Here is a 51,574-nt window from a genome sequence, read left to right as displayed (position 1 = left end):
GTACCCGACGAAGCAGGCCAGCGCGAAGACCGTCAGCCCGGTGATGAAGAAGCTGTGTTCGGCCATGGGCTCACGCTCCCACGCTGGCGGGTTGGGGAGAGGATGATGGGGCGGGCGCGAAGGTCTGGTGGACCACGGCGCCGTCGCGGGTCAGCGTCACCGCCTTGATGATCTCGTCGTCCCACGGCAGGGCGAACCGCTTCTCCGCGTCGAAGCACAGGTTCATCAGCGCCAGCAGGTTCTTGGCGTAGAGCATCGACGCGTCGACCGCGATGCGGCCCGGCACGTTGGTATGGCCGACGATCTTGACGCCGTGCCGCGTCACGATCTCGCCGGCGACCGAGCCCTCGACGTTGCCGCCCGCCTCGACCGCCAGATCGACGATCACGGCGCCCGGCTTCATGGTCGCGACCATGGCGTCGGTGACCAGACGCGGCGCCGGGCGGCCCGGGATCAGCGCTGTCGTCACGATGATGTCCTGCTTCCGGATCGTCTCCGCGATCAGGGCGGCCTGCTTGGCCTGATAGTCGGCGCTCATCTCCTTGGCGTAGCCGCCCGACGTCTCGGCCTGCTTGAACTCCTCGTCCTCGACCGCGACGAAGGTGCCGCCCAGCGACTGGACCTGCTCCTTGACCGCCGGCCGCACGTCGGTCGCCGACACCACGGCGCCCAGCCGCTTGGCGGTGGCGATCGCCTGCAACCCGGCAACGCCGACGCCCATGATCAGGGCCCGCGCGGGAGGCACGGTGCCGGCAGCCGTCATCATCATGGGAAAGGCCCGGCCGAACTCGTAGGCGGCGTCCAGCACGGCCCGGTATCCGGCGAGGTTGGCTTGGCTGGACAGCACGTCCATCGACTGCGCCCGGGTGATGCGCGGCGCCAACTCCATCGCCAGCGCGGTCACGCCGGCCTCGGCGTAGAGCGGCAGCAGATCGCGTGTGCCGTGGGGGTTGAGGATGCCGGCCAGCACGGCGCCGCGCTTGATCAGCGCCAGTTCGTCGATGTCGCCCTCGCCCGCCGTCAGCGGCGCCCGCACCTTCAGGATCACGTCGGCGTCGGCATAGACCGCCGCCGCGTCCGGCGCGATCTCCGCCCCGGCGTCGGCGAAGGCTTGGTCGGGGATCGACGCGCCGTCGCCGGCCCCACTCTCGACCACGACATCGGCGCCCAGGGCCTTGTATTTCTTGACCGTGTCGGGAGAGGCCGCGACCCGCCGCTCGGAGCCGCGCCTTTCCCGAGGGATTGCTATCTTCATGAGGTGCCGCTCCCTTGATGCTTGTTCTTGCTCCATGCCCCCGGCACTGGACCAGGATTTTGGGCATGGAGGGGCCGTCGCCGCGGCCGTTCGCCGACCGCGGTCAAGAAAACCAATGAAATCCGAAGCTTACGCCGCCATCAGTTCCCGCATGTGGGCGGCCAGGCTTTCCGCCAGACCATCCATCGAGTAGCCGCCCTCAAGCACCGAGACGATGCGGCCGCCGCAATGACGCCGCGCCACCGTCATCAACTCACGCGTCGCCCACGCGAAGTCGGCGGCCTCCAGGTTGATGTGGGCCAGCGGATCGCGGCGGTGGGCGTCGAACCCGGCCGAGATCATCAGCAGGTCCGGCTTGAAGGCTTCGACCGCCGGCAGCACGAAGTCCAGCATGCCGCGCTTGAACTCCGCCGAGCCGGTGAAGGCCGCCAGCGGCACGTTGACGACGTTGTCGTGGCTGCCCCGCTCCTCCCTGGATCCCGTGCCCGGATAGAACGGCCACTCATGGGTCGAGGCGAAGAACAGGTCGGCGTCGTCCTCGAACATCGCCTGCGTGCCATTGCCGTGATGGACGTCGAAATCGACCACCGCGACCCGCTTGACGCCATGCCGCTTGCGGGCGTGCTCGGCCCCGACGGCGATGTTGTTGAAGACGCAGAAGCCCATGGCGCGCGCCGGTTCGGCGTGATGGCCGCAGGGCCGGACGGCGCAGAAGGCGTTGTCGAACTCCCCCGCCACCACGGCGTCCACCGCGGCGCAGACCGCTCCCGACGCCCGTAGGATCGCCGACCGGGAGGTCGAGGACAGGACGGTGTCGGAATCCAGATGGACCCTTCCATGGCTCGGCACCGCCGCCAGCACCGCGTCGACATAGGCGCGCTCGTGCACGGCGGACAGTTGGTCCACCGTCGCTTCCGGCGCCTCGCGCTGGGGCAGCTTGGCGAAGTCGCCGGAACCCAGCACGTCCCAGACCGTGTCGATCCGGGCCGGACATTCCGGATGCCCCATGCCGGTGTCGTGCAGGCGGAAGTCGGGATGGGTGAGGATCAGGGTCGTCATGCTCGCACCGGTCCGCCGTTGTTCGAATTGGGATCACCGAACAGGGTGAACAGGCGGGGCGGGATGTCGGCTCCCGCCCCGCCTGTTCAACACACCATCAGTGCGCGTACGCTGGTGCCAGCGCCTCGTCGTCCTCGGCCATCTCGGCCAGGCGGATGCCGATGAAGTCGCGCACCCCCACCAGTCCGACCAGCGTGAAGCCGTCCAGCACCGGCACGTGCCGGATATGGTGGTCCCGCATCAACGTCAGCACATGCCGCAGGCTGTCGGTCGGCGCGCAGGTGATCAGGTTGCGGCTCATCAGGGCCGAGACCGGCATCTGCAACACCTTGGCGCCATGGGTCAGCAGATGATGGACGATATCCCGTTCCGAGAACATGCCGACGACGGTGTTGCCCTCGGTCCGGCAGACTTCCTTGACGACCAGCGCGCCGATGTTTTCCGCCCTCATCAGCTTGGCGGCGGTCTCGACCGTCTCGCCGGTGCGGACGGTGACGATCCGGTGGTTCTTCTTACGGAGAACGTCTTCGACTCTCATGACATTTCCTCCTGGTTATTGAAAGGCGGTCGCCCTTGTCCCGGGCGTTTTTGGTCTTGGGCGTTATTGCGCCGCCACCGCCGGCTGGGCCGGCTCGGGTTGGCGGGTCCGCGTGTAGCAGCCCGCGATCTCGCCGCGCTGCTTGACCAGCGCCAGCACCACGTCGATCGTCGGCGTCGGCACGCCGACCATGCGTCCCATCTCCTGGACCACGGTCAGCAGCGGATCGATCTCCATCGGCCGGTCACGCTCCAGGTCCTGGAGCATCGAGGTCTTGTGGGCCCCCACGGCGCCGGCCCCATTGATGCGCCGCTCGACATCGACCCGGAAATGGACGCCCAACCGGTCGCCGATCTCCTTCGCCTCCATCATCATCGCACGGGCGACGGCCCGTGTCTCGGGATCGGAGGTGATCACGTCCAGCGTCGCGTGGGTCAGCGCGCTGATCGGGTTGAAGCACAGGTTGCCCCACAGCTTCAGCCAGATCTCGTCGCGGATCTTGTCCAGCACGGGCGCTCGCAGGCCGCCGGCGGTCAGCGCCTCGGACAGCTTCATGACGCGGTCGGACGAGCTGCCATCCGGCTCGCCCAGGCTGAACTTGTCGCCGTAGACGTGCTTGATCACGCCGGGCTCGACCACCTCGGTGGCGGGATAGACGACGCAGCCGATCGCCCGCTGGGGACCGAATTCGGCCCATTGGCGGCCGCCGGGATCGACGCTCTCGACCACCCGGCCCTCGTATTCGCCGCCATGCTTGTGGAAGTACCAATAGGGAATGCCGTTGACGGCGGTGACGATCGCGGTGTCCGGCCCCAACAGCGGCAGGATCGACGGGATCGCGCCAGTGACGGAATGCGCCTTCAGCGCGATGATCACGTAGTCCTGCGGCCCCAGCTCCGCCGGATCGGCGCTGCACTTGGGATGGACCACGTCCTCGCCCTCGTCGGTGATCAGCTTGACGCCGTTCTCCCGCATGGCTTGGAGATGGGCGCCGCGCGCGACAAGGCTGACGTCCGCGCCGCCCTGGTGCAGGCGCACACCCATGTAACCGCCGATCGCGCCCGAGCCGAAAATGCAAATCCTCATGAGCGTCTCTCCCGATTGGTTTTATCAGCCCTTGTTTCCCCGGCCTTCAATCGCTTTGATCTTGGTATACATTATACTGTGTGTCAACAGACTTTCGGTTCACGCCCGATCGGAAGCCTGGGTCAATCCGCGCCTTGTAGGAGTATTGCGGTGCGGCGTATGAAGCGGTAGAAGGAATGCCGCTAGGGGTATAATGTATTACTAATGCGGTCGGCCAGATCCAGTCCCGGTTCGTGGCATGGCGTGGAACAAGATGGCCTTGGAAGCGGAACGCGGCGCGGCTCAACCAGAAAAGTAGAGGGTGACGGTCAATGACTGGTCCGACGTTGAATGTTCAGCCGCTGGATACCAGCACCAGTTTTCGCACTCAGGTCTATCATGCCCTGAAACAAGCGATCACGGAGATGGATATCTACGACCACAAGACGGAAATCCGCTTGGATGAGCGTCAGGTCAGCGAAAAGCTGGGCGTCAGCCGCACCCCGATCCGCGAAGCCATGACCTTGCTCGAGCAGGAGGGCTTCGTCCGCTCCCAGCCGCGCCGTGGCATCTTCGTGATCCGCAAGACCAAGCGCGAGATCATGGAGATGGTCACCGTCTGGGCCGCGTTGGAGAGCATGGCCGCCCGCATCGCCGCCGAGAAGGCCAGCGACGCGGACATCAAGGCGCTGCGCGAGCTGTTCAGCGACTTCGAGGGCAAGAAGCCGGCCGAGCACGTCAACGAGTACAGCGACGCCAACATCGCCTTCCACAAGGCGATCATCCGCATGAGCGGCTGCCAGCTGATCCAGGAGATCACGGAGAACCTGTTCATCCACATGCGGGCGATCCGCAAGCTGACGATCGGCCAGGACAACCGGGCGGAACGCTCGATCATCGACCACAAGAACATCATCGACGCGCTGGAGCGCCGCGACCCGGCGGCGGCGGAACAACTGGTCCGCGATCACACGCTGGGTCTGGCCAAGCACATCGACCAGCACGGCGACTTCCTGGACTGAGCCCCGGCGCTCGACACCCCCGCCCCCGGGCTCCGGGCCATGTTCCGCAAGTTCGTCTACCTGATGGCGCTGGCGCGCGAGCGGCATTTCGGCCGCGCCGCCGCCGCCTGCCACATCTCCCAGCCGACCCTGTCCAACGCGATCCGCCAGCTGGAGCAGGAGCTGGAGGTCACGATCGTCGAGCGCGGCCAGAAGTTCCAGGGCTTCACGCCGGAAGGCCACAAGGTCCTGGAATACGCCCGCCGCATCCTGGCCGAACGCGACGGCATGCGGCAGGAGCTGGGCGCCCTGACCACGGGCCTGACCGGCCGGCTCCGGCTCGGCGCCATCCCGACCGCGCTGCCGGCGGTGCCCCATCTGCTGGCCCCGTTCCGCGCGGAGCATCCCCAGACCACCGTGTCGATCCTGTCGCTCAGTTCCCGCGAGATCCAGCGCGAGCTTGACGAGTTCGATCTGGACGCCGGCGTGACATATCTCGACAACGAGCCATTGAGCCATGTCCGCATGGTGCCGCTCTACAGCGAGCGCTACTTCCTGCTGACCCGACGCGACGGCCCGTTCCAGGGCCGCGCCCACGTCACCTGGGCGGAGGCCGCGGGTTTGGATCTGTGCCAATTGACCCCCGACATGCAGAACCGCCGCATCGCCGACGCCGCCTTCCAAATGGCCGGCCACCCGGCCACCCCGGTGATCGAGACCAACTCGATGACCAGCCTGTTCACCCATGTCCGGCTGAACCTGTGCTCCAGCATCGTGGCGAGCCAGCTTCTGACGATCATGCCGCCCGACCCCGACCTGTCCATCCTCCCGCTGCGCTCGCCCGAGCTGGCGTATACCGTCGGCCTGGTCTATGCCGACCGCGACCCGCCCGCCCCCATGGCCCAGGCCCTCGCCGTCACCGCCAGGCGCCACGCCACCGCCGACGCCATAGCGGCGCACACCCGCGCCGTGCTGGAAGTCATGGGCATCGGCTGACGCGCGGCAGCTTTCCATGTCCATCGCCTCGCCTGTGCCCTAGGATGGCCGCCAAAGCGACGAGGAAGATGATGGAAACTCAATCGAATTGCCCGGAGTGCGGCTCCGAACACGTTTATCAGGACGGTGAGCTGTGGATCTGCCCGGAATGCGCCCATGAATGGAACCCTGGGACGGCGGCGCTCGACCCCGGCGCCGATGCCGCGCGGACCGTGGGCATCCGGGACGCCAACGGCAACCCGCTCGCCGATGGCGACACCGTGACGGTGGTCAAGGACCTCAAGGTCAAGGGCTCGTCATCCGTCCTCAAGGGCGGGACCAAGGTCAAGAACATCCGCTTGGTCGATGGCGCCGATGGCCACGATATCGCGTGCAAGATCGACGGCTTCGGCGCCATGAACCTGAAGTCGGAGTTCGTCAAGAAGGCCTGACGCCTGGCCCCTCGGCGATCAGTGCGAGGCGCCGGACCCGCCGACCGCGACGATGTTGTAGGGCCGTCCCGCCACCGGGATGGTCCGGGTTTCCTTCAGGGTCGCCGTGTCGACGACGCGGATCAGCCCCTTCAAGGGGTCCGTCACGGCGATGACGTCACCCGCGACAGCCAGACGCGGACGCGGATCGCGCCAATGGCCGTCCATGCCGTAGGGCTGCGTCAGCTGGACGCTGGCGGTGAGGCTGCCGGACAGGATGTTCAGGGTGTGCAGCCGGCCATCCTCCGTCAGGATGTAGGCTTGTTCCGACCGGACGGGATCGACCGCGAAATCGACGCGCCGGGTCGGCAGCTTGACGAGCCGGATAGCCTGGTCTTCCGACGGGTCGATCAGCACCACCGCCCCCGGTCCGAAATTGCCGAGGAAGTACTGGATCGCCGTGTCGCCCTTCAGGGTCGACACGCTGCCCTCCGGCAGGTCGGCGCCATAGGCCAGATGCTTGACGACCGGGCCGCCGCGGCCGGGCTCGACGACCAGGACGCCGGTCGAGCAGCCGATCGCCAGCAGGTCGCCGGAGGTCGCCTCGCCATGCAGGCCAGGGCAGTCATGGACCGGGCCGACCTGTTCGCCAGCGGAATCCACGACCCGCAACCCGATCGGCCGCTTCGACGGATCCTCCGGGTTCGGGACCGAGATCAGGACGTGATCGCCCAGGGGTGCGGCCAGGCCATGATGGGGTGCGGCGGATTTGATCGAGGCCGGCTGGTCCTCCGCCCCGTCGAGGAACCGCCGTTCGGTGACGATGTCGGCCCTGCCCTCGCCATCGTAGAAGATCGCGATCCGGCCATCATGCTCGACGAAATGCGAGGGCTTGCCGCCGGTCGCCGTCACCTTCAGCAACTCCGGCTCCGAGACGCGGAGGTCGTTGTGATCGCCGTGGTCCTCGATCTCGACGCCGCTGCCCAGGGCGGTGACGAGGTTGGCGTCACCTTGGACGGCGAACACGGTCCGGTTGCTATGGCTCTTGTACAGGCTCGCCGGAGCCTTGATGTCGAACCTGCCGACGGCCGCGTCGCTCTCCAGATCGATGGCGTGGACGACGGGATCACCATGCTCGGCGACGAAAAGCCGCCAGTGCTCATCCTCGGCGAGGACCGGGCTGGCGCCCAGAACCAGCAGGTTGACGGCCAACAGGCCGGACAGGCGCTTGCGGGCGGATGATCTCATCGACGGGAAACTCCGAAAAAGACAAATCGAGGCGGGCTGATCCCACGGGTGCCGGCGAACCAGCCCGGCACCCAGGAAGCGATCCCAATCCAGTAACGTTATAACGTTACATTAACCAAGCCGCCAATCAACCCTGGAAAGCTCGCGCGGCGTCCCACATCAACGATGGTCCGCCCCCAGTTGTCCCGTTTCCCGTTTTCCGGATCGTCATTCCGCGCGGCCTCGGACGCCCACCGCCCTCAGAGCAGCCATATCCCATCGTCGATGTAGGGAGCGAGTTTGATCTGGTGTTCGACCGACTCGGAGAAGCCCAGCACAACGGCGTCCCGGCTGTTTCCAGCCCTCAAGCTGTCGCTCCAGGCTTCCACGCCGGGGGCGTCCCCTTCCCTGTCGAGAACGTTGCGATACAGCTGCCGCACGAAGCCCGTATCGTCCAGGGCGCCGTATTTCCGCTGGAACTCCGGCGATCCCATGAAGCCATTCGCCGCCTGCTGAAGCGGCACGCCGGCCTTGACGGCGTTGGTCCACGCCGTCAACCCTTCCGCGTCGGGCATGCGGTCCAGCGTCGTGTCGTACAGCCTGGCCACCATGGCCGCCTGATCGTCGCCCACCCAGAGGCCCCGCTCGACCCCGGCGCGTGTCGCCTGGACATTCTCAAGTGACTCGGAGAAGCCAAGAACCAACTCGGAACGGCTCATGCCGTTCGCCAGGGCGTTGACCCATGCGTTGAAGCCCTCCGGATCGGGATCCCGGTGCAGGACGTTGTCGTACATCAGATCGACGAAGCCGCCATCATCGACATTGCCATACTTGATTTGGAACTCGGGCGACGCGGTGAGGCCATCGGCGGCCTGTCGGAGGGTCAGCGCTCCCTTTTCCACCGCGACCAGCCAGTTCTTCAGGCCGCCCGAGTCCGGCGCGCGATCCAGGGTGGCGCCGTACAGCCGATAGATCTGTGCCGCGACATCTCCGCTGTCCGTGCGGAATTCGCCATCCGTGAAGACCAGCCGCTCGATATTCTCGACCGCGACGGCCCCGCCTCCAAACGACACCGCGTCCGTGCGCCCCTGTCCTAGGGAGATGGAATAGCCGCGCTGGGGAGCCGCCCAGATGGCGGTGTCCACCGGATTGACGCCATTCTCGAACCGATGCTCGTAGGTTTCGACGATGACATCCCGGGGGTTGTCGACGAGATAGATGTCGCTTTTCGTCCCGCCCCGCATGCGGTCGGCGCCGGGGCCGCCGTCGAAGTAGGCTCCCGAAAAGGCTGGCCCGGTGATCAAGTCATCGCCGCCGCCGCCGTGGAACCGGGTTCCCTCTCCAAATCCCGAGAGCGTGTCGTTCCCATCCTCGCCATAAAGACGGTCAGCTTCCGCTCCGCCTTCTATGGCATCACCTCCAGGTCCTCCCCAAATGAAATTGACGGAGAAAAAACCACCTTTAAGAAAGTCGCTACCCTCGTATCCGTAAATATCATTCCTTCCATTGAACTCCGAAGGTCCAACAAGATTGTTATTACGGGAATCACCGCGAATTAGCGCCATTGTAGTTCGTGCCCGAGAGTTGCCATAGCCATTTACCAATCAGTTACACACCAAAATTGGTTTTGTCCTTAACGATTTTGGGCAGGCTGATCTGTACCGAAGAGACGTGGTGGGATGCTCCGGACTGAAGCCGATCAGCTCACAAAACCGGGGACAGACCACCTTTTCCGCCGAAGCGCCCTCCGTCGCCTTGGCGGAACGCCTCGCCGACCAAGCGGGCACCGACCACGAGGGCGGCAAGCGGATCATCATGGACTCACTCGGCGGCATCCCCCTCGGCCGCCCCTCGAAGCCCGCCGAGGTCGCCAACCTGATCGCCTTCCTGGCCTCCCCCCGCGCCGCCTCGATCACCGGCACCGAATACGTCATCGACGGCGGCACCATCCCGACCGCGTGACCGCCGGACGCGCGGGAGCTCTCCGGACAGCCCCCGCGCGAACCGCCCAAGCCCCTCAATCCCCTAAAATTAACATTGAATACCCCAGAAACGCCTGCCAGAGTTCCCCGTCGGCGATTCGGGAAAGTCCTCACATGCGTTCCTTCCGAACCCTCCTGCTCATGGTCGCGGTTTCGGCCTTGCTCACGGCCTGCGCGACCCAGCCGATGGACGCATCCCTTCACGATGCACCCGGTTTCTTCAGCGGGATCTGGCACGGCTTCATCCTGCCCCTGTCGCTCGTCGCCGGTTTGGTGAACGACTCCCGCATCTACGCCTATCCCAATACCGGCTGGGTCTACGACCTGGGCTTTTTCCTGGGAGTTGGCGGGCTGGCGGGCGTCGGTTTCATGCGTAAATAGCGGCAGACGAACCACCGCGCCGACGCCAAGCGAAGTCCTGTTGAACCGGAGCCCAGCCGTCCAGTCATGCCGCCCCGTCTCCGGATCAATGGAGCCGGAGTGCTCGGACCCAAGTTCAGCGCCCCCTGTCCACCACCCTGCTGGAGAACCTGACGCACACCCGGATCGGCAAAATTCCAGTGGGGCGACACGCCGCCGTTCATGGCAATTATCTCATCCTGTACGCCGAACGCACTGACAGGTTGGTGATCGAGCGAATTGTGCATGGTGTGCGGGATTTGGATAATCTGGATCAATAGCCACGGCTCCATCGGCGGTGGAGGGTGCCCCATCCGTCATGGCGACTGGCGCGCCGTGTTCGAGATCGACGGGACAGCCCTTGTGATCACCGTGCTGAAAGTTGGAAACCGTGAACGAGGTCCACCGATAAACGCACTACCTATCAGGCCCATCGCCAAGACGGCGGACAGCGTCACGCCGAGTCGAGCCGACTTCGAAATCCTTGCCGAGTTGGAGAGCGATGCCCAGGACTTGGCCGACGCCGACGCGGTGAAGACGCGCTTGGCCACCGGTGAAACCGATACGTTCCCCTTCGTGGTCGCGGAGCGCCTGCTTGATGGCGAGCATCCGGTGACGGTGTCGCGCGAACATCGGGCGTTCACGGTGCGCGGACTGGCGGAAGCGGCCGGGGTGTCACCGTCGTACCTGTCGGAAATCGAGCCGGGCAAGAAGCCGGGGAGCTTCGACGCGATGGCCCACCTTGCCGCGGCGCTTCGCGTACCGTTGGCCCTTCTGGTACGAGCGTGATCGGCCCCATGCTGGAAACCGCCTAACCCTATCACTCCGCCCTCCCCGCCAGCTCCGCGTCGGCGGAAGTCCTTGGCGGGCGGCCGCGTCTCGGAGGCTCGACCCGGCGGCCAAGGGCACGTTCGACCTGTTGGCGGAAGCGGTCGGTGCCGGGCACCCAGCCTCTTTGCGTCGCGTCGCGGATCGTCTCCACCTGTTCGTCGTTTAGGCCGGGGCCGAACAGTTCGAGATACGCGGCCCGGCGGGCGGCAAAGGTAGCGCCGAGTGCCGTATAGGTCGCGTGGTCACGAAGCAGCGGGTCTCTGTGGCCAAGGGCGTTGTGCCGGTAGCTCGACCAGGGGTAGTCCTCGGGCCGGGAAACCAGCTTGGCGCGGACCGGGTTGGATTCGACGTAGCGGTGGCAGACGAGCACATAGCTCTCGCTGTCGAGGATGGTCGATTTGTACCGCCCCTCCCACAGCGTCCCCGTGCGGCGGTACTCCCGGTTGACATGCGAGACATAGCGCCGCCCAACCGACTGCATGAGACGCGGGATCGAGTCGGCCCCTCCGGCGGTGATGACCAGATGGAAATGGTTTGTCATGAGTACGTAGGCATGAAGGATGCAGCCTTCGGCAGCCACCGCCTCGCCCAGCCATTTCAGGAAAGCCAGCCGGTCGTCATCGCTGAAGAACACCGCCTGCCGGTTATTGCCGCGCTGCACGATGTGGTGCGTCTGGTGTGGCAGAATGAGGCGAGTGGGGCGCGGCATGGCGGGAATCTCTGTTGTCAGGAGAGGACGATGGCATGGAGCGGGAGGGTTGGTCAATAATTCACTCTGACCCCTTTTCTCTCTCCTCTGACCCCTTTTCTCTCTCTCTCTTCTGACCCCTTTTCTCTCTCTCTTTTTCAAGGCTGCGACCTCGTGTCACCGCCTTGCTGTGCCAGGAGAGTAGGTCGCAGCTCCGAGATTGATTGCACTATTTAGAACCGTCATATAATCTGCTGTGCAACTTTCGTTCACAATGTTGGTAATATCATGCCGGATGGAACCGCGACTGAGGCAGGGGTGTAGTTCCCTCCGAACCTTTCAGGTAAATCTTATATTGCGGTGTTTAAACACAGAGGTAATGGCGCAAAGCAGCATAAATCAGTATGGCACATCAGTGTCCCTCCAGTCCTTGAGTATGATATTTTTTGTTCTGCCGATAGAACAGGGTGGGAGTGTAGCGCTGGACACATATGGGGCTTTCACAATGAGGCAAAAACAGTGCTAGGAACCAGAGGGCAGCGATTAGCCAAATTTCCTTGCCCTCAGAACGGTACTGATCCGTGGCATGGATATCCAATCACAACCATGGACCAAGAGCTAGGTGATCAACCCCCTGATGAGTTGGTCGAGAAGTGGATGGCAGAGCGCGCCATTGACCGCACTACAGGCCGCCGAATTCAAAGAAGCAAATTATGAAAATAGTGAGATTGAAGTTCCCAGGAAACTATGAAGATGCCTACGTTTACATGGGTTGGTTAAATATTGTTACATGCAATAGAGAACTGCAGTGCATTAATCTTGACTATGTCGCCAGAGATATAGATGCTGGGGATAATTCCGAGCGGCCCGTAGCCACATTTGCGTTTGCTAGAAATGATTGGCTCTCGAGTGAGAGCACTCGTGAGCTCCTCAAAAACCCTGGAGTTCATCGAGAGTTTTTTAATGCATTTGACCATTTTCCTCGCGATTATGAAGTTTCACTGAAAAAAGGTCAATACTCACAATTTCATCATATCCCCATAAAGTCATCGGTCATGTTGGACTTAATGTTTTATAATCATAGACTTTATATTGGCGGTAATGATGGCTTGTTCCATATTGATATTGACTGGGAACTGATGGATGTGGGCCAGTTATCCGAGAAGAGACATGATTATAGGTGTGGAAATTTGTCAGCTAAGTTTGGGATGATTAATTCATCTTGCGGAGGCGAGGGGCTTCACGCATGCTTTGATGATTTTCATATTTATGATACGGGTTCGAAGGAACGTAAGTTCCGGAAAATTGCCGATAAATCGGTAAGAACCTCGTGGGTGGATTCTGGTATTGCTAATTATGCGAGTAATTCTAATGTCGATTTATATCAAACAACCCGTAGTAAAGTGAGTAAAAGCGTAGAGGGTGACAAACAGCTTGCCACTGATGTATCTGGATCTGGCGCTGGTTTAGGGTATTTTATAAAAGAAACGCTACGTCAACATGATGTGGTTGAAAATAGCATTCAGTATTATTTTAACAATAACCGTTTCTTTTTTGTCCATACTTATGATGGTAAGTTCTATTGCTTTGAAACAAGGAAAAATCCAAAAGGAGACATCAACATATTTTTTACAAGAACACAAAAGGCAGAACAGTCCAGGATACTAAGCGCCCATCCTGTTAAAGAAGGCCTAATAATAGAGACAGATGATAGAGTTTTCTTGTTCTCAGAAGATCGATGGTGGACAATTTTCGAAGGTCCTGTCATATCAGTTCGCACATTCAGAAAATCAAAAAGGTTTCAAAACCTTGTTGCCATAACTCACGAAGAGGGTGTAGAGGTGATCAGTATCATAGATGAAAATTCGTTCTAGATATTTATTCACATGATGTCCATCTCTCGCACTAGAGATGAACCAAAATGGCGTATAGCTACGGTAAATGCCGATTAATTACCTCGAACTTTAGCAAATCTGCGAGCAGACTCTATAAGAGAGCGGACTTTAACTCTACGCGCGAGGAACAAAGGGGTCAGGATCACGGAACAAAGGGGTCAGAGTGATTAAACCCTGGCTCACCGATCGTCCCAGGCATCGCGTTCCGCCGAGATATCGGCGTCCATGCTTTCGCGGCTGCGGCCTTGAAGGCAAGGACCTGATGTTCCCAACAGGATGTCCCATACTCCGGGCCGGTTGCCAGCACCAGGGGTTGGCTGGGTCTTCAAACGGGAATATTCGGCTTCGGTCAGCACAACATAAGCCAGTTGGTCGTCCTTGATAACGTGTACCGGCCCCTTATCGAGCTTCTTCTCCAGAGCCGCCAAACCCCGTCTCGCTATTTCGCTGTCGGAGATGGTCTGCATGTCGGTTCCGCTACTCAATGGCGATATTCGCGCCGGGTCACGAATAGGATAGCGCATCGGCGATCATAGCGGAACCGGGCATAAGCCCCCTCACCCCGTCGCCGTGCTCCCCAGCCCGCTCGTCACCATCGCAGCAGCCCGCCGCACCAGTGCCCCCAGCGCCGCGACGCGTGCTCCGAGATCGAGACAAGGAGTCGCAAAGATCGACACTCGGACCCCGCGCGTCTTGGCCGAACGCTTTCCCCGCCGTGATCTCTTCATCATGCCTCTGTTATCCAAGGTACGATCAGCCCAGCCGCGACGAGCACGATCACCGCCGACATTACCATGAACACCGTTGCCAACTGCTCCCCACCCCGGACACCGCCATGACCACCGCCCACAACCTCGATCGCTTCGTCCAAGCCCAAGAGCCCGTCATCGCGGAAGTGCGCCGGGAACTTGAGTCCGGCCGCAAGAGCAGCCACTGGATGTGGTTCGTGTTCCCCCAGATGGAGAAAAGGGGTCAGGATGGAGAAAAGGGGTCAGAAAAGGGGTCAGAGTGAATTATTATGCCACCCATCGCCGATGAGACCATGGCTACCGATTCAAACCATCCAAGTCCCGCGCACCTTGCGCAATCCGCTCGATCACCAACCTGTCATTGCGTTCGGCGTACAGGATTAGGTAACTGCTATGAACGGCAGCGCCTATACCTGAACCGAACTCGTCACGAAGCGGGAAAGCGCGGGGCTGTATGGCGATTCGTTTGCACCGCGCCACCAGTTCACGGGTGAAACTGAGCGCACGCTTTGGATTGCCTTGACCGATGTAGTCCGCGATCGCTTCAAGATCGATCTCCGCCGCTCCGGAAAACTCGACTGGCAGCGTCACTCATCACCCTGCGTTTCGGCCTGGTCGCTCATAGCCGTGTACTTCGCCTCCAGTCGACTGAGAACTTCGTCGGCCGGCGTGGTGCGGCCATCTTTGCGGCTCGCTTCGATTGACTGGCGGATTTCCGCGATTTGGAGTTGGCGGAGATTTTCCCGGTCTTCAAGCATGCGCAGGCCGTCACGAACGACTTCGGAAGCGTTGTTGTACCGGCCGCTCCTAAGTTGCTCATCTATGAAGTTCTCAAAATGGCCGCCGAGGGCGAAACTGCGAGGCATGGTCATCTCTCCCACTGAGTTAGATAACTGTTATCATCAATTATCTTTTTGCGCTACGGTTTGGTGGAACAACCCCTCAGCGTGAGACGCTAAGAATCAAGCCCTTTTTCCCCCACCCCGGCGCAGTCCCCACCCACCTTCCCCATCACCCGCCTACCCCAACCTGCCCCCTCGCGATTGGATCATCTGATCCCGTATAGTGGCATCAAATGATCGGAGTTCGCCATGCAAGTTCAGGAAATCGTCGCCGTCATGGGAGGCCGCGTGATGTTCGGACGCGCGGTGACCACCGCCCTGGATTTGCAGCGCGGACTCGGCGAGGCGGTGAGGCTCGGCGCGCTCGACCGCGTTGTCGGGAGGGTCTACACCGATCCGATGGCTCGGCGTGGCTTGATGAATCGGATTGTTCCGCAGGGCACGCTCAAGCGGCGGCTCCGCGAGGGGCGGCTTTCTCCGGCGGAAAGCGAGCGCACCGCACGTTTGGCCAATGTGATCGCCCATGCCGAGTATGTCTGGCGCAACGAGGACGATGCCCGGCAGTGGCTGACCACGCCGCACCCTGAACTCGGTGACCGTCTCCCCATCGAAGTGGCCGTCGATGAATTCGGCGCGCGACACGTCGAAGACATCCTGGAAGCGATCCTTCAAGGCCTGCCAGCCTGAACATGCCGTCGCACCCGACCGGGCCGCTTACGGCCTTCCGGATCGCCGATGACCGCTTTCCTTTGCTGGACGGCGGCGGCGCCTTCAAAATTGGCGGACACTGGAACAGCAAGGGGCGCTACGTCGTCTATGCGGGGCTCGGCTTCGCCACCGCCATGTTGGAGAAGCTGGCGCATACTCGGATCGGCAAAATTCCTGTGGGGCAACACTTCGCCGAAGTTTTCATTCCCGGCCGGATCGCGATCGAAGAAGTCGGTCCAAGCGATGTTTCCGGATGGGCCGACCCTGATCACGTGGCAAGTCGCGCTTACGGCGATGCGTGGTACGACAGCCGGCGTTCCGCGGTCTTGGTCGTACCATCACACCCGGCCATGGGCTTCGAGCGCAACGTGCTTATCAACCAACCGCACCCTGACTTTGCCGACATCCGGGCGGCACGGTCGAGGCAAGTACCATGGGACGCGCGGCTGTTCGCGCCGTCATGATGAATTCAGCATAAGGTCCCGGGACGGACCCCCATTAATCGAATGCCCACGCGGGATCGCCGATCGCCGCCACCCACACTATGATCAACTCGACGCCCACCCGCCACCACCCCGGACACAGCCATGACCACCCACAACCTCGACCGCTTCGTCCAAGCCCAAGAGCCCGTCATCGCGGAAGTGCGCCGGGAGCTGGAGTCCGGCCGCAAGAGCAGCCACTGGATGTGGTTCGTGTTCCCGCAGATCGCCGGGCTGGGGCACAGCGCCATGGCCCAGCGCTACGCCATCGCCTCGCTGGACGAGGCGCGGGCCTACCTGGATCACCCCGTCCTCGGCCCGCGCCTGATCGAGCTGACGCGGCTGGTCAATCGCGTGCCGGACAGGTCCGTCCACGCAATCTTCGGCAGCCCGGATGATCTGAAGTTCCACTCGTCGATGACGCTGTTCACCCAGGCGCGGCCGGGCGAGCCGGCGTTCCAGGAAGCGCTGGACCGCTATTTCTCCGGAGCCCTGGACCAGGGAACCCTCGCGGAGCTCGCGCGGTCATAGAACCGCGCGCCTGGCCCCGCCGCCGTCCCAGCCACCGCCCAGGACGGTCGGAAAACTCCTGCTGATCTCGGGCGCCCTGCTGCCGCCGATCACGCCCAGCACATCGCCGCCAGTCTTGCCACCTGATGCAAAATAGGATAATTTTCCACAGACATTCCTATCCACCCCGAAGGCGCCCGCCATGAAGCCCTCACCACCCGCCGCCCCCGCCTCCCGCCCTCGCCTGACCTCCCGCCAAGAAGCCTTCTGCGAGGCGATGTCGTTCAATGTCGGCGGCGCGGAGGCGGCGCGTCGGGCGGGGTATTCGGCCAATGGCGCCAAGCAGCGCGGCGCCTTTCTCATGCGCCAGCCGGAAATCCGCATCCGCGTTGACGAAATCCGCACCGCCCGGTGCGTCCAACACCAAGCCCACCTGGACGAGGCCGACGAGCAAGTCGGCTGGGTGATCGAGGACGCGTTCGAGACCAAGCGACCGGCCCTGGCCCTTCGCGCCATCGAGTTCCGCCTGAAGCTGCGCGGCGTGATCCAGGACAAGCGCATCGCCCATCACCATCACGGCGCCCTCGACAGCCGCCCGCACCCCGACGCCGATCTGGAGAGCCTTCCCGGCGATCCGGAAGAGGACCTTGATCCCATCCGCTTCCGCCCCGGCTTTGTTCCGGAGCCGGCTGCCGAACCCATACCCAGCGCCACCCCCGAGCCCGAAATCGAGCCCGAAACCGAGGATGACCCGGCCCTCTCCGAGGATGACCTCATGGCCCGGATAGTGACCAATGGTTACCTTTCCGCTGAACTTGCCAGGGTCACCGCCCATTTCGCGGCCCTGAAGGCCTCCACCGCCCCGGCATCTGTCCCAGCACCGTTCCCGGCATCAGCCCCGGCACCGCTCCCCGCGTCACCGCCGCCCTTCAGCCCCCACGCCCACGGCATCCCCGCCCAACAGGTCGCGGCGATAGCCTAACCCTATCACTCAATCAACATTTGAAATTTGCCAAATCAAGCCGCCCATCCTCATCCTCCCTCCCACGCCGGAGAAATACATAATACCAGCAGGGGAGAAACGGGATGGCGGATCATGCGCCGTGGACGCGCGACAAGGCGCTGGCGATCGTGGAAAGCTATCGGGGTCAGCGGGGCAGCCTGCTGCCGATCCTCCATGACCTTCAGCACGAATTCGGCTTCATCGACGACCAAGCCGTTCCCCTGCTCGCCAACGCGCTCAACCTGTCGCGGGCGGAAGTGCATGGCGTCATCAGTTTCTATCATGATTTCAAGCGCGAGCCGCAGGGTCGCACCGTGGTCAAGGTCTGCCGGGCCGAGGCCTGCCAAGCCGTCGGCGCCGACCGGTTGGTCGAGCACGCGGCCCGCCGGCTGGGCGTACCGCTGGGTGGCACCCGCGCCGACGGCGCCGTGACGCTGGAAGGCGTCTTCTGCCTGGGCAATTGCGCGCTCGGCCCCACCGTCATGATCGACGACCACCTGCATGGCCGGGTCGACGCCAACCGGTTCGACGCCCTCGCGGCTCCCCTCGCGGCACAAGTTTCCGGAGACGCGCGATGATCACCATCTACGTCCCCCGCGACGCCGCGGCGCTGTCCGTGGGCGCCGACCAGATCGCCGCCCTGATCCGGATCGAAGCCGACCGGCGCGGCGCCGACATCCAAATCGTCCGCAACGGCTCGCGCGGCATGCTCTGGCTGGAGCCGCTGGTCGAGGTCGCGACCCCCGAGGGCCGCGTCGCCTATGGCCCGGTCACCGCCGCCGACGTGCCCGCCCTGTTCGACGCCGGTTTCCTCACGGGCGCCCCCCAGCCGCCCCATCCTCTCCACCTCGGCCCGACCGAGGAGATCCCCTACCTGAAGAACCAGGAACGCCTGACCTTCGCCCGCTGCGGCGTGATCGACCCGTTGTCGGTCGACGACTACCGCGAGCACGGCGGTTTCGCCGGGCTGGAACGGGCGCTGGCGATGACGCCGGAGCAGGTGATCGCCGAGGTCACCGAGTCCGGCCTGCGCGGCCGCGGCGGCGCCGGGTTCCCGACCGGCATCAAGTGGAAGACCGTCCACGACGCGGTGGCCGACGAGAAGTTCATCTGCTGCAACGCCGACGAAGGCGACAGCGGCACCTTCGCCGACCGCATGATCATGGAGGGCGATCCCTTCATCCTGATCGAGGGCATGACCATCGCGGCCATCGCGGTCGGCGCCCGCCAAGGCTACATCTACATCCGGTCCGAATACCCCCACGCCATCGCCACCCTGCGCGACGCCATCACGGCGGCCTATGTCGAGAACTGGCTGGGCGACGGGATCCACGGCAGCGCGCACAGCTTCGACCTGGAGGTGCGCGTCGGCGCCGGCGCCTATATCTGCGGCGAGGAGACCGCCATGCTGGAAAGCCTGGAGGGCAAGCGCGGCATGGTCCGGGCCAAGCCGCCGCTGCCGGCGCTGGAGGGCTTGTTCGGCAAGCCGACCGTCGTCAACAATGTCCTGTCGCTGACCTCCGTGCCGGTCATCCTGGCGCGCGGCGGCGCCTTCTACCGCGACTTCGGTGTCGGCCGGTCACGCGGCACCCAGCCGTTCCAGCTCGGCGGCAACATCCGCCACGGCGGCATCGTCGAGAAGGCGTTCGGCATCACCCTGCGCGAGCTGCTGTACGATTTCGGCGGCGGCACCGCGTCGGGCCGGCCGATCCGCGCGGTCCAGGTCGGCGGCCCGCTGGGCGCCTACCTGCCGCCCGAGCATTTCGACACGCCGAAGGATTACGAGGCCTTCGCCGCGCGCGAGGCGATGGTCGGCCACGGCGGCATCGTGGTGTTCGACGACACCGTGGACATGGCCATGCAGGCCCGCTTCGCGATGGAGTTCTGCGCCGCCGAATCCTGTGGCAAATGCACGCCCTGCCGGATCGGCGCCGTCCGCGGCGTCGAGATCCTGGACCGCGTGCTGGCCGGCGGCGCCTCGCCCAAGCAGCTGACCCTGCTGGAGGGTTTGTGCGAGGTCATGGCCGACGGCTCGCTCTGCGCCATGGGCGGCTTGACCCCGATGCCGGTGCGCAGCGCCCTGAAGCATTTCCCCGAGGATTTCGACCGTCCGGCCGCCGCACTCGCCGCCGAGTGAGCGATCGTAGGTCGGCTAGAGCGAAGCGGCAGCCGACACCGCGACCGGCGCGCCTGCTTGTCGGGTGCCGCTTCGCTCTACCCGACCTACGGATTCCTCCATCGTCACGGGCACCCACACACCGCCGAGCGACCCTTTCGAAAGGACCACCGACATGACGGCGATCACGATCAAGCAGATGGATTACGGAACGCCCCAGCGCGTGTCCGAGACCAGCGTCACCCTCGACATCGACGGCCGCGCCGTGACGGTGCCGGCCGGCACCTCGATCATGCGCGCCGCCGCCGAGGCCGGCGTCAACGTTCCCAAGCTGTGCGCCACCGACAGCATCGAAGCCTTCGGCTCGTGCCGCCTGTGCATGGTCGAGATCGAGGGACGGCGCGGCACGCCCGCCTCCTGCACCACGCCGGTGGCGCCCGGGATGAAGGTCAAGACCCAGTCGACCAAGCTGGAGCGGATGCGGCGCGGCGTGATGGAGCTCTACATCTCCGACCACCCGCTCGACTGCCTGACCTGCCCGACCAACGGCGACTGCGAGCTTCAGGACATGGCCGGCGTCGTCGGCTTGCGCCAGGTGCGCTACGGCTTCGACGGCGCCAACCACCTGAAGGCGGAGAAGGACGAGAGCAATCCGTATTTCACCTTCGACCCCAGCAAGTGCATCGCCTGCTCGCGCTGCGTGCGCGCCTGCGCCGAGACCCAGGGCACCTTCGCGCTGACCATCGAGGGCCGGGGGTTCGACAGCAAGGTCTCCGCCAGCGCCGCCGAGAGCTTCATGGAGTCGGAATGCGTCTCGTGCGGCGCCTGCGTCCAGGCCTGCCCGACCGCTACCCTGATGGAGAAGTCGGTCATCGAGCATGGCCTGCCCGAACACTCGGTCCAGACCACCTGCGCCTATTGCGGCGTCGGCTGCTCGTTCCGCGCCGAGATGCAGGGCGACACGGTGGTCCGCATGGTGCCGGACAAGGAAGGCGGCGCCAACGAGGGCCATTCCTGCGTCAAGGGCCGCTTCGCCTGGGGTTACGCCACCCACCAGGACCGCATTTACAACCCGATGATCCGGGAGAGGATCACCGATCCGTGGCGCGCCGTGTCGTGGCCGGAGGCGATCTCCTACGCCGCCGCGCGTCTACTTGCCGTCCAGGCGAAATACGGCAAGGGCTCGATCGGCGGCATCACCTCGTCCCGTTGCACCAACGAGGAGGTCTTCGTGGTGCAGAAGATGGTCCGCGCCGCGTTCGGCAACAACAACGTCGACACATGCGCCCGGGTTTGCCACTCGCCGACCGGCTACGGGCTCAAGCAGACCTTCGGCACCTCGGCCGGCACCCAGGACTTCGCCAGCGTCGATGACAGCGACGTCATCCTGCTGATCGGCGCCAATCCGACCGACGGCCATCCCGTGTTCGGCTCGCGCATGAAGAAGCGGCTGCGCCAGGGCGCCAAGCTGATCGTGATGGATCCGCGCCGGATCGATCTGGTCCGCAGCCCCCACGTCAACGCCCAGTTCCACCTCCAGCTTCGGCCCGGCGCCAACGTCGCCGCCGTCAATGCGATGGCCCACGTGATCGTGACCGAGGGTCTGGTCGACGAGGCCTTCGTGACCGAGCGGTGCGATCTGGTCGAGTTCGACCGCTGGCGGAATTTCATCGCCGAGACGCGCAACAGCCCCGAGGAGACCGAGGCGCTGACCGGCATTCCCGCCGCCGACATGCGCGCCGCCGCGCGGCTCTACGCCACGGGAGGCAACGGCGCCATCTATTACGGCCTGGGCGTCACCGAGCACAGCCAGGGCTCGACCATGGTGATGGGCATGGCGAACCTCGCGATGGCGACCGGCAACATCGGCCGCCGGGGCGTCGGCGTCAATCCGCTGCGCGGCCAGAACAACGTGCAGGGCTCGTGCGACATGGGCTCCTTCCCGCACGAGCTGGCGGGCTACCGCCACGTCTCCGACGACGCGGTGCGGCAGGTGTTCGAGGAGGTCTGGCAGGCGGCGCTCGATCCGGAGCCGGGCCTGCGCATCCCCAACATGTTCGACGCCGCGGCCGAAGGCACCTTCATGGGACTGTTCGTCCAGGGCGAGGACATCGCGCAGTCCGACCCCAACACACATCACGTGACCTCCGCGCTGGAGGCGATGGAATGCGTCATCGTGCAGGACCTGTTCCTGAACGAGACGGCGACCTTCGCCCACGTCTTCCTGCCCGGCACCTCGTTCCTGGAGAAGGACGGCACCTTCACCAACGCCGAGCGGCGCATCAACCGGGTGCGCCCGGCGATGGCGCCCAAGACCGGCAAGGCGGAATGGCAGGTGATCTGCGATCTGGTCACCGCGATGGGCTATTCCATGCGGTACGACAACGCGGCGCAGATCATGGACGAGATCGCCCGGCTGACCCCCACCTTCCGCGGCGTCAGCTTCGAGAAGCTGGACCGGCTGGGCAGCCTGCAATGGCCGTGCGACGACGCGGTGCCGCTCGGCACGCCGCTGATGCATGTCGATGGCTTCATCCGCGGCAAGGGCCGCTTCATGATCACCGAGTTCGTGGCGACCGAGGAGCGCACGTCCCGCTACTTCCCGCTGATCCTGACCACCGGCCGCATCCTCAGCCACTACAATGTCGGCGCTCAGACGCGGCGCACCGCCAACGTGGCGTGGCACCCGGAGGACATGCTGGAGATCCACCCCCACGACGCGGAGGAGCGGGGTGTCCGCGACGGCGACCTGATCTCGCTGGCCAGCCGCGTCGGCGGCACGACCTTGCGGGCCAGGATCTCCGACCGGATGCCGCAAGGCGTCGTCTACACCACCTTCCACCATCCGGTGACCGGCGCCAACGTGGTCACGACCGAGCATTCGGATTGGGCGACCAATTGCCCGGAATACAAGGTGACGGCGGTGCAGGTGACGCGGAGCAACCAGCCCTCGGACTGGCAGGTCCAGTATGAGAGCGACGGCATCGAGCGCCGCCGGATCGCTCCCGCCACGCCGAGCCAGGCGGCAGAGTGATGACCGCGACCGCCGCGACCGTTACGGGGGGCCGGACCTCCACCTGTTCCACCGTCGCCACCGGCTCCGGCTTCCGGGCCGGGGGCGGGGCGGCGGAGGCGGTGATGTGGCAGGTGCCGGAGGAGGTTCCGGTCGCCATCCTCTACAACGGCCGCTCGCACGCCGTGATGATGGCGACCCCCGCCGACCTGGAGGACTTCGCCGTCGGCTTCAGCCTGGGCGAGGAGATCCTGAATAGTGGCGCCGACGTGCAGGGCGTCACGGTCGAGACGCAGGCCGCCGGCATCTCGGTCGATCTGGCGGTGGACAAGATGCTGATGGCGCGCCGGGCGCTGCGCAAGCGGTCGATGGAGGGCCGATCGGGCTGCGGGCTGTGCGGGGCGGAGAGCCTGGAGGGTGTCATCCGCAAGCCGCGCCCGGTGCGGGCCGGGTTCGAGCCGACCTCGGCGGCGGTGCTGGCCGCCTTCGCCGGGCTGCCCGGCTTCCAGGCGATGAACCGGGCCAACCGCTCGGTCCACGCCGCCGCGTGGTGCGACCCGTCCGGCCGCATCCTGCTGGCCCGCGAGGACGTCGGCCGCCACAACGCGCTGGACAAGATGATCGGCGCGATTGTGCGGGGCGGCCTGGACCCGTCGTCCGGCTTCGCGGTGATGACCAGCCGGTGCAGCTTCGAGCTCGTCCAGAAGGCGGCGGCCGTCGGCATCCCGCTGCTCGCCACCTTCTCGGCCCCGACCTCGCTCGCCCTCGATCTCGCCCGGCAGGCCGGCATGGTGCTGGGCGCCATGTCGCGCGCCGAGAGCGTCGTGCTGTTCCACTGATCATAGTAGCGCAAAGGAGAGCCGACCGTGCAGCCCAAGGACATGATCCGCATGGCGAACCAGATCGCCACCTTCTTCAAATCCTATCCCCACGACGAGGCCGTGACCGAAACCGCCGGCCACATCAAGGCCTTCTGGGACCCGCGCATGCGGAAGGCGCTGTACGCCCATGTGGCGGCCGGCGGCGAGGGCTTGGACGATCTCGTGCGCGAGGCGGCCCGCATGCTGCCCTCGATCCCGGTGGAGGTGCCGGTGGCTTCGGATGGGTGAAACGGCGGGGTGGCCGGTATCAGGCGGTCCCGCTCGGCATCGGCACGTTCGCCAGGGCCGAGGTGGAGCCATCGGGCGACGGCCCGACGACGCTGAAGCTGCCATCGGTTTCCAGCACGACCGCCTCGACCTGCTCCAGGCTGGCGTGGCCGCTGGACCGGACGGCGGCCATCACCTCGTCCGGCGCCACCCTGGTGTCGACCAGGGCCTCGTCGAGGATCCTGCCCTTGTGCAGCAGCAGGGTCGGCTTGGCCTTGACGATGTCGCGGACCACCTGCCAGCGGACGGAGGCCCAGGCGACCAGCATCTGAAGGAAGACCAGCACGGCGAAGCCAAGGATGCCCTCCGCCAGGGCGACGCTCTCCGACAGCAGGATCGTCGCCAGCGTCGAGCCCAAGGCCACCGTGACGATCAGGTCGAACGCGTTCATCTTCGACAGCGTGCGCTTGCCGGTGACGCGCAGGAGCAGGACGATGGCGACATAGGCCAGCACGCCAACCACGACCGTTCTCAGCAGGCCTGTCCAATCGTCGAAAAACATTGGTGTTCCTCATGGGTCGGGGGGCGGGGATCGTTCGACAACAAGGCCCGGCGACGAAACGTTGCCGGTTGGATGGCTGGACAGGCCGTCCCGCGAACTGTTCGTGGACACAACCATGACGTGAGGCGGCTTGTCGCATGACCTTCCGGTCAGCGTCCGAAATCGCCGTCCGGGTGTAGCCTTTTCCGGTTCGCCGCCAATCGGCGGTTGAGCCAGGAGGGAACACCATCATGCCTGACACAGTCATCCCGAAGCGTGGATCAGGTCGAAAACCAGTCGCCGGCGCCCGGTGGATCATCGTCGCCCTAGGTTTGCTCGCCTCGCTTCCCACGACCCCGGCGCATGCGGAAGCATCCGCCGACGCCCGACTGCTCGAGCGGGCCAAGGGCCTGTTCGAGCCGATCCCGACCGCGCCGCCGCAACTGCCCGGCAACGTCTCGACACCGGAAAAGGTCGAGCTGGGCAAGATGCTCTTCTTCGAGCCGCGCCTGTCGGCCAGCTGGTTCATCAGCTGCAACTCGTGCCACAACCTCGCGACCGCCGGCGTCGACCTGCAACCGGCGTCGATCGGCCATGGCTGGAACCGCGGCGGCCGCAACGCGCCGACGGTGCTGAACTCGGTCTTCAACTTCGCCCAGTTCTGGGACGGCCGCGCCAAGGACCTGATGGAGCAGGCCCAGGGGCCGGTCCAGGCGGCGGTGGAGATGAACAGCAAGCCGGCCGACGTCGTGGCCTTCCTCAACGCCGTGCCCGAATACGGCGTCCGGTTCTCCAAGGTCTTTCCGGACGACAAGGAGCCGGTCAGCTTCAAGAACATGGCCCGCGCGATCGAGGTCTACGAGGCGACCCTGATCACGCCGAACGCCCGGTTCGACAAGTTCCTGCGTGGCGATCTGGCGGCGCTGACCGGGCGCGAGAAGACGGGGCTGGACCTGTTCATGGACAAGGGCTGCTCGGCCTGCCACAACGGCATCAACCTGGGTGGCAACAGCTACCAGCCGTTCGGCGTGATGGCGAAGCCCGGCGCCGAGATCCTGCCCGAGGGCGATCCGGGCCGGTTCCAGGTGACCAAGACGGCGACCGACGAGTACGTCTTCAAGGTGCCGACGCTCCGCAACATCGTGCTGACGCCGCCCTACTTCCACAGCGGCAAGGTGTGGGACGTCGAACAGGCGGTGGCAGTGATGGGCAGCTCGCAATTGGGAGCGACGCTGAGCGGCGATGAGATCGCCGCGATCGCCGACTTCCTGGATAGCCTCAACGGCGACATGCCCAAGACGGATCTGCCGATCCTGCCCGCCATCGCCTCCGGCGGCCCGGCGCCGCATCTTCGCCCGGCGCTGCCGGAAATGCGGCCGCGGGAGTGAGCCGGAACGGTTCGGCTCAGTGGACCATCAGGATGGCGATGTCGGGCGGCGCCGCGACGATGTCGCGGGTGACGCCGCCCAGGACAGTCTCGCGGAAGCGGCTATGGCCGTAGCCGCCCATCACCATCAGGTCGCAGCCGAGGCCGGCAGCCGCCGACACCAGCGCCTTCGCCAGGGGCTGGCCGTCGTCGGCGACCCGGTGGATCGTGGCGGTGACGCCGTGATGGGACAGGCTCTCCGCGAGACGGTTGGGATCGCCCGCGCGGTTTCTGGATGGGCGCTCGCCCGTCAGGATCACCACGCGGGTGGCCGCCGCAAGCAGCGGCAGGGCCGCCGCGACCGCGCGCGACGCCGGCAGGCCGCCGTCCCAGGCGACCGCGATGGTGGTTCCAACCGTGGCGGGTTCGCCAAGCGGGGCCAGCAGGACGGGCCGGCCCGAGTCGAACAGGGTCGCCTCCAGCGCGGGGCCGATCATGTCCGCGCCATCGGCCTCGCGGGCGAAGACGGTCAGGTCGGCCAGCCGGGCCTCCTGCGGGATGATCTCGACCGGCGAGCCGATCTCGGCCCGCCACGCCGAGGTCGGCGCCCCACCATCGGACGCGCCGGCGTGGCGCTGGCCCAGCTCGTCGAACAGGGCGCGGGCGGAGGCCACCGCCGCCCCCTGCCGCTCCTCCGCGATCTCAAGCAGCTTGCGGCCCAATGCCGCCGGGAGGGAGGCGGTCTCGACCGGAGAGGCGACCTCCGCGTGCGGGGTAACGCACAGGCCCTCGACATGGGCCTGGACCTGTCCAGCCAGCGTGAAGGCCAGGGCGGCGGACCGCCGGTCCGCCCCCGTACCGTTGATGGGTACCAGTATCTTCCTGATCATGGTCGCCGCCTCCCGTCACATGAGCCACGTCGTGTGCCGCATGACTTCCTCGCCACCGCGCCAGATCATGTCGAGCGCCACATAGGTGATGATCAACAGTCCGACCCAACCAATCCAGCGATATCTGTGCAGGAAGTGGGCAACCACGTTCGCGGCGGCGCCCATCAGCACGACGGACAGCAGCAGGCCCATGATCAGGATGTAGGGATGGTCCTTCGCGGCGCCGGCCACGGCCAGCACGTTGTCCAGCGACATCGACACGTCGGCGATCAGGATCTGCCAGACCGCCGCGCCGAAGGTCTTGGTCGGGGCCTTGCTCTCCGCCGCCGCGATGGCCTCGTCCGGCGCCACCTCGTCCTGGCCATGCGAGCGCAGCTCGCGGTACATCTTCCAGCAGACCCACAGCAACAGCACGCCGCCGGCCAGCGTCAGGCCGATGATCGCCAGCAGCTGCGTGGTGATCAGCGCGAAGAAGATGCGCAGCACCACGGCCGCGCCGATGCCCCAAAAGATGACCCGACGGCGCTGGTCGAGCGGCACGCCGGCGGCGGCCATGCCGACCACGATCGCGTTGTCGCCGGCCAGCACCAGGTCGATCGCGACGACTTGCCCAAACGCCACGAGTTGGGACCAGAGATCGACGTTTTCCATTTTCTGATTTTTTCCCGATTTATTTCGCCGGTCATGTCTTCAAGTCGGAATTAACCGGTTCCGGCTCTCGACGGCCCCGTGTCATTCGAATTACCACCGGCACGATGACAAGCAAAGCGGCGATCACCAGCAAGGCCAGTGATAACGGATGGGTGAAAAAGACCATCGGGTCGCCCTGGCTGATCGCCAGCGCGCGGCGGAACTGCTGCTCGGCCAGCGGTCCCAGGATCAAGCCGACGACGCAGGGCGCCACCGGCACGTCCAGCACCCTCATGCCGAATCCGATCACGCCGATGATCCACAGGACCACCAGATCGATGACGTTGTTGTTGAGCGTGTAGGCTCCCAGCGTCGCGAACACCAGGATGCCGGCGTAGAGCCATGGCCGCGGGATCACCAGCAGCTTCACCCAAATACCGACCAGGGGAAGGTTCAGCAGCAGCAGCAGGAAGTTGCCGATATAGAGACTGGCGATCATGCCCCAGACGAGGTCCGGGTTGGTGTCGAACAGCGTCGGACCGGGTTGCAGTCCATATTGCTGGAAGGCGGCCAGCATGATCGCGGCGGTGGCCGATGTCGGCAATCCCAGCGACAGCAGCGGCGCCAGCGTGCCGGCGGCCGACGCGTTGTTGGCGGCCTCCGGCCCGGCGACCGCCTCGATGGCGCCCTTGCCGAACTCCTCCGGATGCTTCGACAGGCGCTTCTCGACCAGGTACGACAGGAACGTCGGGATCTCGCTGCCGCCGGCCGGCAAGGCGCCGATCGGGAAGCCCAGCAGGGTGCCGCGCAGCCACGGCTTCCACGACCGGCTCCAGTCCTCGCGGCTCATCCACTTCGAACCCTTGAGCGCGAAGATCTCCTCGGTCTCGTAGCGGTGGCGCGACGCGACGAACAGCGTCTCGCCGATCGCGAACAGGCCGACCGCGACCACGACGGTGTCGATGCCGTCCAGCAGTTCCGGGATACCGAAGGTCAGGCGCGCCTGTCCGGTCTGCAGGTCGATGCCCACCAGTCCCAGCGCCAGCCCGAAGAACAGGCTGGCGAGGCCGCGGCTGAGGGAGGAGCCGAGCACGGCGGTCACCGTGGTCAGCGCCAGCACCATCAGGGCGAAATACTCGGCCGGACCGAACAGCAGCGCCATCTTGACCATCAGCGGCGCCACGAAGGTCAGCGCCACCGTCGCGAGCGTGCCGGCGATGAACGAGCCGATCGCGGCGGTGGCCAGCGCCTGGGCGCCCCGGCCTTGCCGGGCCATGGCGTGGCCGTCGATCGCCGTGACGATGCTGCCCGATTCGCCAGGCGCGTTCAGCAGAATCGAGGTGGTCGAGCCGCCATACATGGCGCCGTAATAGATGCCGGCGAACATGATGAAGGCGGAGGTCGGCTCCAGGCTGTAGGTCACCGGCAGCAGCAACGCCACCGTCAGCGCCGGCCCGATGCCGGGCAGCACGCCGATCGCCGTGCCGATCGTGACACCCAGCGTCGCCCACATCAGGTTGTACGGGGTCAGCGCCACGGCGAAGCCGTGGCTCAGGGCAATCAGGATTTCCATGGGAATGGCCGCCTAATGTCAGTCGGGTTCGGCGACGAGGCTGTCGAAGACGCCGCCGATCGGCAGGTTGAGATCAAGCCCGTAGTTGAACAGGCCGAACGCCGCGGCGGTCAGCGCCAGTCCCAGCAGCGCGTCGATCACCAGACGCCGGCTGCCGAAGGCGCGGGCGACCACCATGAACAGGATGGTGGAGGCCGGGATCCAGCCCAGCGCCTCGAGCAGCAGCAACTGCACCACCAAGCCCGCCGAAACCAGCACGACCGCGCCGAAGTCCAGTTCCAGCCCCTGCTGGTGGGCGATCCTGCCGGCGAAGGCCTCGCGCAGCAGCGACGCCCCGACGATCACCAGACCGGCCGCGATCAGGTAGGGGAACAGGCGTGGGCCGACCACCACGTTGGCGGCGCCGGGAGATTTGAGCGTCTCGTAGGCGATGAAGGCGCCGAGCGCCAGCACGGCGGCGCCCAGGCCGGCCTCACCGAATTTGAGGCCGCGTCCGGTCGTCATGGCATGTCTCCTGAAGGGGAGTCGCTGGGCGGATGTGGCTGGTTACTTGACCAGGCCAAGATCGGTCAGCGTGACCTCGATCTGGCTGCGCTCGTTCTTCAGGAAGGCGGCGAACTCGTCGGCCGGCTGGTACTGGTCGATCCAGCCGCGCTGCTTCAGGATCTCCTTCCACTCGGGGCTGGCGGCCATCTTGCCCATCATCTCGTCGAGCTGCTTCTTGTCGGAGGCCTTGACGGCACCCTGGGCGAACACGCCGCGCCAGTTGACGAACTCGATGTCGACGCCCTGCTCCTTGAGGGTCGGGGTCTGGACGCCGGGCAGTCGCTCGGGCGAGGAGACGGCGACGGCGCGCAGCTTGCCACCCTCGATCTGCGGCGCGAACTCGTTGTAGCCGCCCATCGCCAGGGTGATGTGGCCGCCCAGGATCGACGACATCAGCTCGCCGCCGCCGGCGGTCGCGACGTAGTTGATCTTGGCCGGGTCGATGTCGACCTTCTTGGCGATCAAGCCGGCCAGGATCTGGTCGCTGCCACCCGCCGAGCCGCCGCCCCACGAGACGGAGCCGGGATCGGCCTTGAACTTGGCCAGGATGTCCTGGAGCGAGGTGATCGGGCTATCGGTCGGCACGACGATCGCCGTGTACTCGCCGGTCAGCCGGGCCAGCGGCGTCACCTGATCCAAGGTCACCGGCGACTTGTTGGTGACGATGGCGCCGACCATGATCTGGCCGCCGACCAGCAGCGAGGGCGAGCGCTTCTTGGCGGTCACGAACTGGGCGAGGCCGATGGTGCCGCCGGCGCCGGGGATGTTGACGACCTGGATGCCTGTGGCGAGGTCGAGCTTTTGCAGGACCTGCTGCACGGCGCGGGCGTGCTGGTCCCAGCCGCCGCCGGGGCTGGCTGGGGCGATCAGTTCCAGGCCCTTGACCTGTGCGGATGCATGAGAGGCGCCGAGCGCGAGGGCTCCGGCGACGGCGGCCGCCGTGAAGGCGTGGCGAAGGGTTCGGAAATTGGCGTGGCGCATGGTGTTCGCTCCCCTGACATTCGTTGCACCGCCTCGCGGGCGGCGGATCATTCGTTGGGGGAACCCTACCAGCGGAACCTGTCACCAACCTGTCACTGGAGCCGAGGCGTCGTTTTTCCGCGAGCCGACGATCATCTCCGCCGCCCAGGTCACCAGGAGCGTGGTGTAGGCCTGCTGCGCCGCGTTGTCGGAAAGTCCGTGATCGGCACCCTTTATCACCCGGTATGTCAGCGAATGGACCTTGTCGAAGGCGGCGCGGTAGTTGGTGATGACGGGATGGGGCACGATGGTGTCGCATTCGCACTCGACCACCAGAGCGTCGCCGGTGAACTCGGCGCAGGCGGCCAAGGCCCGGTTGCGGTCGGGCGTGACGCGGGTCCGGCGATAGGCGTCGATCTCCGCCTTGTCGAGCTTCCGCTTCGGCATCATCCAATCCTCGTCCCGATATAGGGCGGGTGCCCGCAGCGCCAGCCAGCGGACCGGGCGGAGGGAGCTGACGATGGTCGCGAGGTAGCCGCCATAACTGCTCCCGACCACCGCGATGGAGTGGGGATCGACGGCGGGATGGCTGGCGAGCCTGTCATAGGCGGCCAGCAGGTCGTTGAGGTTGTCCTCGCGCGTCACGGTCTCGTATTGGCCCTCCGTCCGGCCATGGCCGCGCAGGTCGATGGTCAGGCAGACGCAGCCGAGCGCCGCGATCTCCCGGGCCCGCGCCAGATACTGTTCCTGGGTGCCGCCCCAGCCATGGACCAGCAGGGCGGCGGGCAACCGCGTCTCGGGTGTCACGAAGGTGCCGGCGATCCTGTCGGGGCCAACGGGGATGTCGATCGTCTCATCGGTGGTCGTCATGGTCTTTCCGTCACGGTGTACTTGAGAAGGGGTCCGGCATGCTCATCGACGCCATGAAAATAGATCGTGGCGTCCGACGGCGGCTGGCGGCCCTCACCGTAGAGCTCGACCGTCGCGGTCCGCAGCGCCATCGCCCGGGGATTGGCGCGGAAGCCTTCCAACGCCGCGATCTCCGCGCCGCTGGCACCACCCAGCCGCCACGACTGTTCGAGCACGCCACTCCGATGCCGGCCCTTGGCGTCGAAACCCACGGCGATGTCGTAATTACGCCGCGACACGAACATGCCGGGGAAGGTCTCCATGGCGGCGGTGTCGTAGGCGCAGGCTTGCGTGATCGCGGTCTTGGCCGCTTCGGGCAAGTCCAGCTTGGTCAACTCCGCGTAGCCGCCACGCACGGCCAGCAATTCGGTACCGCCATAGACCTGGACGCCCCGGTTGTTCGGGGTCAGGCGCTGGGTTCCGAAATAGCTGACGGTCAGGTCGGCGACGCGGACCTGACCGACGCTGTGCGTCTCGACCTCGGCGAGGTTCTCCTCCAGCACCAGACCGCAGGCCGCCAGTTCGTCGCGGTCGATGACCGCCAGCGCCTCGGTCAGCTCGGCCTCGGTACGGGCGACGCTCTGGCCCTGTCCACCCTTCTCGTGGACCGGCTTGATCCGCACCGGCCCTTCGGCCAGCAGCTTGGCGAAGGCGATGTGGGCGTCAGCCTCGGAGAAGACGGTGAAACCGGCCAGGACGGCGTCGGCGATCCGGCTGGCGAAAGCGTGGGACCATCCGGCCGGCGCCGCCGCGGCGGGATCGACCAGCGGGTGGGTGATCGCCTTGGTCGCGACGAAGGCGTGCGGCACGACGCCGCCGAACAGGTCATGCTCGCTTCGGATGCCGAGCCGGTCCGCGATGCCGGGCTCGACCAGGGTCTCGTCCGGGACGTGGTAGAGCGGCCCCGGATATGTTCGGGATGGATCGAAGTCGCCGGCGAAGCCACAGCCCTTGAGTGCCGCGAGCTTGCGGGAGATCAGCGCGCGGGTTTCGGTCTCGTGCGGACGCCGCTTCGCCCGCGCGATGGTCGGATAGCCGACGACGGTACCGTGTGTCTGGCTGGTGCTGGTCGTCATGGTGCTGGACCGTTCCGTGAAGCCCTCCTTATTCAATCGGAGACACGGCGGATCGTTCCAGCACCGGGACGGATTGGTCTCCCGCCTTAGAAGTTGAAGTAGATGAACTCGCTGACCGCCGACAAGCGGGTCAGGGTGAACAGGAAGCAGCACGCCGCCACGCCGGCTCGAGCGGGCGTCAGCCGCCAACCCCTACCGACTCCCCTGCCCACCTCGGCCATGCCGAGCAGCCATGTCTGGGAGTTGGGCGCCAGCATGCAGACCCCCAGGAGCGCCGCGATCAGGATCTCGTGGCGATATTGGAAGATGTCGGCCGGCGATTGGAGGCTGACCTCTCCCGTCGTCCAGCCGTTGGCCCCGGTCATGGCGTGGAGCATGGCGAAGGCCTCGTCCAGCGATGTCGCGCGGAAGAAGACCCAGGCGACGGTGACGCACAGGAAGGTGACGGCGCGCGCGGCCCAAACGCCACCCTCCCCCGTCATGCCCAGCTTGGCGCGAACCGCGCGCCAGGCGTGGTTGACGATCAGGAACATGCCGTGGAGGGCGCCCCAGATGACGAAGGTCCAGCCGGCGCCGTGCCAGATTCCGCCCAGCAGCATGGTCAGGAACAGGTTGACGTAACGCCGTGTCTTGCCCTTCCGGTTGCCGCCAAGCCGGATGTAGAGGTAGTCGCGCAGGAACTCCGACAGCGTGATGTGCCAGCGGCGCCAGAAGTCGATGATGTCGGTCGCTTGGTAGGGCGAGTTGAAGTTGAACGGCAGCTTGATGCCGAACAGCAAGCCCAGCCCGATCGCCATGTCGGAATAGCCGGAGAAATCGAAGTAGAGCTGCATGGAATAGGTCAGCGCCCCGGTCCAAGCCTCCGACGCGGTCAGCGCCTGTGTCGTGGCGGCGCTGAAGACGGGAGTCGCGTAGGTCGCGAGCTGGTCGGCCAGCACGACCTTCTTCCACAATCCCATGGTGAAGAAAGCCAGACCCAACGCCAGACCCTCGTGGCTGAAGCGCAGGTTCTCCGGCTTGGCGAATTGCGGCATCAAGTCCTTGTGGTGGACGATCGGACCGGCGATCAACTGGGGAAAGAACGTCACGAACAGACAGTAGTCGATCAAACCGTAGTCGGCGGACCGGCCCTCCGTCGCGTCGACCAGGTACGCCACCTGCTGGAACGTGAAGAACGAGATCCCGAGCGGCAGGACGATCGCCCGCAGTCCAAAATCGATCCCGGCCAGGGCGCCGACATTACCCATCACGAAGACCGAATACTTGAAGTAGCCAAGCAGGAGCAGGTTCGCCGTGACGCCTGCGAACATCAGGGCGCGCCGGTTCCCCGGCGCACCTCCCGAGGAGGGCGAGATCCGCCGCCCGACCGCGTGGTTGACCAGCACGCTGGCGAGCAGCAGCGGCACGTGGAGTGGGTTCCACCAGCCGTAGAAGAAGATCGAGGCCAGTGTCAGCCACAGCATCGGGAGGCGGGGACCGCTGGTGAGCGGGACGAGCAGGCGGAAGACGATCAGCGTCACCGGCAGGAAAACGCCGATGAAGATCCAGGAGTTAAAGAGCATGGTTCTTGTCCCCCGCCGCGAAGCCGCGCTCCGTACTGTCCATTTGGGAGATCACGTGCTCGGTCAGGATCGGCACGGACGACCATTGCAGGTGGGCGTGATCCGTGAAATCCGAGTCCTTCAGGTTCAATCCCTTGGTCGTGTCGATTAGGACGGTGTTCAGCAGGTTGAGGTGCCGCGATACGTCGGCGCGGAACGCGGCGTCGCGCGCTCCGCCGGGATCGTAGGCCTCGATCCAGCTTGGCATGGGCGGAAACAGGACGACGACGAACTCGATGCCGCGGCGGGCCAGCATGTCGCTCATGGCCCGCAGATGGGTCATGCAGGCGGGATCGACCGAGACATTGTCGCGGATATCGCCTTCCGGCAGTTTCAATGGCCCGGAGCCGTAGCGGTCCATCACCAGGGGAGCGTCGATCAGTTCGCCCGACCGCATCTCCGCCAGATTGACCACGTCGCGCAGGAAGGCGTTCGGCCGGAAGTTCTTGAAATACAGGTGCCACGCGTCGGAGCCGCCGAAGACGTAGTCGCGGGCGTCCTCCGGTTTGAAGAACGCGCCTCCCCCGGCGGGACAGGACTGGAAATCACGCATGGAGAAGACGGATAGCACCGTCTTGACGCTGGGCATGCCGTCCAGCAGGAAATCGGTTAGGAACGCGGTCTGATCGACATGCAGGAAACAGGGGGCCGCGTTGAGCGGCTGGACCGCCTTGCCATACCGCTGCTCGAAGATTGAGAAATCGAGGTTGCGCCACGTGACGGACGAGCCGACGGCGATCAGGCTGGGCTCGCGGATGGTCGTCTCATGGAGGAACTTGAACTTCTCGTCGATGCAGTTGGTGGCGGTGATCGGGGGTGCTGGCAGCCGGTTGGTGGCCGCGAGCGTCGCCAGCCCCGCGGCGCCAGCCACGAGGAAACAGAGGCACCAAGCCGCGAAGGCGATGTTGAATCGCCGCGCGGCCCTGCCTGGCAGGGTGTCTGACATGATGGATTTGCCCAAGGATCGACCGGGCGGGCACCCCGGTAAGGGCTGCCCGGTGCGACATGACCGAGAAGACGGAGTGCGGGTGTTGGTCGCGGCTGGCGCGACGCCGTCCTCAACGGGTCAGGGCGGAGCGCAGGGAACGCTGCGTTGGCCATGGCGGGCCACGGTGGCCGGCCGGAAATATTGGGAAACACCCAAGGGAGCGACGGTCGTGACGGCGCGTCTACCCTGCTTGGAACGCAGCCGCGACCTGTTGCCGGGCCCTTCGGGCCAGACCCCTTCGCGTTTGTCGTTGCCAGTCGAGATCCGCATTTGGTCGTTTCCGATTCGCTTCGGTCTGACGGTTCGCCAGCCCCAACCGACAGTTTTCGGGGGCTTGGGAAAGACACGATAGCGGATCAATACAACCAGCATAAGTGCGCTTGTTATATAACTCCTTCGTCCGCTGGTTGGGGCGTCCAGCCTAGGCTTCCGAGGTCACTGACCGAAGTAGCCCTTCATCCGCATTCGGCTCATGGAGATATGATTGCGCCTTATGTAGTGCAGGCTGCCCAGGTCGTTCAACTCCATCGCCTGGATGAGATCCGAAATCTCGTTGCTGAACGCGTCGACCTCCTCCGGCCAGTTCATCATGGGGAGGAGCTGTAGCCACATCCGGGCGGTCTGGAAGAACAGGCGGTCACTGATGTCGCGCAGCGGCAGGTTGCCGATCGAGCAGGACAGTTCCTGCTGGACCGCGATGTTGAGGCGGCCGAACTCCTCCAGGTCGATCCGGGACCTGATCTTGGCGCATCGCTCCCGCAGCTTCCTCATGCGCTCCACATCCGCGTGGCCGCGTGGGATGGGCGACAGCGCGCCGCTGATCTCCGCCAGCTTCATCCGCAGGTCGTCGATCTCCCGCAGCTCCTCGAAGTCGATCAGGGTGACGATGGTGCCGATGCCCTGCCGGCTTTCGACCAGCCCCTCGTGCTCCAGCCGTTGCAGCACCCGGCGGATGGGGGTCCGGCTGATGCCGAACTCGCGCGCCAGTTCCGTCTCGCCCAGGGTGTGGCCGGGCGGGTAGCGCAGCAGGCAGATCCGGTCGCGGATCTCGCCGTAGATCGTGTCGAACCGCCGCCGCGCCGCCGTGGGCTGGCTCCGCCGACGTCTGCCGGTCTGTGGCAGGTCGTCATCGTCCAAGGTTTCGGCGAGGTTCGGGTCGGTCATGATCCCGTTTCAGCTTTCGAGCACGGCCCGCAGGAACGCCTGGGTGCGTTCCTCGCGCGGATGGTTGAACAGTTGGTCCGGCGGACCCTGTTCACAGATCCGTCCTTGATAGAAGAAACAGACGCGATCCGCAAACTCCCGCGCGAACCCCATCTGGTGGGTGACCATCAGCATGGTCAGGTTGTGCTCCTCGGCGAGCTTGCGGATGACGTTCAGCACCTCGCCGACCGTCTCGGGGTCGAGCGCCGAGGTCACCTCGTCGAACAGCATGACGCGCGGCCGCATCGCCAGCGCGCGGGCGATGGCGACCCGCTGCTGCTGCCCGCCGGAAAGCTGCGCCGGGTAATGACCCAGCTTGTCGCGCAATCCCACCAACTCCAGCAGGTCGCGCGCCCGCGCCTCGGCCTCGTCCTTGCCGATCCCCAGCACGTGGACCGGCGCCTCGGTGACGTTTCGCAGCACGGTCATGTGCGGGAACAGGTTGAACTGCTGGAACACCATGCCGACGTTCTTCCGCATCTCGCGCAGGTGGCCGGCGTCGGCGGGCACCAGTCCACCGTTTTTCGCGCCTCCCTTCCCGGGCATGTGCCACAGCGGCGCTCCGTCGATCTCGATCGACCCCGTGTCCGGCCGTTCCAAGGTCATCAGCACGCGCAGCAGCGTCGATTTGCCGGAACCGCTCGGGCCTATCAGAGCGACCTTCTCGGCGGGCGCTATGTCGAGGTCCAGGTTGTCCAGGACGGTCAGACTGCCGAACGCCTTAGAGATGCCCTTGAAGCGGATCATCGGGCGGGCGGCGTCCAGTGCCGGCGTACCGGCGGCGGGGTCTCGCAAGGCGGAGGTCGTGGTCATCGGGCGGGTCTCCGGTGCTGGTGGGGTCAGGTCCGGCGAAGCGTGCCGAGGTGACGTTCGAGGCGGCCGATCAGCAGCGCCGAGATCAGGCTGACGATCAGGAACAGCAGGCCGACGATGGTCAGCGGCTCCAGGTACTGGAAAGTCTCCGACCCCTCGATCTTGGCGACCTGCATCATTTCGAGGACCGTGATCGCCGACAGCAGCGGCGTGTCCTTGAAGATGGCGATCAGGTAGTTGCCGAGCACCGGGATCACCGGCGGCAGGGCCTGAGGCAGGATGATCGCGCGCAGGGTATGGAAGGGGCTGAAGTCGAGCGCCACGGACGCTTCCCACTGGCCACGCGGCACGGCGTCCAGCCCGGCGCGGTAGACCTCGGCGGTGTATGTCGCGTAGTGCAGGCCCAGCCCGATCACCCCGGTCAGGAACGGGCTCATCTGGAAGCCGAAGCCCGGCATGACGAAGAACAGGAAATAGAGCTGCACCAGCAGCGGCGTCGAGCGGATGAACTCCGCGGCGCCTGCCACCGGCAGGGACAGCCACAGGAACCTGGACCGCCGCGCCAGGGCGATCAGCAATCCCAGCACCAGGGCTATCGCAAAACCGGCCAGCGCCGCCTGGACCGTGACGATCAGGGCGTCCAGCAGTTTCGGCGCCACGGCGAAGGCGTAATCCCAATCCCAGATCATCGCGCCATCCGCCTGCCCCGTCCGACCGACAACCGGCGTTCCAGCATCCTGAAGGCGCTGGTGATGGCGATCGCGATCAGGAAATAGATGATCAGCACCGCCCCGAAGATCTGGGCGGTCCTCAGCGTCGCCGTGTTCAAGAGCTGGCCCTGGAAGGTCAGGTCGGTGATGGTGATCAGCGAGACCAGCGCCGTCGCCTTCAGCAACTCGATCATCAGGTTGTTGAACGGCGGCAGCATCGCGATGGTGGCCTGCGGCAGGATGATCCGCCGCATCGCCAGACCCGGCGACATGTTGAGCGCCAGGGCCGCCTCGTGCTGGCCCTTCGGGATGGCCTGGATGGCGCTCCGCACCACCTCCGCCCCGTAGGCTCCGATGTGCAGGCCCAGCCCGATCACGGCCACCACCATGGGCGACAGCGTCAGGCCGAACAGCGGCAAAGCGTAGAACAGCCAGAACAGCTGGACCAGCGCCGAAGTGCCGCGGAAGAACTCGACATAGGTCACCGAGATCCAGCGCACCGCGCGCCAGGATGACATTCGGCCAAGCCCCGCCAGCAGCGCGCAGACGAAGGCGAGCAGCCCCGCCATGGCCGTGATCTGGATGGTGGTCCAGGCGCCCTGGAGGAGGTTGCCGTAGAACTCGATCGGGAGAAGCATGACGGCGTCGACCTTTCCGTCACAGGATTGGACAGGTGGGATGGACGAACGTGCGGGTCGCGACCGGACCCGCCTCGTCGCCTGTCACCGGGGAGAGGCTGCGATCACTTGGCGGCGCAAAGATCCGCCGTGGTCCGCTCCGGCATCTCGGTCTTGGTGAAGCCGAATGGCTCGACCAGGGCCAAGTGGGCGTCGCCGCCGCGGAAGGCGATCAATTCCTTGTTGAAGGCTTCGTGGAAGTCCTTGTCTTCCGGGCGGAAACCGAAGGCGCCATAGCCGCGGATGCTCTCGCCGTCGATCACCGGGTCCTTGAACGGCTCGGCGCGTTCCAGGCCATCGCCGTTCTTGGACAGCAGATCCTGGATCGTCAGCGCGGTGCCGGCATAGGCGTCGACCCGGCCGGTCCGCACTCCGGCCAGCGCGCTGGGGCCATCGGGGAAGACGATCAGCTGCGGCTCGGAGACACCCATCTTGCGGGCATAGCCGGCCTCGACGGCACCGGCCATGACGCCGAGCTTCACCTGCGGGTTCTTCGCGACGTCCTCGTAGCCCCCCAGCTTCTTCGGATTGCCGGCGGCGACCGCGAAGGCCTCGCCGATCGAATAGCTGGGTTCGGAGAACAGCACCTGCTTGCAGCGCGGCGGCGTGATGTACATGCCGGCGGCGATCAAATCGAAGCGGCCAGCCCGCAGCCCTGGGATCAAGGCGCCGAACTCGGTCAGGACGCCCTCGACCTTGGTGACGCCCAGCTTTCCAAGGACCACCTTGGCGACTTCCGGCGCCTCGCCGGTAAGCTTTCCGTCGGTGGTCTGATACCCGAACGGCGCCTCGTTGGCAAAGCCGACCCGGATCTCGCCGGTGCGCTTGACGCGCTCCAGCGTCGTTTCCGCGGAGGCCGCCATCGAGCTCAGCGCGATGCCAGCGACGGCGAGCGTGGCGGCGGCGAACCGCCCGAATGACGTGATCTTACCCATCGTGAACCCTCTCTGTTTGGTGAGGCGGGCCGCTTCCGCGGCCTCATCGTTGTTGAGGTTATTGTACGCCGCTATGCTGCATACCGCAATATTTGTATACATCTAGCCGTAATGTTTGCCGCCAAATCCCTCGGTTTTTCGACCCTTTCACGGGATCCTGTATACAGGTGTCAGACGACGCCATCATAGCCGAACCGCCACGACAGCCAGCGTGTCGCCCGTTCGGACGATCCCGGGAAAGTGCCGGGCGGCCAGGATTCCATCCATCGCGGCCCGGTATTCCTTGGGGGCGACGCCGGTCCTGTCCAGCGCGTGGATGCGGGCGATGACGTTTCCCGCGGCAACGGTCTGGCCGAGGTCGACGCACATCTCCAGCACGCCATCGTCCTCCGCCGTGGTGAAGCATTCGGGGCCGGGCATGTCCATGCGGATGCCGTCGGTGATCTTGGGCCGCCCCGTCAGGATGCTGGCGTGCCTCAGCACGTTGCGGATACCCCGCTCCGCGATTTCAATGGTTCGGGCGGTGGCGGTTCCGCCGCCGCCCAGTTCGGTCGTGACGAAAACCTTGCCCATCTCCTCGGCGGCGCTGTCGTACATCCCGACACTGTCGATCTCGAGCATCATCATGGAGTAAGGTGCCGAGAAAGCCTCCATCGCGGCGACGCAGGCGGCTTGCTGGTCCTTGTCCTCCAGCACGTGGGCGGCGGCGAAGGGGACGAAATCCAGCGTTTTACCACCGGAGTGGAAGTCCAGCACGACATCCGCCAAGGGAAGCAGAGTTCGTTGAAAGTAATCGGCGATTTTTTGCGTCGCCGTTCCATCCGGCTTGCCGGGAAACGATCGGTTGAGGTTGCCGGCGTCGATCGGCGAGGTCCTGCGTCCGGCGGCGAATGCCGGGAAGTTCATCGCCGGAACGATGATGACGCGCCCGGTGACGTCCTCCGCCTTCAACTGGTTGGCCAGCTTGAGCAGAGCCACCGGTCCCTCGTACTCGTCGCCATGGTTGCCGCCGGTCAGCAGCGCGGTCGGCCCCGTCCCGCGCTTCACCACGGTGACGGGGATCATGATCGAACCCCAGGCCGACTGGTCGTGCGAGTGCGGCAGCTTGAGAAAGCCGTGCTGGACGCCGTCGCGGTCGAAATCGACGGTCGGCGTGATCGGCGAGGGGCGCTGGCCCAGCGTCATGGATCCCATCGCATCAATCCTTGACGAACAGCTGACGGGGATAGCGGCAGAAAGTCTCGGAACCGCCGTCGGTGATCCGGAAGCTCTCAGTGATCTCCAGGCCCCAATCATCCTGCCAGATGGCCGGGATGAGGTGGAAGCACATGCCGGCCTCCAGCACGGTCTTGTCGCCGGGGCGCAGACTCATGGTGCGCTCGCCCCAGTCCGGCGGATAGCTGAGGCCGATCGGATAACCGCAGCGGCTTTCCTTCTCCAGGCCATATTTGGCGATCGTCTTCCGCCACGCCGCCTCGACATCCTCGCAGGTGGCGCCGGGCTTCGCGGCGTCCAAGGCGGCCGCCATGCCGTCGAGCACGGCTTTCTCGGTGTCCAGGAACTTCTGGGGCGGCTTGCCCAGGTAGATCGTCCGCGACAGTGGGCAGTGATACCGCTTGTGGCAGCCGGCGATCTCGAAGAACGTCCCTTCGCCCGACTTGAATCGGCGGTCGTCCCAGGTGAGGTGCGGCGCCGAGGCGTCGATGCCCGAGGGCAGCAGCGGCACGATGGCGGCGTAATCCCCTCCATGGCCATCGGCGCCACGCGCCGCCGTGTGCAGGATCTCCGCCACCAGATCGTTCTTCCGCATGCCCGGCTCGACCAGGTCGAGGATGCGGGCATGCATGGCCTCGACGATCCGGGCGGCGCGGTTCATATACTCGATCTCGCGCGGCGACTTGACCGCGCGTTGCCAGTTGACCAGGGCGGTGGCGTCCTTGAACGTCGCGTTGGGCAGGTTGGCGCGCAGGGAGTCCAGGCAGGCGGCGCTGAAGTAATAGTTGTCCTTCTCGACGCCGATCGCCTGCCGGCCCCAGCCCTTGGACTCGATGATCCCGGACAGGAAGTCCATTGGGTGCCGCTCGGTCGATTGGACGTAGTGGTCGGGATAGCCGATGATGTTGTCATCCGCCATGAAGACCGTCCGGCGAGCGCCGTTGGCGTCCTGACCGCGGCCGTACCAGAGCGGATCGCCGTCCAGCGGCAGCAGCACGCATTGGTGGACATAGAACGACCAGCCATCGTAACCGGTCAGCCAATGCATGTTGGACGGGTCGGTCACGATCAGCAGATCGATCCCCCGCTCCGCCATGACCCGCCGGGTGCGGGTGATGCGGTCGGCGTATTCCGATCTTTCGAAGTTCAACGAGACCTGTGTCATTTCTCGGTGGTCCTGCCCTGGATGGCGATGCTGAAGTATCAGGAGGTGAAAGCCGTGCCGACGCCGCGTTCGGCGGCGCGCTGGCGGGCCAGCGTCGCGATCGCGGTGTCCTGCACGCCGGTGCCGGTCAGGTCGCAGACGGTGATCTGGTCCGCCGAGGTCCGGCCGGGATGCTGGCCGGCGATCACTTGGCCAAGTTCCGGGAAGACGGCGTCTGGTGTTACATGGCCGGCCACGATGGCGTGCCGCAACTCGCCCAGGATGGCGCATTGCTTGAGCCGGTCGGCGACGTAGAGGTCGGCGTGGGTCAGCACGTCGGGCGCCAGTTCGTTCTTGTGCTCGGCGTCCGAGCCCATCGCGGTGATGTGCTGGCCGGGGCGGAGCCACGCGGCTTGGATCAGCGGCGTCCGGCTGGGGGTCGTGGTGACCACGATGTCGGCGACCGCCACGACGGCGGCGGGATCGGACTGGACCGTGACGGGCAAGCCTGTGCGGTTCCGCATGTCATCGGCGCGGCGGGCCGCCTTGTCGGGATCGCGCGCCCACAGGTGGACGTGGTCGATATCGCGGACCAGACGCAGGGCGTCGAGCTGCAATCCCGCCTGCACGCCGGCGCCTATGATGCCGGCGCTCCGGGCGTCGGGGCGCGACAGGTGCTTGGCGGCGACAGCACCGGCCGCGGCGGTTCGGACATCGGTCAGATAGCCATTGTCGAGCAGGATCGCCTCCACCAGACCGGTGCGGGCGCTGAGCAGGATCATCAAGCCGTTGACGCTGGCGATGCCCAGCTTGGGATTGTCGAAGAAGCCGGGGCTGATCTTGATCGCGAAGCTCTCGACGCCCGGCACATAGGCGGTCTTGACGTCGACCTCGCCGTTATGGTCCGGCACGTCGAGCCGCAGGATCGGCGGCATCGCGACGTCCTGGGTCGCCAGTGCTCGGAAGCAGTCCTCGACGCAGGCGACGGCGTCCAGGTCGAGCGCCACGCAGCCGCACAACTCCGCTTCGGTCAGTATCTTCAGGTCAGGCACGGGTTGCCTCCGCGGGCTGTCCGCTCACGATCTCGGCGTGGCGGTTCATGTCGATGTTCCGGCCGCTCAGAACGATGATGGTTCGGCCGGGTCGCTCGATCAGGCCGGCCATCAGCGCGGCGATGCCGACGGCGCCCGCACCCTCGACCACCTGCTGTTCCTGGCGGTAGGCGAAGCGGATCGCGTCGGCGATCCGGGTTTCGGAGACCAGCACGACGTCGTCCACCAGATCGCGGACCAGGGTGAAGCTGTGCCGGTTGGCCAACCCGACGCCGCCGCCCAGCGAGTCGGCGAGGCTCTCGACCTCCTCCACCAACACGGGCATGCCGGCGCGGAGGCTGGCGTGCATGGCGGCGCCCCGCTCCATGGTGACGCCGATCAGGCGGGCGCGCGGGTTGGCCGACTTGACCGCCAGCGCGATGCCGGCCAGCAAGCCGCCGCCCGACAGCGGCACGACGACAGTTTCCAGATCGGGCAGGTCCTCCAGCAGTTCCAGGCCGATCGTGCCCTGCCCCGCGATGACGTCGGCATGGTCGAACGGCGGCAGCATCGCCATGCCATGCTCGGCGGACAAGCGGTCGACCTCCTCCTGCGCGTCGTCCTGGCTGGTGCCGACGATGCGGACCTCGGCTCCCAGCGCTCGGATCGCCTCGACCTTGTTGCCGGGAACCAGCTTGGACATGCAGATGACGGCGGGCACACCAGCTTGCGACGCCGCGAAGGCCAGGGCGCGGCCGAAATTACCGGTCGAAGCCGCCACGACACCCCGCGCCCGCCGCTCCGGATCGAGCGACAACAGCGCGTTGGCGGCGCCCCGCAGCTTGAAGCTGCCGGTGACCTGCTGGTGTTCCAGCTTGAGGTGGACCGGGACGCCCGCGTCGTTCGACAAGGTGATGGTCGGCACCAGCGGTGTCCGCACCACATGGCCCGCGATCATCCGACGGGCGCGGTAAATATCTTGGGGTACCGGATGGGGGCGAGCGGTCATAAGGGGTCCCATGCCACCGTTGACGCTTGGCGGAACCGGCGTTCGGTTCCGTCAGCAACGAAGGATAAGCACCCCGGTATGCAGGTCAATCGCTACATTGTCATGAGACAATGAAACTTCGATAGCGCGGGGAAACGCCGATATTCACCGGATTTGGGATGGGTCAGGCGACGAAACCCGCGTCGTTGATGCCGGGATATTGGGCGAAGGTGGTCGCGATGATCTCCAGCGCCTCGCGCAGCGTCTCCAGCGTCATGGAGCCGCCAACGCAGATGCGGATCGCGTTGGGCGGCTCGCCCGCCTCGACCACGAAGGGTTCGGACGAGGTCGCGGCGATGCCGCGCTCGCGCAGCGCCCGGATCAGCCCCTCCTCCGTCCAATAGCCGGGAACCCGCAGCCACGCGCTGAGCGCCAACGGATGACCGCCCACGACATGCGGCCCTAGGATCTCGCTGACCAGCCGCTGTCGCTTGCGGATCTCGTCGCGCTGGACGCGGAGCAGTTCGTCGGCGGTGCCGTCCTCGACCCAGCGGGCCGCCATCTCGGCCACGACGGGCACGGCGCTCCAGCAGGTCACGCGCAGCACGCTGGCCGCCCGGATGATGAAGTGGCGTGGCACCACCAGGTAGCCGGTGCGCAGCCCGGTCATGACCGATTTCGTGAAGCTGGTGCTGAAGAACCCCAGTTCCGGCACGAAGGAGGTGATCGACGGCAGGTCGTCCTCGATCAGCGGACGGTAGACCTCGTCCTCGATGATGTAGACGCCGTTGGCGCGCGCGATCTCCGCCAACCGGCGGCGGCGCTGGGCACCCATCAGGGTGCTGGTGGGGTTGGTGAAGGTCGGCGTGCAGACCAGCGCCTTGACCTTGGCGGTGCGGCAGGCGTCCTCGAAGGCGTCGGGCAGGATGCCCTCGCGGTCGGTCGGCAACCCGCACAGGGTGAAGCCCAGCACGTTGGACAATCCTATCACGCCATGGTCGGTCAGCGCCTCGGTCAGCACCAGGTCGTCCCGCTGCACCACGGTCGCCAAGGCGAGGAAGATGCCGTGCGAGGTGCCGTTGGTGATCAGGATGCGATCAGGCGACACGCCCGGCAGGCCCAGCCGGGTCAGCCAGCCGGCGCCCACCGCCCGATGCGCCTCCAGCCCCGCGACGGGCCGGCAGGGCCGCATCCAGGGGGTGTTGTCGCCCTCCGCCATGGCCGAAAGCAGCGCCCGCGAGGAGGATTCGTGCCGTTCGGTGAAGATGGCGCGGACGATCGACAGGTCGAGCGTGTCGCTGGGACGGTTGTCGAGCATGTGGCGGCCGGCGCGGTCGGTGACCCTGCCCTTGACGAAGGTGCCGCGGCCGACCTCGCTGCGCAGGAAGCCTTGGCGCTCGACCTCCTTGTAGCTGGCGCTGACCGTCTGGACGCTTACGCCCAGCCGCAGCGCCAGCTCGCGGTGGGTGGGCAGCCGCTGGCCCTGCGCCAGCCTGCCGGCCTCGATATCGGCGATGATCGCCTCCGTCAGCACCTTGTGCTTGGTCTGGTGCCGCGTACCGCCGCGCTGCCCGATGGTCAGGACGGGAAGCCACTCTGTCATGCCAACCTCTAGGCGACCACATCAATCCGGTCTATTGAACCGGCTCAATATGGTCATTGACGCGCTTGCGATGTCAAAGGAAAGTTCGCGCATGAAGCTCGACGAACTGGATATCAAGATCCTCGCCGCCCTCCAGCGCGAGGGCCGCATGACCAAGCTGAAGTTGGCGGAGACCATCAACCTGTCGCCGACACCGTGCTGGGAACGGCTGCGCAGGCTGGAACAGGCCGGGATCATTTCCGGCTATCACGCCAGGCTCGACCTGGACAAGCTGGCGCGCGCCACCCTGGTGTTGGTCGAGGTCACGCTGAAGCGCCACCAGCACGCCGACTTCCAGCGGTTCGAGACGGCGGTGCGCGATGTTCCCGAGATCGTCGAATGTTACGCGACAGGCGGCGGGCTGGATTATGTGATGAAGGTCGTGGTGCGGGATGTCGACGCGTACCAGCGCCTGATCGACCGCCTGCTGATCGAGGATATCGGCATCGACCGGTACTTCACCTACATCGTCACCAAACCGGTCAAGCAATCGGCCGGGTTGCCGCTGGACAGCCTGCTCGACTGAGGGAGCGGAGAAACTCTCCGCCCAGCGGGGCCGGAACGGAGACTTCCTCCACCGATCGCCCCGACTTCGAAAAACCTCTCTCCCCAAACCGCGCTAGCCTTGGCGCTGATATCGGGAGCCCTGGACACGAGGGGAGAGCGGACCTTGCTGGCGAGATCCTTCCACACCACAGATAGCATCATGACCCGGCTGGCCGACCCGCGCCTGTTCCGCGAGCGGGCCCATGTCGGCGGCAAATGGTGTTCCGCCCGGAGCGGTGCCGTCGTCGAGGTGACCAACCCCGCCACTGGCGCCTTGATCGGCACCGTGCCTGACATGGGCGCCGCCGAGACCCGCGACGCGGTGGCCGCGGCGGTGTCGGCCTTTCCGGCGTGGCGGGCGACCCTGCCGCGCGAGCGGGGCCGCGTCTTGCGCCGCTGGGCCGAGCTGATGCTGGAGCACCGCGAGGATCTGGCGATCGTCATGACGATCGAGCAGGGCAAGCCGCTGGCCGAATCGCGGGGCGAGATCGACTACGCCGCCAGCTTCGTCGAGTGGTTCGCCGAGGAGGGCCAGCGCGCCAACGTCGAGGGCGTGACACCGCATCTGGCCGACTGCGCCATGGTGCTTCGGCGGGAGCCGGTCGGCGTGACCGCCGCCGTGACCCCGTGGAACTTCCCGTCCGCCATGATCACCCGCAAGGCCGCGGCGGCCTTGGCCGCCGGCTGCCCGATGGTGGTCCGGCCGGCGTCGGAGACCCCCTACTCCGCCTTGGCGCTGGCCGAGCTGGCCGAACGCGCCGGGGTTCCCGCGGGGGTGTTCTCCGTGGTGACCGGCGCTCCCGAACCGATCGTCGGCGAGCTGTGCGCGAACCCGACCGTGCGGGCGCTCAGCTTCACCGGATCGACGGCGGTGGGCAAGCGGCTGCTGGCGGCCGGGGCCGCGACGGTCAAGCGGATGTCGATGGAGTTGGGCGGGCACGCGCCGTTCATCCTGTTCCCGGATGTGGAGCTGGAAAAGGCCGTCGCCGGCGCCATGGCCGCCAAGTTCGCCACGACGGGACAGGACTGCCTGGCGGCCAACCGCATCTATGTCCATCGCGGCATCCACGACCGTTTCGTCACCGCCTTCACCCGCGCCACGGCGGCCCTGAAAATCGGCGACGGGCTCGACCCGGCGGTCGAGCTTGGCCCTCTGATGCATGCCCGAGCGGTCGACAAATGCCGCGAGCATGTCGAGGACGCGGTCTCCAAGGGAGCGCGGGTGACGACGGGCGGCGGCGTCGATCCCGCGCTGGGTGGACTGTTCTTCCAGCCGACCGTGCTGACCGGCGTGACGCCTGACATGCTGATTTACCGCGAGGAGACCTTTGGCCCGGTGGCCCCGATCGTCGCGTTCGACGATGGCGACGACATCGCGGCGCTGGCCAACGACAGCGAATACGGCCTCGCCGCCTACCTGTTCACCAACGATCACGGGCGGGTCCAGCGCCTGACCCGCGCGTTGGACTACGGGATGGTCGCGGTCAACCGGGTCAAGCTGACCGGCGCCCCGGTTCCGTTCGGCGGCGTCAAGCAGTCCGGCCTCGGCCGCGAGGGCGGCCGCCTCGGGCTCGAGGAGTTCACCGAAGTCAAATACCTGTGCCTGAACGCCTGAAACCGAACGCCTGAACTTTCACGGAGACGACACCATGACCGCCACGACCAGCAACCACACCGCCGTGCTCCAGGCCCAGGATCGGGCGCACGTCTTCCACCCCTCGACACACATGCGCCAGCACGCGGCGGGCGAGATGCCGAACAGGATCATCCGCGGCGGCAAGGGCATCCACATCGAGGACACCGAGGGCAAGCGGACGCTGGACGCCTTCGCCGGCCTGTACTGCGTCAATGTCGGCTATGGCAGGACGGAGATCGCCGACGCGATCCACGAGCAGGCGAGCCAGCTCGCGTACTACCACACCTATGTCGGCCACGGTAACGAGCCGGTCATCAAGCTGTCGGAGCGGATCATCGCCAAGGCCCCGGCCGGCATGTCCCGCGTCTATTACGGAATGTCCGGTTCGGACGCCAACGAGACCCAGATCAAGCTGGTCTGGTACTACAACAACGTGCTTGGCCGGCCGGAAAAGAAGAAGATCATCTCGCGCTGGCGGGGCTATCACGGCTCCGGCATCATGACCGGCAGCCTGACCGGGTTGGAGCTGTTCCACAACGCCTTCGACCTGCCGCGGGCCCCCATCCTCCACACCCTGGCGCCACATTACTACTGGGGCGGCGAGGCTGGCGAGAGCGAGGCGGAGTTCTCCAAGCGCTGCGCCGCCGAACTGGAGAAGATGATCCTGGCGGAAGGTCCCGAGACGGTCGCCGCCTTCATCGGCGAGCCGGTGCTGGGCACCGGCGGCATCGTGCCGCCGCCCGAGGGTTATTGGGACGAGATCCAGAAGGTGCTGGCGCGCCACGACGTGCTGTTGATCGCCGACGAGGTGGTGACCGCGTTCGGTCGCACCGGCGCCTATTTCGGCAGCGACAAATACGGCATCAGCCCCGACCTGATCACGATCGCCAAGGGCGTCACCAGCGCCTATCTGCCACTGTCAGGCGTGATCGTCGGCGACAAGGTCTGGCGCGTACTGGAACAGGGGTCGGACAAGCTGGGCCCCATCGGCCATGGCTGGACCTATTCCGCCCACCCCGTCTGCGCCGCCGCCGCCAACGCCAACCTGGACATCGTCGATGGCGAGAACCTGACCGGCAACGCCGCCGAGGTCGGGGCCTATCTCCAGAGCCGGCTCCACGAGACCTTCGACGACCACCCCATGGTCGGGCAGGTCCGCGGCGTCGGTTTGCTGGCGGCGCTGGAGTTCGTCGCGGACCGGGGCGCCAAGCGCCGCTTCGATCCGAACCTGAAGGTCGGCCCGCAAGTCTCGGCCGCCTGCCTCGCCGGCGGCATGATCGCCCGCGCGATGCCCCAGGGCGACATCCTGGGCTTCGCCCCGCCCCTGATCATCACCAAGGCGGAGGTCGATCAGGTGGTGGAGATCACCGCGAAGGCGGTCGACCAAGTGGCCGACCAACTCGCCGGGCAGCTCGCCTGAGCCGGCTCGTGGCCTGGGCTTTCGAGGGTCACTCCGACGGGTTGCCCAGACCGGCGCGCACGATGACGGTTTCCGGGGCCATCGGGACCAGCGCGCCGGCGGCGTCCTGCGACAGGATGGCGTAGCGCGCGGCACCGGCGCCGGTCACCCGCACCACCAAATCCTCCAAGCCGCGGCCGGCGATGTCGGCGGAAGCCACGACGTCGATCGTGGCCGTCTGGCCGCCGTGGCGCAACGTCACGCCATGGCGGCCGACATCGATGGATTCCACCCCCGCGTCGCGTAGGCGGCGCATCGGCTTGATCCAGGACGGCAGGATCTCGGCCAGCTTGGAGGGATCCAGGCGGTCCTGGACGATTCGGCCCAGCGCGCCCTCCGGTCCGATGAAGTCGCGCGGGTTCTTGCCCAGATGGGCGGCGCGCAACGGCAGGCAGTCGGCGTAGTGCCGGGCGTTCGGGCTGTCGGTGAAGAAGCGCAGGCGGTCGGGCCGGACGGTCGCGGTCAGGAAGCCCAGGCAGCTTTGGATGCGGACATCGCCATCGGTGAACCTGCCGAACATCTCCGGGCGGGTCCGCGCCATCTCCTGATCGAAGCGCAGCAGGGCCGCTTCGAACGACCTGTCATGGATGATTGCGGCGCGGACCGGCTCCTTGGCGCCGACCCCGGCTTGGTCGAGCACGGTGGCGACGGCGAACACCCCGCCGATCAGGATCAAGGCGGCCGCGAAGGTCCACATCGATTCCTGCTTCCACTCGGTCCGCCGAGAATTTTCCATGTCCCGCATCCTCCATCGCCATAAGGCCGATCACGCCGGGGAGGATGGCGAATATTGGTTAATTTTTTGATCGACTTTCCCACGCACCTCATTGGCGCATCATCGCCGCCCTATTCGAATAATAGAAAATCATGAGGAGATCTCGTCGAAAAAGGAACAATTCTGTTTTCTGGAACAGTCATAGTTAGTACAAATTGGATGTACTCGCCCTTTCAGACGAGATATCAGCCGGGTGCCATTCATCATGACCATTTCGCGCGACGATCCACGAGCCCTTCCAGGCGATCGATCCGGGACCACGGCGTTGCGCCGATCCACCTTGCTACCCCTGATCGTCGTGGCGTCGATCTTTCCAGCGATGGTCTCGACGGTTGCGCCCGCGGCGGCGCAGGTCACGCCGCCCGCGTCCTTTACGAACAATCCGGCGCTGCTGCGCGAGACCGACATCGACAAGATCAACGATCGATTCGCCCGGCCCGACAGTCCGCTGACATCGACCGAACCGGAAGTGCCGGTCCTGCTCGACCAGACCAAGCCACCCGGCAACGCGGACGCGATCCAGTTCCCCTTCAAGGGGTTCGAGTTGGAACAACCCTCGCCGATCGCCCAGGCGGCGGTGGACGAGATCGGCAAGGATCTTTCCGGCCGCACGGTGTCGCTGCTCGATGTTTTCGAGGCCGCCGCCGCGGTCGGCCGCCGCTATGAGGCCCAGGGCTATTTCCGACCCAAGGTCAGCGTGCCGCCGCAGAAGATCACCGGAGGCACGGTCAAGCTGCGGGTCGAGGAGTTCTCGGTCGATCGCGCCATCGTCACGATCGACGGCGCGCCGGCCCCGTCCGATCCCGTGCTGGACCGCGTCATCGCCGACGTCAAGGCCGACCGGCCCTTGTCCCATGCCGTGTTCCAGAGCGCCCGCGACCGGCTGAAGCGGGAACTGGGGCTCTCGGTGACCGACCTGGACAGCGACGTGGAGCCGGACCACAGCGTCACCGTCACGGTGGGCCTGAGCCGGCGGGCATCGACCGCCGAGGAACGCGGCGGCATCGAGGTGCCGCCAAGCCTGTCCCACGACAAACCGCCGATGGACGCGGCGCTGATCCGGTTTCGGCTCGACCGGCTGGAGGTGGCGGGCGTCACGACGTTCGGCGCCGACGTGCTGACGCCACTCTACGCCGGCTCGATCGGCCAGGAGATTTCGCTGGCCGATCTCTACGCCATCGCCGCCAAGATTCGCGGCCGATACGAGGCCGACGGCATCGTGCCCCCCAATGTGGAGATCCCCGCCCAGTCGATCATCGACGGCGTGGCCCGAATCGAGGTCACGGAGATTTGGGCGTCGAAGGTGGTGGTATTGCTGGACGGCAAGGAACTGCCGCCCGGCGACCTGCTGTACCGGACCGCCAACCGGGTCGCCAACGTCCAGCCGCTGACCATAGCGGCGCTCAACCGCCACGCGCTTCTGCTCACCGACATCCCGGGCATCAGCATCCGCTCGATCACGCCGCCGAAGGGACCGGGCGAAATCGCGACGGTCGAGCTGGCGCGCAAGACCTTCGCCGGCAGTGTCGGGATGGACAACCGGGGATCGCAGCCGACCGGCATCATCGAGATGATGGCCAGCGGTTCCGCCGCCGGCGTGCTGGGAATGAACGAGCGGCTTACCGTCAGCCACATCACCATGATCGATCCGGAGGAGGTCAGGATCCTCGGGATCGGCTATGACCAGCCGCTCAGTTCCGATGGATTGAAGTTGTCGACCTACTTCAGCCGGACGCTGGGCAAGCCGGGCGCCAACCTGAAGGATCAGCAGGGCCGCAGTTTCGGATCGCTGTTCACCGCCAGCCTGTTCTACCGGTTCTGTCAGCTTTCGGGGCAAGTTGCGCAGCGGACAGGCGTCTGACT

At 65.7% G+C, this 51,574-nt stretch carries 53 protein-coding genes and 1 pseudogene; 22 read left to right on the top strand and 32 right to left on the bottom strand.

The genetic code is table 11. The features are described 5' to 3' along the window. Positions 1-70 precede the first annotated feature (70 nt). The 4 genes from N825_RS30710 to N825_RS30695 all read right to left on the bottom strand — a co-directional run bounded on the left by N825_RS30710 (position 71) and on the right by N825_RS30695 (position 3,938). Positions 71-1,255: a Re/Si-specific NAD(P)(+) transhydrogenase subunit alpha gene (locus tag N825_RS30710; protein WP_037460176.1), complete on the bottom strand. Its 1,185-nt coding sequence runs from the start codon at positions 1,253-1,255 to the stop codon at positions 71-73. Positions 1,256-1,384: 129 nt separating this feature from the next. After that, on the bottom strand, positions 1,385-2,314 hold the full coding sequence (locus N825_RS30705; protein WP_037460175.1) for a histone deacetylase family protein: 930 nt from the start codon (positions 2,312-2,314) through the stop codon (positions 1,385-1,387). Positions 2,315-2,411: 97 nt separating this feature from the next. Continuing rightward, positions 2,412-2,852 carry a CBS domain-containing protein gene (locus N825_RS30700; protein WP_037460173.1) on the bottom strand — a complete coding sequence of 147 codons (441 nt, stop codon included), beginning with the start codon at positions 2,850-2,852 and terminating at the stop codon, positions 2,412-2,414. 63 nt (positions 2,853-2,915) lie between these two features. Continuing rightward, positions 2,916-3,938 carry a 2-dehydropantoate 2-reductase gene (locus N825_RS30695; protein WP_037460172.1) on the bottom strand — a complete coding sequence of 341 codons (1,023 nt, stop codon included), beginning with the start codon at positions 3,936-3,938 and terminating at the stop codon, positions 2,916-2,918. Between the two features lie 311 nt (positions 3,939-4,249). On the opposite strand from N825_RS30695, the gene N825_RS30690 reads away from it, so the two are divergent. From N825_RS30690 to N825_RS30680, 3 genes are all read left to right on the top strand, one after another. Further along, on the top strand, positions 4,250-4,939 hold the full coding sequence (locus N825_RS30690; protein WP_037460168.1) for a GntR family transcriptional regulator: 690 nt from the start codon (positions 4,250-4,252) through the stop codon (positions 4,937-4,939). Between the two features lie 39 nt (positions 4,940-4,978). Continuing rightward, entirely contained in the window at positions 4,979-5,914 is a 936-nt protein-coding gene (locus tag N825_RS30685; protein WP_037460166.1) for a LysR family transcriptional regulator, read from the top strand. 71 nt (positions 5,915-5,985) lie between these two features. Further along, on the top strand, positions 5,986-6,345 hold the full coding sequence (locus tag N825_RS30680; protein WP_037460194.1) for a zinc ribbon domain-containing protein YjdM: 360 nt from the start codon (positions 5,986-5,988) through the stop codon (positions 6,343-6,345). A gap of 18 nt (positions 6,346-6,363) precedes the next feature. Here the strand turns inward: N825_RS30680 and aztD are convergent, their stop codons facing one another. The 3 genes and pseudogenes from aztD to N825_RS41085 form a co-directional block, all read right to left on the bottom strand. Beyond that, positions 6,364-7,572, bottom strand: a complete 1,209-nt coding sequence (gene aztD / locus N825_RS30675; RefSeq protein WP_037460164.1) for a zinc metallochaperone AztD — start codon at positions 7,570-7,572, stop codon at positions 6,364-6,366. A gap of 239 nt (positions 7,573-7,811) precedes the next feature. Next, complete coding sequence (locus N825_RS30670; RefSeq protein ID WP_037460163.1) at positions 7,812-8,855, bottom strand: DUF4214 domain-containing protein; 1,044 nt, start codon at positions 8,853-8,855, stop codon at positions 7,812-7,814. A gap of 54 nt (positions 8,856-8,909) precedes the next feature. Further along, positions 8,910-9,116: pseudogene (locus N825_RS41085) on the bottom strand (hypothetical protein); the annotation flags it as partial. A 106-nt stretch (positions 9,117-9,222) separates the two neighbouring features. Between N825_RS41085 and N825_RS30665 the strand changes: the two are divergent. The 3 genes from N825_RS30665 to N825_RS30655 all read left to right on the top strand — a co-directional run bounded on the left by N825_RS30665 (position 9,223) and on the right by N825_RS30655 (position 10,721). Next, positions 9,223-9,513: an SDR family oxidoreductase gene (locus N825_RS30665; RefSeq protein WP_037460162.1), complete on the top strand. Its 291-nt coding sequence runs from the start codon at positions 9,223-9,225 to the stop codon at positions 9,511-9,513. 134 nt (positions 9,514-9,647) lie between these two features. Next, the gene (locus N825_RS30660; RefSeq protein WP_037460161.1) at positions 9,648-9,914 is read left to right on the top strand and encodes a hypothetical protein; all 267 of its coding nucleotides are present in this window, start codon (positions 9,648-9,650) and stop codon (positions 9,912-9,914) included. Between the two features lie 354 nt (positions 9,915-10,268). Continuing rightward, positions 10,269-10,721, top strand: a complete 453-nt coding sequence (locus tag N825_RS30655) for a helix-turn-helix domain-containing protein (RefSeq protein WP_245613281.1) — start codon at positions 10,269-10,271, stop codon at positions 10,719-10,721. 31 nt (positions 10,722-10,752) lie between these two features. Here N825_RS30655 and N825_RS30650 read toward each other — a convergent pair whose 3' ends face one another. Beyond that, positions 10,753-11,472, bottom strand: a complete 720-nt coding sequence (locus tag N825_RS30650; protein WP_037460160.1) for a transposase — start codon at positions 11,470-11,472, stop codon at positions 10,753-10,755. Positions 11,473-12,164: 692 nt separating this feature from the next. On the opposite strand from N825_RS30650, the gene N825_RS39320 reads away from it, so the two are divergent. After that, on the top strand, positions 12,165-13,325 hold the full coding sequence (locus N825_RS39320) for a hypothetical protein (protein ID WP_157619652.1): 1,161 nt from the start codon (positions 12,165-12,167) through the stop codon (positions 13,323-13,325). Positions 13,326-13,525: 200 nt separating this feature from the next. Here the strand turns inward: N825_RS39320 and N825_RS30645 are convergent, their stop codons facing one another. After that, a complete protein-coding gene (locus N825_RS30645; protein ID WP_037460159.1) occupies positions 13,526-13,813 on the bottom strand; it encodes a hypothetical protein in 288 nt (95 codons plus the stop codon). A gap of 368 nt (positions 13,814-14,181) precedes the next feature. Here N825_RS30645 and N825_RS38245 point away from each other — a divergent pair, with 368 nt between their 5' ends. Beyond that, a complete protein-coding gene (locus tag N825_RS38245) occupies positions 14,182-14,358 on the top strand; it encodes a DUF1810 family protein (RefSeq protein WP_084165204.1) in 177 nt (58 codons plus the stop codon). 34 nt (positions 14,359-14,392) lie between these two features. Here N825_RS38245 and N825_RS30635 read toward each other — a convergent pair whose 3' ends face one another. Both N825_RS30635 and N825_RS30630 read right to left on the bottom strand, forming a co-directional pair. Beyond that, positions 14,393-14,686, bottom strand: coding sequence for a type II toxin-antitoxin system RelE/ParE family toxin (locus N825_RS30635; protein WP_198038968.1), 294 nt, complete (start codon positions 14,684-14,686; stop codon positions 14,393-14,395). Next, complete coding sequence (locus tag N825_RS30630) at positions 14,683-14,961, bottom strand: type II toxin-antitoxin system ParD family antitoxin (RefSeq protein ID WP_037460188.1); 279 nt, start codon at positions 14,959-14,961, stop codon at positions 14,683-14,685. The genes N825_RS30635 and N825_RS30630 overlap by 4 nt, the downstream gene beginning before the upstream one ends. 225 nt (positions 14,962-15,186) lie before the next feature. Between N825_RS30630 and N825_RS30625 the strand changes: the two genes are divergently transcribed. The 9 genes from N825_RS30625 (at position 15,187) to N825_RS30585 (ending at position 23,878) form a co-directional block, all read left to right on the top strand. Beyond that, entirely contained in the window at positions 15,187-15,624 is a 438-nt protein-coding gene (locus N825_RS30625; protein WP_037460155.1) for an antitoxin Xre/MbcA/ParS toxin-binding domain-containing protein, read from the top strand. Positions 15,625-15,626: 2 nt separating this feature from the next. Then, entirely contained in the window at positions 15,627-16,109 is a 483-nt protein-coding gene (locus N825_RS30620) for an RES family NAD+ phosphorylase (protein WP_037460153.1), read from the top strand. 123 nt (positions 16,110-16,232) lie between these two features. Continuing rightward, the gene (locus tag N825_RS30615; protein ID WP_037460152.1) at positions 16,233-16,658 is read left to right on the top strand and encodes a DUF1810 domain-containing protein; all 426 of its coding nucleotides are present in this window, start codon (positions 16,233-16,235) and stop codon (positions 16,656-16,658) included. A gap of 181 nt (positions 16,659-16,839) precedes the next feature. After that, positions 16,840-17,619, top strand: coding sequence for a terminase small subunit (locus N825_RS30610; RefSeq protein WP_037460151.1), 780 nt, complete (start codon positions 16,840-16,842; stop codon positions 17,617-17,619). 104 nt (positions 17,620-17,723) lie between these two features. Then, a complete protein-coding gene (locus N825_RS30605; RefSeq protein ID WP_037460150.1) occupies positions 17,724-18,218 on the top strand; it encodes a formate dehydrogenase subunit gamma in 495 nt (164 codons plus the stop codon). Beyond that, positions 18,215-19,777, top strand: a complete 1,563-nt coding sequence (locus tag N825_RS30600) for a formate dehydrogenase beta subunit (protein WP_037460149.1) — start codon at positions 18,215-18,217, stop codon at positions 19,775-19,777. Before N825_RS30605 ends, N825_RS30600 begins: the two co-directional genes overlap by 4 nt. Before the next feature lie 154 nt (positions 19,778-19,931). Continuing rightward, positions 19,932-22,790 carry a formate dehydrogenase subunit alpha gene (fdhF, locus tag N825_RS30595; RefSeq protein WP_037460147.1) on the top strand — a complete coding sequence of 953 codons (2,859 nt, stop codon included), beginning with the start codon at positions 19,932-19,934 and terminating at the stop codon, positions 22,788-22,790. Then, entirely contained in the window at positions 22,790-23,608 is an 819-nt protein-coding gene (fdhD, locus tag N825_RS30590) for a formate dehydrogenase accessory sulfurtransferase FdhD (RefSeq protein WP_037460145.1), read from the top strand. Before fdhF ends, fdhD begins: the two co-directional genes overlap by 1 nt. Positions 23,609-23,635: 27 nt before the next feature. Next, the gene (locus tag N825_RS30585) at positions 23,636-23,878 is read left to right on the top strand and encodes a formate dehydrogenase subunit delta (protein WP_037460143.1); all 243 of its coding nucleotides are present in this window, start codon (positions 23,636-23,638) and stop codon (positions 23,876-23,878) included. A gap of 19 nt (positions 23,879-23,897) precedes the next feature. Here the strand turns inward: N825_RS30585 and N825_RS30580 are convergent, their stop codons facing one another. Continuing rightward, on the bottom strand, positions 23,898-24,419 hold the full coding sequence (locus N825_RS30580) for a DUF421 domain-containing protein (RefSeq protein WP_037460142.1): 522 nt from the start codon (positions 24,417-24,419) through the stop codon (positions 23,898-23,900). Between the two features lie 230 nt (positions 24,420-24,649). On the opposite strand from N825_RS30580, the gene N825_RS30575 reads away from it, so the two are divergent. Then, complete coding sequence (locus N825_RS30575) at positions 24,650-25,786, top strand: cytochrome-c peroxidase (protein WP_084165203.1); 1,137 nt, start codon at positions 24,650-24,652, stop codon at positions 25,784-25,786. A 16-nt stretch (positions 25,787-25,802) separates the two neighbouring features. Here N825_RS30575 and N825_RS30570 read toward each other — a convergent pair whose 3' ends face one another. The 19 genes from N825_RS30570 to ehuR form a co-directional block, all read right to left on the bottom strand. Continuing rightward, on the bottom strand, positions 25,803-26,654 hold the full coding sequence (locus N825_RS30570; RefSeq protein WP_037460141.1) for a universal stress protein: 852 nt from the start codon (positions 26,652-26,654) through the stop codon (positions 25,803-25,805). Positions 26,655-26,669: 15 nt separating this feature from the next. Continuing rightward, entirely contained in the window at positions 26,670-27,305 is a 636-nt protein-coding gene (locus N825_RS30565; RefSeq protein ID WP_037460139.1) for a TerC family protein, read from the bottom strand. A gap of 31 nt (positions 27,306-27,336) precedes the next feature. After that, positions 27,337-28,857, bottom strand: a complete 1,521-nt coding sequence (locus N825_RS30560) for a tripartite tricarboxylate transporter permease (RefSeq protein ID WP_037460138.1) — start codon at positions 28,855-28,857, stop codon at positions 27,337-27,339. Positions 28,858-28,875: 18 nt separating this feature from the next. Then, complete coding sequence (locus N825_RS30555) at positions 28,876-29,361, bottom strand: tripartite tricarboxylate transporter TctB family protein (protein ID WP_037460137.1); 486 nt, start codon at positions 29,359-29,361, stop codon at positions 28,876-28,878. Positions 29,362-29,403: 42 nt separating this feature from the next. After that, positions 29,404-30,384 carry a Bug family tripartite tricarboxylate transporter substrate binding protein gene (locus N825_RS30550; RefSeq protein ID WP_037460136.1) on the bottom strand — a complete coding sequence of 327 codons (981 nt, stop codon included), beginning with the start codon at positions 30,382-30,384 and terminating at the stop codon, positions 29,404-29,406. An 81-nt stretch (positions 30,385-30,465) separates the two neighbouring features. Continuing rightward, the gene (locus N825_RS30545) at positions 30,466-31,233 is read right to left on the bottom strand and encodes an alpha/beta hydrolase family protein (RefSeq protein WP_037460134.1); all 768 of its coding nucleotides are present in this window, start codon (positions 31,231-31,233) and stop codon (positions 30,466-30,468) included. Continuing rightward, positions 31,230-32,348 (bottom strand): DUF3182 family protein, encoded by a 1,119-nt coding sequence (locus N825_RS30540; protein WP_037460183.1) that lies wholly within the window; start codon positions 32,346-32,348, stop codon positions 31,230-31,232. Before N825_RS30540 ends, N825_RS30545 begins: the two co-directional genes overlap by 4 nt. Positions 32,349-32,434: 86 nt before the next feature. Continuing rightward, positions 32,435-33,910, bottom strand: a complete 1,476-nt coding sequence (locus N825_RS30535; RefSeq protein WP_037460132.1) for an MBOAT family O-acyltransferase — start codon at positions 33,908-33,910, stop codon at positions 32,435-32,437. Further along, entirely contained in the window at positions 33,900-34,895 is a 996-nt protein-coding gene (locus tag N825_RS30530; protein WP_037460131.1) for a hypothetical protein, read from the bottom strand. The genes N825_RS30535 and N825_RS30530 overlap by 11 nt, the downstream gene beginning before the upstream one ends. Positions 34,896-35,372: 477 nt before the next feature. Beyond that, on the bottom strand, positions 35,373-36,101 hold the full coding sequence (locus tag N825_RS30525; RefSeq protein WP_084165202.1) for a GntR family transcriptional regulator: 729 nt from the start codon (positions 36,099-36,101) through the stop codon (positions 35,373-35,375). A 9-nt stretch (positions 36,102-36,110) separates the two neighbouring features. Further along, positions 36,111-36,953, bottom strand: coding sequence for an ectoine/hydroxyectoine ABC transporter ATP-binding protein EhuA (ehuA, locus tag N825_RS30520; protein WP_037460130.1), 843 nt, complete (start codon positions 36,951-36,953; stop codon positions 36,111-36,113). 26 nt (positions 36,954-36,979) lie between these two features. Further along, positions 36,980-37,642: an ectoine/hydroxyectoine ABC transporter permease subunit EhuD gene (gene ehuD / locus N825_RS30515; RefSeq protein ID WP_037460129.1), complete on the bottom strand. Its 663-nt coding sequence runs from the start codon at positions 37,640-37,642 to the stop codon at positions 36,980-36,982. Further along, positions 37,639-38,301, bottom strand: a complete 663-nt coding sequence (gene ehuC, locus N825_RS30510) for an ectoine/hydroxyectoine ABC transporter permease subunit EhuC (RefSeq protein ID WP_037460127.1) — start codon at positions 38,299-38,301, stop codon at positions 37,639-37,641. The genes ehuD and ehuC overlap by 4 nt, the downstream gene beginning before the upstream one ends. A gap of 104 nt (positions 38,302-38,405) precedes the next feature. After that, positions 38,406-39,275, bottom strand: coding sequence for an ectoine/hydroxyectoine ABC transporter substrate-binding protein EhuB (ehuB, locus tag N825_RS30505; RefSeq protein ID WP_037460125.1), 870 nt, complete (start codon positions 39,273-39,275; stop codon positions 38,406-38,408). Positions 39,276-39,458: 183 nt separating this feature from the next. Next, positions 39,459-40,469 (bottom strand): N(2)-acetyl-L-2,4-diaminobutanoate deacetylase DoeB, encoded by a 1,011-nt coding sequence (gene doeB, locus N825_RS30500; protein WP_157619651.1) that lies wholly within the window; start codon positions 40,467-40,469, stop codon positions 39,459-39,461. Positions 40,470-40,473: 4 nt separating this feature from the next. Further along, positions 40,474-41,655, bottom strand: coding sequence for an ectoine hydrolase DoeA (doeA, locus tag N825_RS30495; RefSeq protein ID WP_037460124.1), 1,182 nt, complete (start codon positions 41,653-41,655; stop codon positions 40,474-40,476). 38 nt (positions 41,656-41,693) lie between these two features. Continuing rightward, entirely contained in the window at positions 41,694-42,686 is a 993-nt protein-coding gene (locus N825_RS30490; protein ID WP_037460122.1) for a cyclodeaminase, read from the bottom strand. Continuing rightward, positions 42,679-43,674, bottom strand: coding sequence for a hydroxyectoine utilization dehydratase EutB (gene eutB, locus N825_RS30485; RefSeq protein ID WP_037460121.1), 996 nt, complete (start codon positions 43,672-43,674; stop codon positions 42,679-42,681). Before eutB ends, N825_RS30490 begins: the two co-directional genes overlap by 8 nt. A 163-nt stretch (positions 43,675-43,837) precedes the next feature. Then, entirely contained in the window at positions 43,838-45,256 is a 1,419-nt protein-coding gene (gene ehuR / locus N825_RS30480; protein ID WP_037460120.1) for a MocR-like ectoine utilization transcription factor EhuR, read from the bottom strand. Between the two features lie 91 nt (positions 45,257-45,347). Here ehuR and N825_RS30475 point away from each other — a divergent pair, with 91 nt between their 5' ends. The 3 genes from N825_RS30475 (at position 45,348) to N825_RS30465 (ending at position 48,897) form a co-directional block, all read left to right on the top strand. Beyond that, a complete protein-coding gene (locus N825_RS30475) occupies positions 45,348-45,821 on the top strand; it encodes an Lrp/AsnC family transcriptional regulator (RefSeq protein WP_037460178.1) in 474 nt (157 codons plus the stop codon). Between the two features lie 144 nt (positions 45,822-45,965). After that, positions 45,966-47,456 carry an NAD-dependent succinate-semialdehyde dehydrogenase gene (locus N825_RS30470; protein ID WP_342666058.1) on the top strand — a complete coding sequence of 497 codons (1,491 nt, stop codon included), beginning with the start codon at positions 45,966-45,968 and terminating at the stop codon, positions 47,454-47,456. Between the two features lie 34 nt (positions 47,457-47,490). Then, positions 47,491-48,897: an aspartate aminotransferase family protein gene (locus tag N825_RS30465; protein ID WP_037460118.1), complete on the top strand. Its 1,407-nt coding sequence runs from the start codon at positions 47,491-47,493 to the stop codon at positions 48,895-48,897. A 28-nt stretch (positions 48,898-48,925) separates the two neighbouring features. Here N825_RS30465 and N825_RS30460 read toward each other — a convergent pair whose 3' ends face one another. Next, positions 48,926-49,672, bottom strand: a complete 747-nt coding sequence (locus N825_RS30460; protein ID WP_157619650.1) for a hypothetical protein — start codon at positions 49,670-49,672, stop codon at positions 48,926-48,928. 244 nt (positions 49,673-49,916) lie between these two features. Between N825_RS30460 and N825_RS30455 the strand changes: the two genes are divergently transcribed. Further along, positions 49,917-51,572: a POTRA domain-containing protein gene (locus tag N825_RS30455; RefSeq protein ID WP_084165201.1), complete on the top strand. Its 1,656-nt coding sequence runs from the start codon at positions 49,917-49,919 to the stop codon at positions 51,570-51,572. Positions 51,573-51,574 lie beyond the last annotated feature (2 nt).

Origin of the sequence: Skermanella stibiiresistens SB22 (genome assembly GCF_000576635.1) — a bacterium.
Taxonomy (GTDB): Bacteria; Pseudomonadota; Alphaproteobacteria; order Azospirillales; family Azospirillaceae; genus Skermanella; species Skermanella stibiiresistens.
The sequence above is the reverse complement of the archived record's forward strand: the minus strand, read 5'-3'. Positions and strand labels throughout refer to the sequence as shown.

Bases quoted from the DNA above. Each gene is read 5' to 3' on its own strand.
- N825_RS30710 (WP_037460176.1), bottom strand. From the start codon at position 1,255: ATGAAGATAGCAATCCCTCGGGAAAGGCGCGGCTCCGAGCGGCGGGTC.
- N825_RS30705 (WP_037460175.1), bottom strand. From the start codon at position 2,314: ATGACGACCCTGATCCTCACCCATCCCGACTTCCGCCTGCACGACACC.
- N825_RS30700 (WP_037460173.1), bottom strand. From the start codon at position 2,852: ATGAGAGTCGAAGACGTTCTCCGTAAGAAGAACCACCGGATCGTCACC.
- N825_RS30695 (WP_037460172.1), bottom strand. From the start codon at position 3,938: ATGAGGATTTGCATTTTCGGCTCGGGCGCGATCGGCGGTTACATGGGT.
- N825_RS30690 (WP_037460168.1), top strand. From the start codon at position 4,250: ATGACTGGTCCGACGTTGAATGTTCAGCCGCTGGATACCAGCACCAGT.
- N825_RS30685 (WP_037460166.1), top strand. From the start codon at position 4,979: ATGTTCCGCAAGTTCGTCTACCTGATGGCGCTGGCGCGCGAGCGGCAT.
- N825_RS30680 (WP_037460194.1), top strand. From the start codon at position 5,986: ATGGAAACTCAATCGAATTGCCCGGAGTGCGGCTCCGAACACGTTTAT.
- aztD (WP_037460164.1), bottom strand. From the start codon at position 7,572: ATGAGATCATCCGCCCGCAAGCGCCTGTCCGGCCTGTTGGCCGTCAAC.
- N825_RS30660 (WP_037460161.1), top strand. From the start codon at position 9,648: ATGCGTTCCTTCCGAACCCTCCTGCTCATGGTCGCGGTTTCGGCCTTG.
- N825_RS30650 (WP_037460160.1), bottom strand. From the start codon at position 11,472: ATGCCGCGCCCCACTCGCCTCATTCTGCCACACCAGACGCACCACATC.
- N825_RS39320 (WP_157619652.1), top strand. From the start codon at position 12,165: ATGAAAATAGTGAGATTGAAGTTCCCAGGAAACTATGAAGATGCCTAC.
- N825_RS30645 (WP_037460159.1), bottom strand. From the start codon at position 13,813: ATGCAGACCATCTCCGACAGCGAAATAGCGAGACGGGGTTTGGCGGCT.
- N825_RS38245 (WP_084165204.1), top strand. From the start codon at position 14,182: ATGACCACCGCCCACAACCTCGATCGCTTCGTCCAAGCCCAAGAGCCC.
- N825_RS30630 (WP_037460188.1), bottom strand. From the start codon at position 14,961: ATGCCTCGCAGTTTCGCCCTCGGCGGCCATTTTGAGAACTTCATAGAT.
- N825_RS30625 (WP_037460155.1), top strand. From the start codon at position 15,187: ATGCAAGTTCAGGAAATCGTCGCCGTCATGGGAGGCCGCGTGATGTTC.
- N825_RS30620 (WP_037460153.1), top strand. From the start codon at position 15,627: ATGCCGTCGCACCCGACCGGGCCGCTTACGGCCTTCCGGATCGCCGAT.
- N825_RS30615 (WP_037460152.1), top strand. From the start codon at position 16,233: ATGACCACCCACAACCTCGACCGCTTCGTCCAAGCCCAAGAGCCCGTC.
- N825_RS30610 (WP_037460151.1), top strand. From the start codon at position 16,840: ATGAAGCCCTCACCACCCGCCGCCCCCGCCTCCCGCCCTCGCCTGACC.
- N825_RS30605 (WP_037460150.1), top strand. From the start codon at position 17,724: ATGGCGGATCATGCGCCGTGGACGCGCGACAAGGCGCTGGCGATCGTG.
- N825_RS30600 (WP_037460149.1), top strand. From the start codon at position 18,215: ATGATCACCATCTACGTCCCCCGCGACGCCGCGGCGCTGTCCGTGGGC.
- fdhF (WP_037460147.1), top strand. From the start codon at position 19,932: ATGACGGCGATCACGATCAAGCAGATGGATTACGGAACGCCCCAGCGC.
- fdhD (WP_037460145.1), top strand. From the start codon at position 22,790: ATGACCGCGACCGCCGCGACCGTTACGGGGGGCCGGACCTCCACCTGT.
- N825_RS30580 (WP_037460142.1), bottom strand. From the start codon at position 24,419: ATGTTTTTCGACGATTGGACAGGCCTGCTGAGAACGGTCGTGGTTGGC.
- N825_RS30575 (WP_084165203.1), top strand. From the start codon at position 24,650: ATGCCTGACACAGTCATCCCGAAGCGTGGATCAGGTCGAAAACCAGTC.
- N825_RS30570 (WP_037460141.1), bottom strand. From the start codon at position 26,654: ATGATCAGGAAGATACTGGTACCCATCAACGGTACGGGGGCGGACCGG.
- N825_RS30565 (WP_037460139.1), bottom strand. From the start codon at position 27,305: ATGGAAAACGTCGATCTCTGGTCCCAACTCGTGGCGTTTGGGCAAGTC.
- N825_RS30560 (WP_037460138.1), bottom strand. From the start codon at position 28,857: ATGGAAATCCTGATTGCCCTGAGCCACGGCTTCGCCGTGGCGCTGACC.
- N825_RS30555 (WP_037460137.1), bottom strand. From the start codon at position 29,361: ATGACGACCGGACGCGGCCTCAAATTCGGTGAGGCCGGCCTGGGCGCC.
- N825_RS30550 (WP_037460136.1), bottom strand. From the start codon at position 30,384: ATGCGCCACGCCAATTTCCGAACCCTTCGCCACGCCTTCACGGCGGCC.
- N825_RS30545 (WP_037460134.1), bottom strand. From the start codon at position 31,233: ATGACGACCACCGATGAGACGATCGACATCCCCGTTGGCCCCGACAGG.
- N825_RS30540 (WP_037460183.1), bottom strand. From the start codon at position 32,348: ATGACGACCAGCACCAGCCAGACACACGGTACCGTCGTCGGCTATCCG.
- N825_RS30535 (WP_037460132.1), bottom strand. From the start codon at position 33,910: ATGCTCTTTAACTCCTGGATCTTCATCGGCGTTTTCCTGCCGGTGACG.
- N825_RS30530 (WP_037460131.1), bottom strand. From the start codon at position 34,895: ATGTCAGACACCCTGCCAGGCAGGGCCGCGCGGCGATTCAACATCGCC.
- N825_RS30525 (WP_084165202.1), bottom strand. From the start codon at position 36,101: ATGACCGACCCGAACCTCGCCGAAACCTTGGACGATGACGACCTGCCA.
- ehuA (WP_037460130.1), bottom strand. From the start codon at position 36,953: ATGACCACGACCTCCGCCTTGCGAGACCCCGCCGCCGGTACGCCGGCA.
- ehuD (WP_037460129.1), bottom strand. From the start codon at position 37,642: ATGATCTGGGATTGGGATTACGCCTTCGCCGTGGCGCCGAAACTGCTG.
- ehuC (WP_037460127.1), bottom strand. From the start codon at position 38,301: ATGCTTCTCCCGATCGAGTTCTACGGCAACCTCCTCCAGGGCGCCTGG.
- ehuB (WP_037460125.1), bottom strand. From the start codon at position 39,275: ATGGGTAAGATCACGTCATTCGGGCGGTTCGCCGCCGCCACGCTCGCC.
- doeB (WP_157619651.1), bottom strand. From the start codon at position 40,469: ATGGGATCCATGACGCTGGGCCAGCGCCCCTCGCCGATCACGCCGACC.
- doeA (WP_037460124.1), bottom strand. From the start codon at position 41,655: ATGACACAGGTCTCGTTGAACTTCGAAAGATCGGAATACGCCGACCGC.
- eutB (WP_037460121.1), bottom strand. From the start codon at position 43,674: ATGACCGCTCGCCCCCATCCGGTACCCCAAGATATTTACCGCGCCCGT.
- ehuR (WP_037460120.1), bottom strand. From the start codon at position 45,256: ATGACAGAGTGGCTTCCCGTCCTGACCATCGGGCAGCGCGGCGGTACG.
- N825_RS30475 (WP_037460178.1), top strand. From the start codon at position 45,348: ATGAAGCTCGACGAACTGGATATCAAGATCCTCGCCGCCCTCCAGCGC.
- N825_RS30465 (WP_037460118.1), top strand. From the start codon at position 47,491: ATGACCGCCACGACCAGCAACCACACCGCCGTGCTCCAGGCCCAGGAT.
- N825_RS30460 (WP_157619650.1), bottom strand. From the start codon at position 49,672: ATGGAAAATTCTCGGCGGACCGAGTGGAAGCAGGAATCGATGTGGACC.
- N825_RS30455 (WP_084165201.1), top strand. From the start codon at position 49,917: ATGACCATTTCGCGCGACGATCCACGAGCCCTTCCAGGCGATCGATCC.